The 57,671-nt window shown below is 61.8% G+C and carries 38 protein-coding genes and 2 pseudogenes (1 of these 40 running past the window's edge); 15 read left to right on the top strand and 25 right to left on the bottom strand.

Going from position 1 to position 57,671, the window contains the following annotated elements:
- The 5 genes from THIDRDRAFT_RS16040 to THIDRDRAFT_RS16020 all read right to left on the bottom strand — a co-directional run.
- Positions 1-25: the 5' end (the start) of an AAA family ATPase gene (locus THIDRDRAFT_RS16040; RefSeq protein WP_007041934.1), read on the bottom strand. The gene continues 932 nt to the left of window position 1, outside the view; 25 of the gene's 957 nt are visible here — the first part of the coding sequence; the start codon lies at positions 23-25; its stop codon lies off the left edge, out of view.
- 264 nt (positions 26-289) lie between these two features.
- On the bottom strand, positions 290-1,375 hold the full coding sequence (locus tag THIDRDRAFT_RS16035; RefSeq protein WP_007041933.1) for a YqaJ viral recombinase family nuclease: 1,086 nt from the start codon (positions 1,373-1,375) through the stop codon (positions 290-292).
- A 92-nt stretch (positions 1,376-1,467) separates the two neighbouring features.
- Positions 1,468-2,403, bottom strand: coding sequence for a phage recombination protein Bet (bet, locus tag THIDRDRAFT_RS16030; protein ID WP_007041932.1), 936 nt, complete (start codon positions 2,401-2,403; stop codon positions 1,468-1,470).
- Positions 2,404-2,500: 97 nt separating this feature from the next.
- Positions 2,501-3,013 (bottom strand): single-stranded DNA-binding protein, encoded by a 513-nt coding sequence (gene ssb, locus THIDRDRAFT_RS16025; protein ID WP_007041931.1) that lies wholly within the window; start codon positions 3,011-3,013, stop codon positions 2,501-2,503.
- A 21-nt stretch (positions 3,014-3,034) separates the two neighbouring features.
- Entirely contained in the window at positions 3,035-3,238 is a 204-nt protein-coding gene (locus THIDRDRAFT_RS16020; protein WP_007041930.1) for a hypothetical protein, read from the bottom strand.
- A gap of 562 nt (positions 3,239-3,800) precedes the next feature.
- On the opposite strand from THIDRDRAFT_RS16020, the gene THIDRDRAFT_RS16015 reads away from it, so the two are divergent.
- Together THIDRDRAFT_RS16015 and THIDRDRAFT_RS16010 are read left to right on the top strand one after the other, a co-directional pair.
- On the top strand, positions 3,801-4,376 hold the full coding sequence (locus THIDRDRAFT_RS16015) for a CIA30 family protein (RefSeq protein WP_007041929.1): 576 nt from the start codon (positions 3,801-3,803) through the stop codon (positions 4,374-4,376).
- A gap of 55 nt (positions 4,377-4,431) precedes the next feature.
- Complete coding sequence (locus tag THIDRDRAFT_RS16010) at positions 4,432-5,043, top strand: NAD(P)-dependent oxidoreductase (RefSeq protein WP_007041928.1); 612 nt, start codon at positions 4,432-4,434, stop codon at positions 5,041-5,043.
- A gap of 544 nt (positions 5,044-5,587) precedes the next feature.
- On the opposite strand, the gene THIDRDRAFT_RS16005 is transcribed toward THIDRDRAFT_RS16010, so the two are convergent.
- Both THIDRDRAFT_RS16005 and THIDRDRAFT_RS23965 read right to left on the bottom strand, forming a co-directional pair.
- Positions 5,588-9,343: a hypothetical protein gene (locus THIDRDRAFT_RS16005; protein WP_007041927.1), complete on the bottom strand. Its 3,756-nt coding sequence runs from the start codon at positions 9,341-9,343 to the stop codon at positions 5,588-5,590.
- 676 nt (positions 9,344-10,019) lie between these two features.
- On the bottom strand, positions 10,020-10,424 hold the full coding sequence (locus THIDRDRAFT_RS23965) for a hypothetical protein (RefSeq protein WP_007041926.1): 405 nt from the start codon (positions 10,422-10,424) through the stop codon (positions 10,020-10,022).
- 122 nt (positions 10,425-10,546) lie between these two features.
- On the opposite strand from THIDRDRAFT_RS23965, the gene THIDRDRAFT_RS15995 reads away from it, so the two are divergent.
- A complete protein-coding gene (locus THIDRDRAFT_RS15995) occupies positions 10,547-10,747 on the top strand; it encodes a hypothetical protein (RefSeq protein ID WP_007041925.1) in 201 nt (66 codons plus the stop codon).
- Positions 10,748-11,205: 458 nt separating this feature from the next.
- Here the strand turns inward: THIDRDRAFT_RS15995 and traN are convergent, their stop codons facing one another.
- The 14 genes from traN to traL all read right to left on the bottom strand — a co-directional run bounded on the left by traN (position 11,206) and on the right by traL (position 24,719).
- Positions 11,206-13,524: a conjugal transfer protein TraN gene (gene traN, locus THIDRDRAFT_RS15990; RefSeq protein ID WP_007041924.1), complete on the bottom strand. Its 2,319-nt coding sequence runs from the start codon at positions 13,522-13,524 to the stop codon at positions 11,206-11,208.
- 37 nt (positions 13,525-13,561) lie between these two features.
- Positions 13,562-14,611: a TraU family protein gene (locus THIDRDRAFT_RS15985; RefSeq protein WP_007041923.1), complete on the bottom strand. Its 1,050-nt coding sequence runs from the start codon at positions 14,609-14,611 to the stop codon at positions 13,562-13,564.
- Between the two features lie 2 nt (positions 14,612-14,613).
- Positions 14,614-15,804: a TrbC family F-type conjugative pilus assembly protein gene (locus tag THIDRDRAFT_RS15980; RefSeq protein WP_245535869.1), complete on the bottom strand. Its 1,191-nt coding sequence runs from the start codon at positions 15,802-15,804 to the stop codon at positions 14,614-14,616.
- A 10-nt stretch (positions 15,805-15,814) separates the two neighbouring features.
- Positions 15,815-16,384 carry a signal peptidase I gene (lepB, locus tag THIDRDRAFT_RS15975; RefSeq protein WP_007041921.1) on the bottom strand — a complete coding sequence of 190 codons (570 nt, stop codon included), beginning with the start codon at positions 16,382-16,384 and terminating at the stop codon, positions 15,815-15,817.
- On the bottom strand, positions 16,371-16,754 hold the full coding sequence (locus THIDRDRAFT_RS15970; RefSeq protein ID WP_007041920.1) for a hypothetical protein: 384 nt from the start codon (positions 16,752-16,754) through the stop codon (positions 16,371-16,373). Before THIDRDRAFT_RS15970 ends, lepB begins: the two co-directional genes overlap by 14 nt.
- A complete protein-coding gene (traC, locus tag THIDRDRAFT_RS15965; RefSeq protein ID WP_007041919.1) occupies positions 16,747-19,143 on the bottom strand; it encodes a type IV secretion system protein TraC in 2,397 nt (798 codons plus the stop codon). Before traC ends, THIDRDRAFT_RS15970 begins: the two co-directional genes overlap by 8 nt.
- Positions 19,140-19,472, bottom strand: coding sequence for an RRXRR domain-containing protein (locus tag THIDRDRAFT_RS15960; RefSeq protein ID WP_007041918.1), 333 nt, complete (start codon positions 19,470-19,472; stop codon positions 19,140-19,142). The genes traC and THIDRDRAFT_RS15960 overlap by 4 nt, the downstream gene beginning before the upstream one ends.
- A 109-nt stretch (positions 19,473-19,581) precedes the next feature.
- A complete protein-coding gene (traA, locus tag THIDRDRAFT_RS15955; protein ID WP_007041917.1) occupies positions 19,582-19,908 on the bottom strand; it encodes a TraA family conjugative transfer protein in 327 nt (108 codons plus the stop codon).
- A gap of 23 nt (positions 19,909-19,931) precedes the next feature.
- On the bottom strand, positions 19,932-20,678 hold the full coding sequence (locus tag THIDRDRAFT_RS23960; protein WP_007041916.1) for a TraV family lipoprotein: 747 nt from the start codon (positions 20,676-20,678) through the stop codon (positions 19,932-19,934).
- Complete coding sequence (locus THIDRDRAFT_RS15945; RefSeq protein ID WP_245535868.1) at positions 20,675-21,436, bottom strand: disulfide isomerase DsbC N-terminal domain-containing protein; 762 nt, start codon at positions 21,434-21,436, stop codon at positions 20,675-20,677. Before THIDRDRAFT_RS15945 ends, THIDRDRAFT_RS23960 begins: the two co-directional genes overlap by 4 nt.
- A 23-nt stretch (positions 21,437-21,459) precedes the next feature.
- Positions 21,460-22,797 (bottom strand): TraB/VirB10 family protein, encoded by a 1,338-nt coding sequence (locus tag THIDRDRAFT_RS15940; protein WP_007041914.1) that lies wholly within the window; start codon positions 22,795-22,797, stop codon positions 21,460-21,462.
- Complete coding sequence (locus tag THIDRDRAFT_RS15935) at positions 22,798-23,763, bottom strand: TraK domain-containing protein (protein WP_007041913.1); 966 nt, start codon at positions 23,761-23,763, stop codon at positions 22,798-22,800.
- A gap of 46 nt (positions 23,764-23,809) precedes the next feature.
- Positions 23,810-24,427 (bottom strand): TraE/TraK family type IV conjugative transfer system protein, encoded by a 618-nt coding sequence (locus tag THIDRDRAFT_RS15930; protein ID WP_007041912.1) that lies wholly within the window; start codon positions 24,425-24,427, stop codon positions 23,810-23,812.
- A 10-nt stretch (positions 24,428-24,437) separates the two neighbouring features.
- A complete protein-coding gene (gene traL / locus THIDRDRAFT_RS15925; protein ID WP_007041911.1) occupies positions 24,438-24,719 on the bottom strand; it encodes a type IV conjugative transfer system protein TraL in 282 nt (93 codons plus the stop codon).
- Positions 24,720-24,966: 247 nt separating this feature from the next.
- Between traL and THIDRDRAFT_RS15920 the strand changes: the two genes are divergently transcribed.
- The 5 genes from THIDRDRAFT_RS15920 to THIDRDRAFT_RS15905 all read left to right on the top strand — a co-directional run bounded on the left by THIDRDRAFT_RS15920 (position 24,967) and on the right by THIDRDRAFT_RS15905 (position 29,872).
- The gene (locus tag THIDRDRAFT_RS15920) at positions 24,967-25,872 is read left to right on the top strand and encodes a D-hexose-6-phosphate mutarotase (protein WP_007041910.1); all 906 of its coding nucleotides are present in this window, start codon (positions 24,967-24,969) and stop codon (positions 25,870-25,872) included.
- A 383-nt stretch (positions 25,873-26,255) separates the two neighbouring features.
- On the top strand, positions 26,256-26,549 hold the full coding sequence (locus THIDRDRAFT_RS15915; RefSeq protein WP_007041909.1) for a hypothetical protein: 294 nt from the start codon (positions 26,256-26,258) through the stop codon (positions 26,547-26,549).
- A gap of 98 nt (positions 26,550-26,647) precedes the next feature.
- Positions 26,648-27,517, top strand: a complete 870-nt coding sequence (locus tag THIDRDRAFT_RS15910) for a hypothetical protein (RefSeq protein ID WP_007041908.1) — start codon at positions 26,648-26,650, stop codon at positions 27,515-27,517.
- A gap of 676 nt (positions 27,518-28,193) precedes the next feature.
- Positions 28,194-29,288 (top strand): CHAT domain-containing protein, encoded by a 1,095-nt coding sequence (locus THIDRDRAFT_RS24760; RefSeq protein ID WP_216725642.1) that lies wholly within the window; start codon positions 28,194-28,196, stop codon positions 29,286-29,288.
- An 80-nt stretch (positions 29,289-29,368) separates the two neighbouring features.
- The gene (locus THIDRDRAFT_RS15905) at positions 29,369-29,872 is read left to right on the top strand and encodes a restriction endonuclease (protein ID WP_007041906.1); all 504 of its coding nucleotides are present in this window, start codon (positions 29,369-29,371) and stop codon (positions 29,870-29,872) included.
- Between the two features lie 3 nt (positions 29,873-29,875).
- Here THIDRDRAFT_RS15905 and THIDRDRAFT_RS15900 read toward each other — a convergent pair.
- A pseudogene (locus tag THIDRDRAFT_RS15900) lies at positions 29,876-30,825 on the bottom strand (IS1595 family transposase).
- 243 nt (positions 30,826-31,068) lie between these two features.
- Here THIDRDRAFT_RS15900 and THIDRDRAFT_RS25710 point away from each other — a divergent pair.
- On the top strand, positions 31,069-31,719 hold the full coding sequence (locus THIDRDRAFT_RS25710; protein WP_007041903.1) for a DUF4124 domain-containing protein: 651 nt from the start codon (positions 31,069-31,071) through the stop codon (positions 31,717-31,719).
- Between the two features lie 699 nt (positions 31,720-32,418).
- Here the strand turns inward: THIDRDRAFT_RS25710 and THIDRDRAFT_RS15895 are convergent.
- Genes THIDRDRAFT_RS15895 through mobH form a run of 3 tightly spaced genes read right to left on the bottom strand, consistent with a single transcriptional unit; the run spans position 32,419 to position 36,975 of the window.
- Entirely contained in the window at positions 32,419-33,063 is a 645-nt protein-coding gene (locus THIDRDRAFT_RS15895; RefSeq protein ID WP_007041902.1) for an IncC plasmid conjugative DNA transfer DtrJ family protein, read from the bottom strand.
- 2 nt (positions 33,064-33,065) lie between these two features.
- Positions 33,066-34,931, bottom strand: a complete 1,866-nt coding sequence (gene traD / locus THIDRDRAFT_RS15890) for a conjugative transfer system coupling protein TraD (protein WP_007041901.1) — start codon at positions 34,929-34,931, stop codon at positions 33,066-33,068.
- Positions 34,921-36,975 (bottom strand): MobH family relaxase, encoded by a 2,055-nt coding sequence (gene mobH / locus THIDRDRAFT_RS15885; RefSeq protein ID WP_007041900.1) that lies wholly within the window; start codon positions 36,973-36,975, stop codon positions 34,921-34,923. Before mobH ends, traD begins: the two co-directional genes overlap by 11 nt.
- A 200-nt stretch (positions 36,976-37,175) precedes the next feature.
- Here mobH and THIDRDRAFT_RS15880 point away from each other — a divergent pair, with 200 nt between their 5' ends.
- From THIDRDRAFT_RS15880 to THIDRDRAFT_RS15860, 6 genes and pseudogenes are all read left to right on the top strand, one after another.
- Positions 37,176-37,442, top strand: coding sequence for a hypothetical protein (locus THIDRDRAFT_RS15880; protein ID WP_007041899.1), 267 nt, complete (start codon positions 37,176-37,178; stop codon positions 37,440-37,442).
- A 69-nt stretch (positions 37,443-37,511) separates the two neighbouring features.
- A complete protein-coding gene (locus THIDRDRAFT_RS15875; protein ID WP_007041898.1) occupies positions 37,512-38,474 on the top strand; it encodes a 2-hydroxyacid dehydrogenase in 963 nt (320 codons plus the stop codon).
- A 716-nt stretch (positions 38,475-39,190) separates the two neighbouring features.
- A complete protein-coding gene (locus THIDRDRAFT_RS15870; RefSeq protein WP_007041897.1) occupies positions 39,191-46,966 on the top strand; it encodes a SpvB/TcaC N-terminal domain-containing protein in 7,776 nt (2,591 codons plus the stop codon).
- Positions 46,967-47,081: 115 nt separating this feature from the next.
- The gene (locus tag THIDRDRAFT_RS25705; RefSeq protein WP_139058773.1) at positions 47,082-47,414 is read left to right on the top strand and encodes an REP-associated tyrosine transposase; all 333 of its coding nucleotides are present in this window, start codon (positions 47,082-47,084) and stop codon (positions 47,412-47,414) included.
- Positions 47,415-47,596: 182 nt separating this feature from the next.
- Positions 47,597-56,845 carry a Tc toxin subunit A-related protein gene (locus THIDRDRAFT_RS15865; protein WP_007041896.1) on the top strand — a complete coding sequence of 3,083 codons (9,249 nt, stop codon included), beginning with the start codon at positions 47,597-47,599 and terminating at the stop codon, positions 56,843-56,845.
- A gap of 376 nt (positions 56,846-57,221) precedes the next feature.
- Positions 57,222-57,671: pseudogene (locus THIDRDRAFT_RS15860) on the top strand (nitroreductase); the annotation flags it as partial.

The raw sequence follows: 57,671 nt of genomic DNA, 5'->3' as shown, positions 1-57,671 counted from the left end.
TATTGAAGCTTTGGGTGGTGCGCATGCGTCTCTCCGGCGAAGGGGAGACGCCGCCCCGGTGGGGAGACGAATCTCCCCGTGGGGTGAAGCCAGCGCGGGCTGGCGGATGGATGTCGGCTTGAGGCCGGGCGGTGGTGCGCGGGATCTTGGTGGATCGCCCCCGCAGGCGATGGACGGGCTCAGGCTGTGAGCACGTCGGAAAGGGCTGGCCCCTCAGGCCCGATGGCGCCTGACGGGCGAGCCCTCTGCCGTGAAGACCGTGCCCGCGTGGGGCACGGCTGGATGGTGGTCAGAAATAGCCGATGGGCTCTGGTTCCAGGGTGGTCTCGGTGACCGACGCAGCGGAATCGTCCGCTGCGGGCGCGGACGCCTGGGCTGACGCCTTCCGCCGACGGCGTCGGGGCGTGTCGGGCTCGGCCGGTGCCGGCTGCGCGTCGTCGCCCTTGAGCGTGACCCGCACCCGCTCGCTGGCAGGTCGGCGGTGTGACTCCAGGAGGGTTGGATCCAGGTCAGGCATCAGCGCCTCAAGTGCGGTGGCGTAATCCACCGATCCCTGCTGGCGATAGCGCAGCACCCGCAGGTCGGTCTGATCGGCGAGCAGAAACTCCCCCATCAGCCCGACCAATCCGCTCTGAGCCTCGGCCAACTGCGCCTTGTGCCCCTTGAGTTCGGCCTCGAGGACCTTGGCCCGACGCTCGGCCGCGCGGTACTGGGCCGCCAGGCGGTCCCATTGCAGCGCCTCTTCGCCCATCGGGACGAAGCAGTCCCGCTGCGGGTCCGGGGTCGGCTCTTGCTTCTTGCGCACCGCCTCGTGGAACTGGAGGCAGGCCGGGATCAGCTCCTGCTCGATGAAACCGGCGTCGCGCTCGATGACGAATTCCAGCGCCCGGACCTTGGGTCTGACCGGATCGAAGACGAGCCAGCCGCGCGCGGCCTCGGCAACGGCGAGCTGGAACTGCACCTGGACCCAGTAGAGCCCAAAGGCCAGGCTGTCCTCGCCCTCACGGGCCACGGCGTCCCAGGTCTTCTGCGCCGGCACCTTGAGCTCGACCGGCTCGTCGCTCTCGGTGAGTCCGTCGAAGGAGCAGCGCAAAGCCGGATGGTCGGTATGCTCGGCACAGACCGGCAACAGCAAGGTGTCGTGCCGCTCTTCGAAGCCCTGACGGGCGGTATCCTCCAGGGCAATGCCGCGTTGGACAAAGGGGTTGTTGGACAGGTCATCCGGGAGACAGAGTCCAGTCTTCTCGGCCCACAGGCGCCAGGGCGTCTGATAGGGCGAGCGACCGAGGATGACGGCCGCCTCGGAGGCGGTGACGCCCTGGGCGCGCCAGGCGAGCCATGCGGGCGTGCGCTGGGAGAGGTTGACGATCTTCATGGGAGGCTCCAGTCAGTGGGCGCACCACTCCCCCACAGGAGCGGTGTCCCGTGGGGGGGAAGTGCGACCGGACGGACCGGTCGGATGAAGGCTCAGGCGGCCTCGGCCGGCGCGAAACTCTCGCGCTCGGCGCGGGCCAGCTCGGCCAGGGCATAGTCGAGGACTTCGCCCTGATAGCGACCCTTGAAGTAGTCCTGGGCCGAAGCCCAGGCCCGGCTCTTGGCCGCGCGGATCACCAGACCCTCGATCTGGGTGAGGATGGCCTCATCGACGTCCGGGACCACCGGCTCGGTGGACTCCGGAACTGACTCAGTGGTTGGCGTTGCGGTGGCCTCTGCGGACGACGTCGCGACGGTCATGCTGACCAGATCCCCATCGATCGGCTTGCCGGCCATCTCCTCAGCGGTATAGCCCGCCTCCTCGGGAAAGGCCGCGCGCAGACTCGCCGCCTTGGCGCATTTCAGGAGCTGGCCACGCGGGCGCTTGACCCACATGGACGTCGGCAGCTCACCCCCGCCCATGCGGGCGTAGGTCTCTTCCCAGAACACCGTTTCGGTGAAGGGGCAGCGTGCTCCGCCGATCAGACGGTAAACGGTCACCTCGCACCAGGCAGGAAAGGTCACGGTGACGGCCTGATCCTGCCAGGCGCCGTTGACCTTGATGCTGCCGCTGAAACTGCGGGTGACCTCGGGGCCGAAGCGCGCGGGATCCATCCCGGCCCATTGGCCGGTGCGCGCGGCGGTGGTCTGGACCTCAGCGATGCCGGGCCAGACGGTCTCGACCTCGCGCCCGAGGCTGCGGTTCCACATGGGCACGATATGGACTGGGCGCTTCATGACGTCCAGTCCACGGGCCTGGCAGTATCTGACGGCGAGAAGAACACCCTCGACCGTGTTGGCTGCGGGGAAGATGGAGTCGACCAGGACCTGCCAGGTGGCGGCATCCAGACCGAGCTCGGTGAGGGCCTGGGGCGGGATGGCCAGCCGACAGGCGGGGAGTGTGGTCAGCGTTGAGTTGGACTTGCTCATGGTGCCTCCGGATCAAAGGGGCACCGCTCCCCAGGGGGCACGGATGCCCCGGTGGGGTGAATGGCCGACCGCAAGGCGTGGCCGGATGTGGTCTCCCTCAGAACGGGATGGGATCGTCGAAGTCGGGTGTGGCGGCTCGCGCTGGTCGTGCCGCCGAGCGCCCGCGTCCGCTTGCTGGTGTAGACCGCGATGCGGGGCGTCCTGTCGTCGGTGTGGACCGGGACGGGTTTTCGCTCGCGCTCGGCCGCTCGGTCGCATCAGAGGGTCGACTGTCGAGCATCTGCAGGGTGCCGGTGACGTCGACCACCACGTCGGTCACGGACCGCTCACTGCCGTCCTGCGCCTGGTATTGGCGCGTGCGCAGCTTGCCTTCGATGTAGACCTTGGAGCCCGAGTGCAGATACTGGGCGGCGATGTCGGCGAGGCGCCCAAAGAGCACCACCCGGTGCCACTCGGTGCGCTCGCGGCTCTCGCCACTGGTCTTGTCGGTCCAGGTCTCGCTGGTCGCCAGCGAGAGGTTGGCGACGGCGTCGCCGCTCGGGAGCGCTCGGACCTCGGGGTCCACGCCCAGGTTGCCGATGAGGATCACTTTATTGATGCCGCGTGACATGATGTCGTCTCCGGTTGCAGGTCAGGACCGCAGGGGCTCGGGTCGCCTATCGAGAGTCCTTTCGTTGGGAATGGCGCGTGACTCGGCGAGTCGCTGTGCGGCGCGCAGGAGTCGTGGCCAGCCGGGAAGCTGGGCGAAGGCTGAGGTGTGGCTGTAGGTCGCCACGCCGGTGGTGAACAGGGCCACCGTGCGCAGGGCACGGATGGATGCTGCGGTGGTGTGCATGCGTCGTCTCCGAATGGAGGAGAGACGCCCGCCCCTGAGGGGAGGTGTCTCCCCAGAGGGTGGAAGGCCAGCGTGCGCTGACTGATGGTGCGCGCGGTCTTGTGAATCGCCCGCGCAGGCGATGACGGATCCCAGGTCATGAGATCGCGCGAACATCTGTCGTCTCGACGACGCCGATCACGCATGGCGACGCCGAGGCGACAGGGGTCCGGCATACAGGCTCAGGGTCAGGGTCAGGATCAGCAGTGCGGACGCACGCGGGCTCAGGACGTCCCGACAGCCTGGCCGGGATCAGACGCCGTCAATCGGCGCGTAAGGGGCGCCAAGGGATGGCGCGGGTGGTGCGCGGAGTTGGGCCTCCGCAGGCCGGTCACTCGCGCGATGAAAGCCGCGAGCAACTGCTTATTTTCTAGCATGCGAATGGAGGTCGCGCAACCCCAGCGGGCGATGCGCATCGACAGCCCGGCGACGGCAGGCGATGGCCGCACCCTCCAGTCGCAAGGCTTCGCGTTTAACCTCGGCGCCCCAACCTTTCAATCCCCTCCAGACATCAGGACTCCCTATGACCCTCAAGGCAACCGTCGCGTCTGCGGACGGACTGATCGACGATTTCCGTGATCCCGACGGGCGATCGCGGCTCGGAACCCACTGGCGGTTGGTGACGGACACCGTCATGGGCGGGGTCTCCTCGGCGCGGATGTCGTTCACAGCGGCGAACGGACGCCGGGCACTCTGTGTCGAGGGCGAGGTGAAACTGGAACACAACGGCGGCTTCCTGCAGGCCAATCTTGATCTGACCAGCCAGGGCCAGCCGCTGGACGCTGTGGACTTCGCCGGGCTGCGGCTGATCGTCCGCGGCAACGGTGAGCGCTACAACCTGCATCTCAAGAGCCGGGACTGCACCCTGCCCTGGCAAGCCTATCGCGCGACCTTTGTCGCTGGGCCGGACTGGCACGAGATCCGGGTTCCCTTCGAGCACTTCACCCCCAATCGCCTGAGCGCGTCGCTCGCTGCAGATCAGTTGACGCAGCTCGGCCTGGTCGCCATCGGACGGGCCTTTCGTGCCCAGCTCTGCGTCGCGGAAGTGGGCTGGTATCGGGACCTGGACGCAGGCTCAGCCCCCTCGCCGTCCGGCTGAGCCGCCCTCACTGTCAGATCGCTGCTTGGACAGACAACGATCAGGAGACAACGCCATGCAGATCGCTCTCTTTGGCGCGACCGGCGGCACCGGCCGGCAGGTCCTGGCCCAGGCACTGGAGCAGGGTCACAGCATCACGGCCCTCGCGCGCGATTCCAGCACGCTCGATCACCGGGACGGACTGACGACGATCGGCGGGGATGTGCTCGATCCAAAAGCCGTCGCCCAGTGCGTCCAAGGCGCGGAGGCGGTCATCTGCGTGCTCGGCTCGCACGGCCGACAAGAGCCCATCGAGGCCCCCGGCACCGCGCGCATCCTGACCGCGATGCAGGAGGCCGGCGTGCGCCGACTGGTGGTCGTGAGCTCACTCGGCGTCGGTGACAGTCGCGCGCAGATCGCCTGGCCGTTTCGGCTGATGATGGACCTCATGCTCAAGCGGATCCTTGAGGCCAAGGCGGAGCAGGAGCAGTTGGTCAAGGCGAGCGGGCTCGATTGGGTCATCGTGCGGCCGGGCGGACTGACCGATGGTCCCCGCACCGCGGCCTATCGCTTCGGTGTCGATCCGGCCATCAAGTCCGGTCGCATTGCGCGCGCGGACGTGGCGGACTTCGTGCTCCGCCAACTGACGGACGACACCTTTCTGCATCAGACACCGGCGGTCACCTGAGCGTCGCGGCGCCTGGCAGCTGGGACCGCCTGTGATCCAACGTCGGCTGATCCCCTCTGTACGACCAACTGGGTTGAACGCTGGTCAAGAAGCGACCGGCACGCGGCTTTCCCAATCCTGTCGGCTCGTTACGGCTGAATGACACAGGTTATCCACAGAGACGCTCACTGAACCTGGGGACAATCGCTCGACGTCCTCTGTGAGCCCGATGAGTCCCAGGAACTGTCGCCCAACTTTGGCGGCAATCCGGAAGGACTCGGCCAATAGCGGTCGCCCATCGTTCGCGAGGCTGTGACCGGACGACCCTGGAAGCGGGGAGCTATCGTCGAGATAGTATACTGGGACAGAGGCGTAGCGACCTTGCGGTCAGGCAGCCGTCATGAGAAGCCCTCCTGAGACCCTCCCTGGAGGGCTTGTTAGTTCAGCTCAATCGGCTCGCCGAACCAGTACTCGCGCACCTCAAACGAGTATGGTGCACCTGCTCACCGTCGATAAACAGGTAGCCGACGAGGGCAATTCAGGCCAGCAGTGGATGTCGAGCGGGCTACATCTTCATCTTGCCCTGTTCTGCCCTGACGTCTTCGTGCTCTGCACGGCGGGTCCAGTTGTCCGAGATGAGCATCAACATCGCCGACGTCCGCGGGTACGTCAACGTCGCGTCTGCCCAGCCTCTGTAGCGAGCAGCGAGATCGCGCTCTTGCCCACCACCCTCATTGATTCCCTTGCCGTATACACCGCGCTTGTTGATGCATTCGATGGCAAACCCGCGTTCGACATGCTCGGCGGCGACCCCGTCGATCACCTTGCACACCGCTGATGGTGGCCAGAACGGCTCGCCGGCGTCCTGCGGAGCATGAGCGAGAACGTAGCCAATGCGCTGGTCACCCATGTCCTCTAGGTCCTTTGCGACCGCTAGAGTTCGAGCCTTGCTAACCCATTCGGACAGCACCTGAGCATCGATTTTCCCGTCGCGCAGACCAGGCACTGTCTTGAACGCCGACAGTAAATCGAATGAAATCGTTGCCCGCGCCTTCATCTCGGCAGTGATGACCTGATCGGGCGGCGTGTTCTTGCCTCTGAACACGTGCGACAGCACGTCGACGAACATCTCTGGATCGGAAGCCAAAAGGCTGAAGACGGTCAGAGGCTCACTCTCATGGCGCAGCAGTGGCAGGTAGGCGTACTCCAACTTCGCGATCTTCAATTTGCTGACATCGCTGCGTGTACGAACTTCCTTCAGCGCCTGCGCGATGACGTACGACAGCATGTTGCCCGAGTGTTTGATGCCGTTGCCAACCTGCCCGGCCCCTGTGGTGAGTAGGTCTATCAGCAGGCTCGACGGCAAGTCTTTGCAACGCTTGTACAACAAGCTCAGGACGTCGATGTCCCGCCCAACGGTTCGGAACTGGTCAATCGCGTGAAGCAGTTCGTCGAGCGGAGCTTGGAGTGGCAGCAAGCCCGCGTGGCGCCAGTACTGATCGCGTACCTCGCTGCCAAGGCCTTCGACATAGGACCAGGTGGACGGGGTGGCTGGCCAAGCGAGCAAGAGTTTGGCTTTAGCGGCATCGTCCGCGACCTGTGCCAGCACGCGGTCCTTGAATGCGTCCTTCCATTGGTCACCGAACTTTTCGACCCCAGCGGCCGATACGTAATACGAAAGACTCGGTGGCGCGGCAGGGACGAGTGCGCCTTGCATCAGCTCAAACACTTGGTCGAACGTGATGGAGAGGTAGCTCAGCACCTGACCAAGCAGCTCTGGCAACTTGACCATCCCCGCAAGCCTCAGGACGCCCGGCACCCCGTCGCGGTCAAGCACGCGTTGAAGCACCTCCTTGCGCAGGTCAGTTGGGTCATCCAAGTCTTCGGGGCCTTCCTTGTACTTGCCAATGTGCGGCGTCCAGTCATCAAACGCATGGCGGTCAGACACAAGGGGATCGGCAGGACGATGACGTTCGACCACCTCTTTCACTGCGGCCAGATCGTCGTTGGTCAGTGCCCAGCCTGAGTCGCCAAAGTACTCATTGCGAGCCGACTCATCCTTGAGGGTGTGCCAGATCGTGCAGCCTTCGGTCGTTTGGTGAGCGGCGAGGTAGCTGTCGACGCGGGCGAGCACCTTCGCCCGATTCGGTGTTTGAAGTTGCCCCAACGCTTCGACGAAGACACCAAGGCGTGTCTCGTCATCACCGGCCGCTACAAGCGCTCGATCGACGACGATGGCTTCAAAATCCCACACCAAGCCGAAGGTGATCTCTTCGGGCTTCTCTGGCGCGAAGTCCCGCAGCTTCGGATGCTGGGTGTGCGAGCTGAAGTCGTGACTACGCGGAAGGAGCTTCTTGAGCAGCTGCCAGCCGACGTCTGGACACGCCCTCAGGATCGCATCGAGGCATGCGATACGCTGGGGCTGTAATGCATAGGTGTTGGGCGACCAGCCCAGCAGGATGTCACGCAAACTATTTATCGGCCGGTTGACATGGTTCGAATCCGGCTCCGGATCCAGCTGGCCGAGCTTGGCGAGCACCACTGCGGCGCGGTTGAGATATCGCGGGTCCCAGGCAATCGTCTCAAGCGCCCAGAGGAAATGCACATGAGGACTCAACGGGCCGAAGAAGCGGTCGCGTTCCGTTACGAATATCTGTGCAACCTGCTCAGGGGTGCCCTCGAGCATAGACTCGAGGGCCTTCAAAAAAGGGTTGGGGGCGGCCTCCGCGAGCAGCGCGGCCTGATCGCCGAGGCGTAATATTGAATGGTGCGATTTGCTCCAGTCCGGCAACGCGTTGATAACGTCATCAACATACTGCTGAGGGGTCTTGCCTCTGACGTGCAGGCCTGCGACATCATGCATTGACGCGACGATGAGGAGCGTCAATGCAAGTCCATCGCGCAGCCATCTGCTGTAGTCTGCAGGCGCGGCCTTGGCCAGATTGAATTTTTGATCTCGCGACGGCTGCTCCGGTTGTTTGCCGAATACTTTGACGATGGCCTCACGCAGGCGCGTGAGGTCGGCGTCGGTCAGCTGATTGCCGTAGAAGAAGAACGCATCGACCGGCGCACGCACTTGCCAGACGTCAGCCTCCCTGTCCACCGGGCGATCAGGCAAGGCGAGCGTTGGCATTAGCACGGCTTCCAACGTCGCGTAGTCTGGATAGTTCCCCAGCTCCTTTAAGACGGCGCAGTCAGTCTCGAGATCGCTCGACCACCCCCCAGCGAGGAAGGCGGACTTCAACATAGAAGCTTGCTGCAGCCAGACCGGGGCAGCAGGGGGCGTGTTGTGGATCAGTCTCTTCAGGATAGTCAGGCTGCGCCCGCACCGATGCGCAAGCTCATAGCCTTGGCCGTGATCAAGCCCCATCTCGATGAAGCCATCCACCATGCCTGAGGCCGTAGGGCGCTTCAGCATGGCGCCGCGCTTTGCCAGCGCACCGGTCGCGGCCGACAGCGTGGGACATTTTCTTCCAAGCGCGCCAACCAGTGATTCGCCCTCACCCATTGCGATAAAGACCAGTCCGGTGCGCAACTGGAAGAACCGGGCAGCAGCCTGAGTCCGGATAATCAACGTTCTGGATTCCAGCGACTCGCGAACGGCAGGGGCTGCACACCGGATCGCCGCTACCGCGAATGCGATGACCTCCTCGGAGGTCTCGGCACCGAGCATGAATGAATCGGCCGGACCGCAAAGCTTTGCGATCAGCTCGTCGGCCTCGCGCTGCCGATCGGCGATGACCAGCTTCTCGGTGAGCGGCGGCTTGAACTGCGTGCTGAATTCTTCCCAGTACTCGTCGGTGCTCAAGGCGCCTTCTTGGGGAGCCGTTCCAAGGACATTGCGGGCGTATCGGGCAGCGATCGCGGGATGGTCTTTCAGCCATTGGACGAGCTGGACGCCATCAAGGTATCTGACATCCTTCCATTTGCCTTCTTTGAGGCGGTCAGTCTCCCATTCCGAAATCTTCTTTTTCGGCGTATCCCAGCATCCGAGGTTGACCAGAACCAGGGTGTTTTCAGCCATCTCGGCTTCGGGCGTCTGTTCGGTCCGCTTCTTGTAGTCGGCTGTCGCCTTTGTTGCACCAGGACCCGTGCCGAACTCCCACTTGGACTTGCCGCCTGGAACGAAGCTCTTGGCCTCAGCCGTTTCCAGGTCGCCGTCCCAGCCCCGCAACTGGCCGACCTCGCCGCTAGGGAAACGGAATCGGGTCGCGTCATCGATCGTCATGCGGATCAGGTCCGCCAACATGTCCATCAGCATGTCGCGGGCATTCATGCGGCCCGCCCACGTCTCAAGAGCCTTTTCGTCGATCCATTGCATGGCTGCTATCTCCGGTCGCGCGGCGGTCCGCGTCTACGTCACTTCTTGATGAATACGCAATTGTATTTCAGCACCGGCGTAGACCTGTTGCCGTTGCCCAGTAACCCAGCCTGCATGCGGGCTAGATCGACGACAGAAATGGATCGGCTGGGAATCGTCTGCGCTGCAATGTCACAGAGTTAAAGCAGCCAACGGTAGTCAGCGAAACAACGCGAAGGTCGCCTGACGCACTGAGATTGTCAGCCCAGGATCAATTTCCACTTACTCTCCACTTGCCGTTGCCGCTCGACGAGCCTCTTCGCGCGCAGGCAACAAAGTTGAGAGTTCGTCGATGGTGCTGCCTCAGGCCGGCAAAGTGGGATGTTGCCATGCATTCGGTTCCTGAGAACCATGTTCCTTAGCCCGCTGCGGCCTGCTGGACGAAGGACCGCTCTCTCTGCAGACCGACCGCCGAGCTGTAAGGGTCGACCGACTGCTATCCGCGTGAAGCCGCCGGCGAACTTGGGTGCGACGACCCGAAGCTGAGTACGCTCACTTCCCCCGCAAGATTGGAGCGCAACTCACTGCACAGACTCTGCGCCTAGCGTCGTCCCTGACTCCAGGACTCCGTTTCGATGGCGATGGAAACCTGCGCCCGGATGGCTTGCTGCCCCTGCATCGCACCGAACTGAGGTTATCAAGCAGACTCGTCCACGACGACCTCGATTCCCTCCGTGCGCAGCGCTGTGAGAATCGCGGCGGTCAGCCTCAAGGCAATCGCGGGCTCTGATCGCCCTTGGAGACGCTGCTTGAGCGAGCGCACCTGCCTGACGAAGACAGACCAAGCCACCGGCTGGCCGCGATAGCCTTCGCCGGGGTCGGATTGGCTACCGCACCCAATCATGAATTCAGCATCACCCTCGCGGTACTCGATGAGCCAGCCCCAGTCCTCACCCACGGGATAGCTGGTCACGACGCCGCTTCGCGCGAGTACCTGTGCCAGCCACCACGCCAACTCGAACCCATAGGCGCCAGGATTGACCTGGCAGTCTTCCGGCAGGAAAGGAAGAAACGTCGCGCTCGTGAATTCGAGGTGTGACATCAGCAAGACTCCATGGTGTGTGGATCGCGCTCAGGTACTGACATCACGCTTCTGCACGCCTGGGCAAGAGGCGCCTCATCCCGCGGCAGGTCAACCGCCACCCTAACGACCCCTGGCTCGCCGTGGACAAGGTCGCCATCGAGATCGACGAAGCGGTCTCGCGCGATGACATGCGCGCCGACATTCTGGCCGCCCTGGCGGAAGAAAAGGCCAACCTGAAGGCAGTGCTCCAACAGCGCAACGCGGCGCTGATCGGAAGCATGGCGCAGGATCTCCAAACCACCGTCGATGGGGTGTTCATTCCGGCCCGCGATGGATTGTGAGAGCACGCCATCGTGCGAGCGTCGACGCCGGACGACGCAAAGTAAAGCAGACACAAGCCAGCCCCGAGCCCTGATCGATTGAACAGGCGCCATGTTGAGTCGCTATCACGTGAAAATCGATCCGACTACAATGACTGGCACTCGATCTTTCCTCGGGGAAGGATCGCAGCAGCAGACCAACCGTTGCCGTCCCGCCTTGCGACGGGTGTCGACCCAATCCAACTCAGGAACTGAAGAATGCCCAAGCAACCAATGCCCAGACCCCCGGTGAATGCCCCCAAAGGTCCGGCGCCGTTCCGCAAGGGGAAAGCCCCAGCGCCCAAAGGTCAGAAGGGATTGTGAATGAAGGTCTCGCTCGTGCGCAGCGAGGCCAGAACTAGCGGTGAATGTCCGCTCTGATGGGACGACGCGACGCGCTATCCGCTCACGGCGTCGCGTCAATCATGCCTCGGTGCGTCTCAAGGCGCGGTCGGCAAGGTTTCCAGCGTCTCCTCCCACCCCTGCCCCTCAGCCTCCCGATTCACCTCCCCGACCGTCTTGACCTCGCTCAGATCCTCAAGCCGATCGGCGGTGCGGTTGCCCTGCCCTTCGGTCAGCGTCTCCAGGTCGAGATCGGTGGTGGTCAGGATCAGATCCGATTCCGTCAGCATGACCAGCCATTCGGAGAGATCGATCCGGCTCCAGTCGACCTGGGTCAGACTCTCGACGGCAATTCCCGAGCAGTTGGGATGCTTGGCGCTGCCGTAGCCGCCGATTCCCGCTTGTCCCCGGATCTGCTCGTTGAGAATGCGCGAGAGCGGTGAGTTGAAGCAACAAAAGCTGTCGCGGCTCTCGATGCAGGCACCGAAAAAGTTCTTCTTGCAGTAGGACCCGACCCGATGACAGGACCTCAGCTCGCGCTGTACGCCCAGGGTGAACTCATCCTCGGTGCATTCCCAGATGAGCCGGATCAGGATCATGACGATGGTGTAGATCAGATAGGCCCACATCACCCAGTAGAGCACGACCGAAATCGCCGGATTGAGTGCCAGGGTCGACGCCACCGAGCCATCGGCGGCCACGGCAGCGCCACCGGTCGCGGCATCGACGAAGAGCGCGTTGGCCGCCTGGGGGCCGAATACCGAGGCGGTCCACTGCACCGTCTGCTGCAGGAGCTGCTGTTTGAAGGTGGCGATCAGCCCCTGCTTGGCCGCTTCAGTCGTCACCGCCGTGGTATTGCCGGTGATGTTGTTGACCGCCGAGGTGAAGGCGTCCTTCACCGCCGACCAGGTGTCGACCAGCGGTGAGCGCAGGGTCTCCCAGGCACCGAAGGCGGGATTGGAGACGCCGGCCTTCATGAGCGACATCGTGACGCTGTCGAGCTTAGCCACCGAGAACATCAGCTGCAGATAGAGCCCGAGCGAAATGCCGCTCGGGCGCTCGCAGCAGTTGACGATGCCGCCGACCGCGCGCTTGCACTCCAGTGCCTCGCCCTTGAAGACCTGACAGCTCCCGCTCGTGCAGTCAGCATCCAAGGAGACCATCTCCGCGGCGTTGAGCGCCGCGACGGCTTCGTCGAAGTCGTCCGAGGATTCGGGCTCGATCGCCACGCAGTCATCGCCCAGACAGCGGATCTCCCCGCCGCAGTCCAGCTCGGAGGTGCGCTCGATGCCGGCGATCTCCTGGTCGGTGCCGCAGTCGTAGACCAGTTGGTCGACGTAGCAAACGCCACTCCTCCCGGTCGCTTCCTCGGCACACTGACGGCTCACCGGCCGGCACTGAGGATCGGCGTCGAGGACCGCACAGTTGTCCAGATCGCCGGGATTCTCGGGACAATGCGTCACGCCGTCGGGATCGGTCCAGCAGTCCATCTGGCCTTCGTTGAAGCTGGTGCAGTCGAGGGCGACGCCGACCTGCATACAGGCGGCACTGATGCCGGAGAACTGCTCCCAGGGCTCGTTGCCGGTCTCGCCCAGATAGGGTGGCGCGACCAACTCGCTGCCACAGAGTTCGCCGCCGGTGACCGGGACACAGTTGGCATCCGGGTTGCTGGTGCAGGTCGTGGTGCTACGGCAGAAGCCGTCCATCAACCGCTCGCTGATCGTTTCAAGGCAGGCGGCCGATTCCCAACTCCACAGATCCACTCGCTTTTCGACGCGGCGCACCAGCTCAATGATGGGCTCGCCGGTCTCGGGATCGGTGCCGACTTCCACCGGGTCCCAGTAGACCGTCGCGTCCAGGGTGCGGGTCGCCGCGCAACTGAGCTTGGGCTGGTCCTTGTCTGGGATCAGGCAGGCCGCGTATTTGGGGACATGCACCCTGCGCGGACGGCTGAGAAAGGTATTGCCCCAAGTGCAGTCGGCATAGGTCGTGGTGAAATCATCGAGCGCGCTGACGGTCGCGTCGGTGAACGCCCACAGCGGATCGCTGCTCAGATCGCTACGCGCGCGATCCACTGGCTCCAGGAGGGTCTGGTACGCCTGACCAGTCGCTGAAGACTCGGCATAGGGCGTGTCGACCAGATCTTGCTGCGTCTGCAACCCGGCGGCTTCAAGCGCCGCGGGGTTCCCATAGAGCGTGCTCCAGTCGGAGACTTCGCCCTCGTCCGCACACGGGAAGTAGACCCGATAGTCACCGGGCTGATCGAAGGGGCTCAAGAGCGTCGAATCGCTCCCGAGTGCGGTTCCCAAATCCTGTCCATCGGTCGCCGCCTGATCAAAGTCGAGCGCCCGACGCAGGTCATCGCCCCACACCAGCGCCCAGGGGGTCCAGACGATCGCTAGAACCAGGATCCACACGAGCCATCTGGCTCCAGTCCTCAGCGGAACCGAAGGGTCAGAGCCAGGTCGCACAGCAATCATGCCAGCGCCAGATCAGATAAAGGTGGTCCTCGCCGACCCCGGGGACGTTGCGCCACATCCCCCAGCGCAGTTCGCTTTCGCCGATGACGTGGTTGGCGTTGGCCTCGGGGAGCGGATAGAACTGGGACAGTCGGTACTGGGTCTTGGGTAGCATCAGCGCAAAGGGCGCCTCGCAGAGGGCGGCATCCCCGACGGTCTGACGGGCGAGTCCGCGCCGGTGCAGGGCCGCCAGCACCCGTGCACTCGCCAGGCTCATCTCAGAGGGACGGCCGTTGAGCGTCGGGATGCGCCCGGTGAAGGGATAGAGCCCGCCCCAGGCGCCAGCGCACCAGAACAATTCATCGAGCGGCTTCTGCACCGTGGTCGCCGACGCGGCATCGACCAGACAGGCGGCCTGCGCAATGGGGTTGGCCACGAAGGCGGCCTCGGGATTAGTGAAGAAGGCCAGCTCGTCGTTGTTCCAGGTCGGATCCAGCTCGGAAAGATAGAGCACATCGAAGTCGGTCAGGTGATCGACGTTGCAGCGATCCGGGAAGAACAGATCGAGCATCACCAGGACCGGAAAGGCGTAGTAGTGATAGTTGTAGAAGGCCTTGTCCGAGCCGTCGTACTCGGCCTGCCCTGGCGTGCCAAGGGTGCGAAAGGCGCCCAGATCGAGCCGCGCGCCGCCGAGCGAGGGCATGCAGCCGGGAAGACGGACCAGCTCGATGATGCGCGCCGGCTCCCACATGCCGATCACAACACCTGGACTCGGAAGCCCGGCGGGGTCGGTGCAGGCGCACAGCGCCTGGTCGCTCGCCTTGCTGGGAACCGATCCGCCGCCAATCGGGGCGCCGGCGATCTTGAGCGGAAAGAGACAGCTCCAGCAAATGTCGGTGATGAGCTTGGGGCCGAGCAGCTCGGCATCCGGGCAGACGGCGTTACCCAGGCCGGTGGTGGTCTCGTCCTGGGCGCGCACGGTCAGGGCCACCGCGAGCAGTAAACCCACCAGCACGGCGGCCTGAAGGAAGCGGCAACGCAGCATCCTCAACCCTCCGGCGGCCATTCCGACACCACCAGGACACCCTCGCGTGAATCGACCACCGCCGGCACCCGCTCGATCTGAAAGCGGCGCCGCACATCCGGGGTGAGAAGGTAGAGCGGATCCTGCAAAGCCGTCTGGACGCCACGGTAGCCACCCCACCCTGCCTCGCGATCCAGCCGGGTCGCCAGATAGAGCGGCAGCCGTCCCTCGGCACGACTCGCCGCTCCGCGTCGCGCGACCTCGGCCACTTGACGTGGGTCGGTCGCATCAAAGACGAAGAGACGCTGACGGAACGGCATGATGGCGAGTGGATCGACGCGCTCGCCGACGCGGATCACAGTGGTCCCGTCCGGGAGGGTCACATCGGCTTGAGCAACGAGCGTCAGATCCAGTCGCCGCTCCCGAACCTGCTCGGCGGTCGGCAGCTCGGCAAACGAGGCCCGCTCCCAATAGCGCGCTAACGCTGCTTCGCGCCGGGCGCTCCAATCGATGCCTGCCAGACGCCGTTGCAGCTCTGCAATCAGATCGGGTTCGCTAACGGCGACGGTGGGTCCACGCACGCCCAGATCACCGCGCCTGCCCTCCTCCACCTGCTCCAGCAGCCAGTCCGGACGGCTGATGCCGCTGACGCGAGCGATCTCTTTCCCGGCCCCATCGGTGGTAATCAGCGTCGGCGCCACCTCGACCAAAGGGGACTGGAAAGGACGTGGGTCGATCTCGATGCGGGGAATCGCATTGATGCTCAGGCCATCGCGTGCTTCACGCAGAAGGACGTGGATCTGGCGGATGAAATCACCCAGCGATTCGCCCGGCGCCACACCCCGAAAGACCACCCGCACCTCGGGTTGCCCGGCCGCCGCAGCGAAAAGCTCGCGCAGTTGAGCCTCACCCAGTGCGCGGGAAGCCAGAATGGTCACTGTCAGATCGGTGTCGGTGCCCGCCTGATCCGTTGGTTCTACATCGGACCTCAGAGGCATCACCAACGTTTGCTGGGCAGCTCGAAGATCCCGCAACCGGACCGACCAATCCTCCACGTTGCCCTGCTGCTCCATCAGCCACCCCGGCGGCGGCGCCGTCAGTACCTGCTCCTGAATCTGGACCACCTGATCGCGCAGCGCAGAGTCTGGCAGCGCGCCATCGGCCCAGCTCTCGGCGATGACCATGGTCGCCAGAGCACTGATCAGGACCAACACCCATCGCCACTCAGAACAACGCATAGGCCTTCCCAACCATGCGCGTCACCGGCAGAAAGCCCCAGTAGCGCGAGTCGAAGCTGTCAGTGGTCTCGCCAAGCATCCAGAAATGCTCGACCGGGACGCGCTCGTGACGGATGAAGCTCGCAGGATCGCGCTTTAGCGCCGGGGCCAGTGCCAGTCCTTGCGCCATCGGCATGCCGTTGATCGCGGTCTCGGCGAGCGTGACCGTCACCCAGTCTCCCGGCACCCCGGCGGCGTGTTTGACGAAGAGACGTCCCTCGAAGGCGAGCACGCCCAGGCCCTGTGCGCGGAAGGCCACCAAATCCCCCTGGATCACCTCCTCGGGGCCGGCGAAGGTGTCGATCAGAAAGACCCGCGAGGACTCCAGACAACTGTGCGCCTGCAGATCGATCCCGAGGCGGTAACGGATCGCGCCATAGGCGCCGAGGCCCAGCACCACACCGAGAGCCACGACGGCCAGCACAGCCCAGCGCCAACGCAGCGGCCGGCTGCCGGACCGCCAGCGGCTCCCCACAAGCCGACCTTGAGCACCTGGCTCAGCCTTACTCGGGCACATGCGGCACCTCCGTTTCCAGAACCGTCAGCGCAGGCGGAGCGGCCAGCACCGCATGACGATCCAGGACCAGCACGCCCCGCGCCGCCAGACCCTCGGCGGCCTGGGTATAGTCGCGCAGGATCGCCGTCATCTGCGCCGGGTCCGCGCCACGGGCGGCCGCAGACAGGTCCAGCAGCAGCACCGGCGGTCGGACCTCCAGGGCCAGGGCGAGCTGACGCTGCCACCAGAGGCTCAGAAAGGCACTACTCGTCAGGCATAGGAGTCCGGCGACAAGAACGACCGTGCTCAGCCCCGGTTGTCCCGCGTCACCCTTTGGCTGAACGCCGTCGGTTGGGATCTTGAACGTCCGGGATGCCCGACCCTCAGCCATGCCCAGGCTCCGCCAGCAACCTCCGGATCGCCGCGTCGATCGACAGCCCCTGCCGGCGCAGCGCACTGAGCGCCGCCACATCGCGCGGGTGGGTCGAATAGAGCAACTGCCGGAAGGGATCCACCACCAGCCGCCCGATCCCGGCCCCGTAGTCGCCGATGACCAGGATCTCGGAATAGACACCGGGGACCGTATGCACGGTCTTCAGCAGCTCCGCCCCGCCCTCGGTCAGCGGCAGGCGCTTGGCGGCGCGCAGCTGATCGATCGCCTGTGCTGGCTGGGCGAGCAGGAAGGTGTGGGCCGAGTTCTCGGCGATGGCCCGCCCGGTCGGATGGGCATAGAGGTCGTTGAGCGACTGGGTGACCGTGACGGCGGAGCCCCGGTACTTGCGAAAGCGCCGGTAGCCGGTCTCGATGAAGCGGGCGACATCGCCCTGGGTGAGCAGATCCCAGGCCTCGTCGAGGATGACCAGCTTGGCCTGGTCGCGCTCGCCCAGATACATCGCCTGCTGGATCTGATAGATCAGCTGCAGCAGCACCACCTGCTGCAGGTGCTTGCGACCTTTGAGTTCCTCCAATTCGAGGACGACGAACGGCGCGGAGAATTCAATGCAGTTGGGTCCGTTGAAGAAGCGCCCGTACTCGCCCTGGGTGGTGAAGGGATAGATCTGGGTGCCCAGATCGCACAGCCTGGGATCAGGCTCGGCGCTCAGGGCGGTGGCGATACCGTCGATGGTCATGGCCGGTCCCTGCGCGTCCCACAGGGTCTTGAGCACCCGCTTGAGCCCCGAGAGTGCATAGTCGTCCAGCCCGCCAGAGGGCGCGATCATGGCCCCGACCAGGGCCGCGATCATGTCCGCCTCCTCGTCCCAGTGGACCACCAGCTCGAAGGGATTGAGGCAGATCCGCGCCTCGCGAGTGAAGGCCAGGAACTGCCCGTCCAGGGCCTCGCAGAGCTTCTCGTAGGAGCGCCCGACATCGATGACCCAGCAGCGCCCGCCGACCGACAGCGTCGTGGAGATCAGCTCGTTGGTCAGAAAGGACTTACCGGCACCCGACTGGGCCGCAATGCAGGCGTTGTAGTTGGAGGCCGAGTCGAACAGCGAGAGATTCATCAACTGCCCGCCCCGGCTGATGAGGTTCAACACCGGGGTGCCGGTCCCTTTCCAGTCCCCGTGGACCGGCATCAGGTTGACCGCGTGCGAGGCCGCCAGGGTGCGGTAGCGCTGCATGTCGCGGATGGCCCCGCGATCGGCGCCGAAGGGCAGACAATTCAAGAACAGCGGCAGGGTGAAGAAGCGGTCGCTCACCACCTGGAAGCCGAGCTCCCGCCAATAGGTGCGCAAGTTCGAGGCCGCCGCCGTGGCCTGCTCCTTGGGCGCGAAGAGCACCAAGCCCAGATGCGCCCGCACCGGCCGGTCGCCGGCATCGAGACGCTCGAAGAGCACCCGGAAGCCCCGCGCCCGCTCGGCCAGGCGTGGCAGATAGACCGCGATCGGTCCGGTCGCCATGTTGGTCGCCCACTGACTCTGGGTCTGGAGCAGCGTCCGGGTGGTTTCGGGCTCGGGGAAGTGGAGATTGAGACACACCAGCAGGTTGTGCGGGATGCCGCGCGCCCCCGAGAAGGGATCACTCAGATAGCGGGCGGCCAGACCGAAGTGCAGCCGATCGGGAAAACGCTTGACCGACAGGGTCTGCACCCGACACGCGCCCAGCGTGAGGCCCTGGGCATCGACCTCGATCCCTTGATCCGAGTCCAAGAACTGCTCGCGCAGGATGCGGGTCGGATCGGCCTCGGGCGTCACCCGCTCACGCCAGGTCGCCTCCGGCCCCCAGTTGAGCAGGCTGCTCATGAGCCGGACCAGATCCCCCGCCATCAGCGCACGCGGCTGAAGCCCGACGGTTGAGAGCACCTGCTCCGTGCTTGCGCGCAGATCGAGCGCGGCTTGATGCGCGGCGGCGCTCGGCAGGGGACCCGGGAGCGGCAGCTTGACGGTCACCAGGACCTGAACGTCACGCACCCGGGTCTCGGACTGGCGGATGAGTGGCGCGCTCACCCCGGCACGCAAGAAGGCCGCCCGCTCGGCGGTCGCGGCCCGCAGCAGTGGATGACGCAGCTCGGTGCGCAGGCCGTTCATCACGGCAAGCGGTCCCTCGATATCCGGCGAGGCCCAGAGGAGGATCTGCAGCAGGGTATCGGTCGGCCATTCCTGATTGACCAGGGCCGTGAGGCGGTCGGCGTGACCTTGATCGGCCCCGGCCAGGGGTTGGCAGCGCCAACCGAAGGCGAGGCTCTGATCGTCGAGCAGAAAGATCCCCTGCCCGGGGTCGCAGGCGAGCGGCGGAAAGAGCGCGGAGGCGCGCTCACCCTGGAATTGCCGTTCCCTCATCGCGCCCGCCCTGGCTTCGCCGTTTCTGGCGGACCCTCGACCTGTTCGGATCCGACGACACGCTTCAACTGCAACAGGAACGGATCGGTCGAGAGCACCCGAGCACGCTTGCGTCGCAGCAGTTCGCGGGCGCGCGCTGGATGACAGGGCTTGAGCAGGCGGCGGTTGGCGTCGCACACCAGCACCGGGGTGCGCCCCTGTACGCGGGCCAGGGCCTGGTCCAGAAAGCGATCGCGCGCCTGCGGCGACAGCGCGGCTAGGGAGGCAAACAGGTCCTTGGGCACCGACAGATAGTGGCGGGTCTCGGGTAAGGGGCAGCACAGGGGCATGGCGGTCCTCTCTGATCCGATTGGTGGGCCGTTTCCGGCCCGGTCTCGGCCGGGGGTGGCCGGTGGCGCTGTGAAAGCGCAGGAGCCGTGAGCCGATGGCCAGCCGTCCTCAGGCGAGCGGCAGCGTCGCGCTGAAGAGGGTGTTGATGATGTTCGGTGCGACCAGCATCCCGACCCCCGCCGAGACACCGACCACGAAGCCCATGATCGACTGGCGCATGACGCCGGCGACCAGGCCGACCAGGATGAAGGCGACTGCGATCACCTTGCCGAGCAGGCCGGTCATCCAGCCCGCCAGCAGGGTGTAGACCTCCTGGAACTCGGTGCCGGTGGTGTCGCCGGTGCCGGAGGTCGCCGCGGCGATCATGGGGGCGAAGGCCAAGGCCAGAATCAGGATGCGGCCGGCCAGGTGCTGTCTGTCATGAGACGTCATCATCAGGGTGTCCTCTGTCGGTTCGATCAATTCAAGGAGCGCCGGAGCTCGCCGGTCGCGGAGGGGCAGTGATCGCCTGCGCACGTCGGTTGGCGACGTGGGGGCGCGGAGCTGTCTCCGCCGCCCGGCACGACGCGCTGCTCGACCTGCAGGGGCTTGAGCAGGGCATTGGAGAAGCGGTCCGGTCCGGCGGCGAGGCTCCAGGTGCGCGGTGCGATCTCGGTGAAGACGTAACCGCTGGCGTGCAGGTCGGCGTTCTCGTCTTCCCAGGGGGCAAGCCAGATGCGCATCACCTGCGCGGGTACCCGCAGCGGGATGGGATCGCGCGAGCGCGGTAGGAGCAGGTCTTCGTCGGCGGCGATGGGAAGGGCCTCCACTGGCTCATCGACTGGGGCGACATCGGGTGCAGTTGGAGCCTTCGCTGGCTTCCGTGTGGCGCCGAACAGCGCTGCATCGTCGCCAAAGAACCCGCCGGACGAATCGCGCCGCTGGACGGACACAGCCACAGGTCGCGCCGGTTGCGCACCTGATGCCTCGCCGTCCACCCGCCCGGATTCCCGGTCGGGTGGCTGCAGCGAATCGGTCCCGTTGGTCAGGTCGTAGACCCGTGAGGCAGGCAGACAAAGCGGGTCGCTGGGATGACCTTTGCAGCCAAAGCGCTTCTCGCCCACGGCGAGCGAGCCGCAGCCGCTCATCAAGAAGCTCACGCTTAAGAGCGGCAGGATCAGGACACCTCGGGCGATGCCGAATCGAGTGGCGGGTCTTTTTTTCATCGTGCGTCTCCGTTGAGCCAAGCGAGCAGATCGAGCGGCACACCCCCGTGCAGCCGTCCGTCCGGCGCGATCAGGAAGGGTACCTGGGTGATGCCGAGCAGTTGGGCGGTAACCAGGGCACGCTGGAGGGCGCCCTGTCCGCAGGTGCCCGTCGCCGGAGACAGGCTCTCAAAGACATGGCTGACCAGGGCGTCCCGCGCGGCCGCCGGATCCCGCTCGGCCAGACAGTTGAGCCGCACCACCGTGGCGAGGGACGGCTTCCCGAGCACACCCAGCGGGATGAGACGAACGCGATAGGGCGCGCGCTGCGACGGCGACAGCGCCTGGAGCTGATCGAGCAGTTGCGCGCACTGCGGGCAATGGGGATCGAGGAAGACCCAGACCTCCTCGGTCCCCTCCCCCAGATCCAGCGCCCCCAGGTCGCGGACATCGAGCTTGAGGCGCGTCCGGTCGATCCGTCCCATCAGTCGGTCGGCCTCGGCCAGCGAGGTCAGACGCTCCCCATGCCAGAGGTCGATGGCCGGACCCAGGAAGGCATAGCGCCCGTTGGTCGAGACGAAGAACAGCCGCTCGCCCGACTGGACCATCTGGACCCCGTTCACGGGCAGACGGCGCATCCCCTCGATGCCTTGCATGAGCTGTGCGATGTCGTCGGGCTCCGTGGTCACAGCCCCTGCCCTTTCATCGCCAACCGCGCCCACGGGCAGACCGACCAACAGGACCAGAGCCAAGGCTGATCCAAGGGTCGCTCGTTGCATGTGCACCCGCATCGTCGACCTCCTCACCGCCGCCCACCACGGCGACGATTCGCCTGGGCCAGTTGCAGCGACGCCCCACGATTGAGGATCACCTCGATCGCGCGCCCGGCGTCGACCTCGATCACCGGGAAGATGTTCTCGGCCATGTCGAGGTAATACTGGGCGAGCCGATCGAGCGCCTTGCCGGTCCCGGTGATGGCCGCCGCCTGCGCCGAGTCGCTGGACAGCACGTCCTGGTATTGGACCTTGCCGTCGCTGGTGGTCGAAATGGTCGTCACCGAGGACGTGTTGAAGACATCCGAGATTCCCTGCAGGAAGGACACCTGCATGGCGCGGGCGATGACCTGGCCCTGCTTGGAGACCAGGCGCCCGCGCAGCCCCACCTTGCCGTCTTCGCCGACCGCGTAGCCATCGACCGGAACCTCGATCACGCCACCGTCGCGGCGCACGCAGGTGATGACCTCGGTGCGCAGAAAGGCGCGCTCGCTCGAAAGCTCGCCGTAGCCCGCGACCGTGATGAAGCACTCGCGCACATCGGCGCGGAAGCGGTTGGGGAGGATGGCGTCGTGCTTGAGGCGCACCAGGGCCGGATAGGGGTCGCGGCGGGCCTGTCGACCGGTGGGGGCATCCATCCCGGAGAGCAGGACCCCGCGCAGCAGACTGCCGGCGGGGATCATGATGGCTGTGCCGGCGGGATCGTCGGCCTGCTTGGTGGTCGCAGACGCCGCCGTATTGGGCGCGGGGGCCTGCTCCACCACGCGGATCGTCAGCGGCCCGCTTGCCCGCGTCGGCTGAGCGGCTGGGTGCGGGCTGAGGGCACTCAGCGGTGAGGCGGGCGTGCGCGCGAAGAGTGCTGGATCGTCCAGGGCTGGTGGCTTGGCCGGGCGCGACGTCTTCGACTCGGGCGCCGGCGGCTCAGGCGGCTGGCTTGGTGGCGGTGTGGTTGACGTCAGCGTCGCCGGGCGTGCCTGCAACTCTTCACGCAGCCGGGTGATCTCCTGCTGCAGGGCCTGGATCTCGCTCTGCTGGGACTGGCGCAGCTGCTCGACCTGGCGGTTGAGCGTGGCCGCCTCGCCGGGGCCGCGCTGACGCTCGCGGGATGTCGCCTGGGCCAGCTCACGCTCGAGCTGGGTCAGACGATTGGCCAGACCGTCGATGCCGAGCGCACGCGGATCGGCGTCGGTCAGCAGATGCCGAGTGAGCCGCTCGCGTGCCTGCTCGGCGCGAGTGCCGGGGGTCGCTGGCTCGTCGAGGGCGATCACCGCAATCAGCGCGACCACGCCGAGCACGACACCGATCAGCAGCCAGCGGCGGAGCCCTGGCGAAAGCCGCTCCCAAGTATCGGCGGGGGTGACGGGCATCTAGCGGGCTCCCGCGCCGCGCAGTGAGGGACGCGCGGGTCGGCGCTGCTCCGGCGTCGGACGCCCCACCGCGACATAGAGCTCTGCCTGCTCGCCCGGCGCCAGCCAGACCCGTGGCCAGGCGGCCACGGCGACCGTCTCCCCGTCGAGATCGGCACGGCAGGCGCGCTCCTCGATCTCCAGTTCGGCATCCGTTGTGTTGCGTGCGAGCGCGGTGATCAGCCAAAGATCGCCGCCTTCGAGGACCTGACCACGGCGGGTTTCCAGCCCCAGCTGAACACAGGTGACGGTCTCCTGGCGCCGCGCCTGACGCAGACCGTAGCCCTCGGGGATCTCCTCGCGCGCCAGGGCGCGCATGGCCTCGGTAATGGCCGCGACATAGTCCGGCGCGGCGGCTCCGGCTGGTGCGGACGGCGCTCCAATCGGGCTCGGGTTGGGCAGCGGATCGGTCAGGAACAGCCGGATCTCGCGCGGGGGGATGCGCCGTGGGGCAAGCGTCAGGGACAGCGCATGATTGGGGTCCGAGACATCGCTGACGAAGAGGGTCACCGGCGTCTCGTTCCCCGTGGCGACATAGATGGCCGAGCCGTCGACACTGGTGCTGGCGTCCGAGACGGTGCGCACCTGCGGATTCGGGAACGGGGTGAGGATGCGGTTGAGGTGATCGATGGCGATCTCGACGATGAGGTTGACGCCGATGGTGGCCTGCACCGTCACCGGGCCGACCTCAAGATGGGTCGGACTCGGAGCCGGCGACTCCGCCTTCACGCGTAGGAAGTGCCCACCCCAGTCGTCCGGTTCCAGGGTCCGCTCACCGGCGAGCACGGCGTCCGGGATCGGCGGCAGCTCGATGCCGATGTCCTCGGGCTGGGCCACGGCCGGGCCGATGCCACTCAGCAGGACGGCGAGGGTCGCGGCCAGCGGGTGAGCCGGACAGTGGGAGCAGATCAAGCGGCCGGTCGGCATGTCTCGAGTCCTCGATCGATCGGGCGGATGGACGGCCCGGGCGTTGTCACTGGGTCGACGCCGCCGGAGCGACGTCTGCCGTTGAATCCGCTCCGCGTTGCTTGCGCTCACGCGCATCCTGATAGGCATCCAGGTACGTGATGAGCGGGCGGTAATTGCGGAAGGCAACCTGCACCTCGTAGGTCCGGGGTCGGGTCACCGGATCGGCACCGGGGCCGGTGATGACCTGCTTGCCGCTCACCCGCACCCGGTCGCTGTCGGCCTCGTACTGGACGAGTTCGGGGGCGAAGCGCACGCTCACCCGGTCGCGTTGCAGTGCCTCGACCTGGTCGTCCAGAATCCCAGCGATGGCGCGACGCAGACTCGGACTCAGCAGCGGTTCGAGGGTCCGGCGCAGGAAGGTCGCATTGGTCGGGGTGACGTTGCCGAGCAGCTCGGTGACGAAGAGGCCCCAGGCCTCCTTGACCTCCTGACTCGCCGAGGCACGCGCGACATTGACCTGGCTCTCGAGGATCGGCGGTACCAGCACCACGGTGCGCTCGGCTTGCAGCAGCGCAATCAGGGTGAGCAAGTTGGTGGCCAGAAGCGCACTCAGGAGACCGCGGTGGAAGCGGTTCTCGGTGACCAGGCGCTGCCAGGTCTGGCGAAAGCGCACCAGGTTCATCCTCGCGGCCTCATGGCAGGTAGCGCCGCATGAAGGGGTTGGGCGTACTGCGATGCCCCATCGGCATCAGGCCGATCCAGTAGAGCGCGTGCAGCGCATAGCCGTCGGCGCGGCTCTCGCGGAAGCGGCCATAAAGGCGCACGGTCACCCATCCGAGCAGGATGAAGATCAGCGGCTGATTGACCAGGATGCCGATCACCAGCACCAGGAAGAAGGGCGTAACGTCGTCGATACGCCAGAACAGCAGGTTCGGCGGATCGTCGATGTGACGGGGCAGCTCCAGGGTCGCCATCGGGGTCGCTCGCTCCGGGTGAGACAGTCGCTTCGGTGTGCAAAACGATGCCGACTTTCCCGCGCCGCGTCAGCAAACAACGGTTATTCGCGGAAGAACCGTTTCTGGGCAGTGGGCAGAAACGTCGTCCGATCAGAGCAGCACGCCAGCACACTGGAAGCGACGAGCCTCCCTGAGTGAAAGGTCTAGACTGTCCTCCACCGACACCATCGGGCATGCCAACCGATTCAACCAGGAGCGACCCGCCATGACACCCGAGCAACTCAACGCGGAATTTGGAATTGCCGAGCACCTTGTCTTCTGCGACGGACCCGGCGGACTGGTGCAGGCACGCCTGGCGTGTCCCTGGGGAGCGGCGGTGGTCTCGACCTACGCCGGTCAGGTTTTGAGCTATGTGCCGGCCGGCGAGGCGCAAGATCTGCTGTTCGTCTCCGAGCAAGCCGCCTACCAGGATGGCAAGGCCATCAAAGGCGGTATGCCGGTGTGCTGGCCCTGGTTCGGCCCCGATCCGCAGGGGCTGGGCCGTCCTCAGCATGGATTCGTCCGCAACCGTCAGTGGCAGGTCACCGGGAGCGATCGATCGGCCGGCGGCGCGGTCCGGCTGGTCTTGGCTGTGACCGACACCGACGAGACCCGTCAACTCTGGCCGTCTGCGTTCGCGTTGCGGATCGAGGTCACCCTGGGTCAGGCCCTCCAGGTCGAGCTGATCACGGAAAACCACAGCGACGCCGCCGTGGAGATCGGCCAGGCCCTGCACACCTATTTCAAGGTGGGCGATGTCAACAGGGCCAGGGTCGTCGGTCTTGAGGGTGTCACCTACATTGACAAGTTGGACGGGGGTGTCGAGAAGGTCCAAAACGGAACAGTGACGGTGTCAGGGCCACTGGATCGCATCTATCTCGAGCCGGGTCAGGAACTGGTGTTAGAGGACCCCGTCTTTGAGCGGGCGATCAGGATCAGATCCAATGGCAGTCGTAGCGCGGTGGTGTGGAACCCCTGGGTCGAGCAGGCCGCCGCCATGGGGGATTTCGGTGACCTTGAGTATCTGCAGATGCTCTGCGTGGAGACCACCAATGCCGGTCCGGATCGGGTCTCCATTGCGCCCGGTGGGGCTTATCGGCTTGGGGTCGATATCCGAGCGGAGCGCACCTGACGTGAGGCAGTTCAGATTGACGCTCGAGTGCGCTGCTGATGGGAACGGTCCACTTGCACTCGATCGGGCAGCACAGATCGCCTGACTTTCTGGATCGTCCCATCAGCGGACGGCGACACTTCGTACTTCGGAGTCCGGCCTTGATCATCGTTTCGTCCAAAACCCAGGAAGCGACTCAACTAAAGTCATTTTAGTCTAGCAAAATCAGAGCCTTGCTTGCCTAGTCGAACCTGCGCCGAGACAGGTGGACCAAGGGATGATCAAGGCCCGGAGTCCGCAGCCACTGGGAAAGCCGCCGCTCGATCTTTTCACCCGCTTAGTCTATTGTTTCCGAGGTTAAGTAGATATCAGTCAGCATTTGCGAAAAGGAAGGATTTACAACGATGGGCGATGTAATTCAGTTTCCATTTAGTGAAGATGACTTTCTGAGGAAGTTTAAAGCACCGGATCTTCCACCAGAGCTTGTAGACTGCCTTAAGAATGCGTATAGGAACATCGTGCAAAAACTGGAAGACTCTCCAAGCGTGACGTTCAAGCCGAATCCAGATTATATGAAGGAGGTCGAGCAATTTCGACAGGAGTATCGAGCATTCTTGCTGTCGATGCTACAGGGAGCGCTCGCCAAAGATGTCGAAATCTGCATGCTAAAGCTCGAGCTATCCAAGCTCAGGAATTGAAGCTGCGTACTCGCAGCCAAGATTCGACGTTGTCCAGAAAGTGCTTAGTAGGGGCGGCCATTGAGTCAGCAAGTATCCCGTCGCGGAGAGCTTTGACAGTGAGGGAGTTGCACAAGCGTTTGCTCAAGCAAACCGCTGAGATGGCCGAGCAAGGGGCATTCGGTGACTCCATAAAGATGGCTCGCGAAGAGTATCGCGAGTTGCCGCCTGGTATTGCGGTTCTTCTAAAGACAGTTATTGATGCGTATAGCGATGGCCGAGCACTCGGCGAAGAAATTCTGCGGATGCGTGACCTGTTTACGCAGCTCATCGTTGTTGCATACCGGGACGCTGCTCGCATTGATCAACAAGTCGCTCTCGCGCTTGCGCATAGCTTCATAGAAGATTACCCGGGTGTGAAGTTATCTTGTATCGCCCCCCAGTTTTGCGCTCTGCTACAGGCTGCCCTTGCATTCCGCGAAGTTGGGTCCTCAACAAGCAGTACCCTCGTGTGGCAACAGATGTCACGCATGGTGCATACCTATAACGAGTTCCTTTGCGGTCTGATGGGATTCATGATTCCATGTCTTCGGATCGCTCGCGGGCAGCCGGCCGATACCAGAGTTTTCTCGATGCCTTACAGCGCGCGCATTGAACAGATGAACTCGCTCACCGGCGGCGAAGACGGTGCCTTCTATCTCATTTCTCGCTTGGCAAAACCCCGTATCAGGAACGCTATTGCTCATGGTAGCGCTTGGGTGGATTCCCACACAGCGAAGGTATACTACACCGACGGCGGGCGAGAAAAGCAGGAATACGAGCTTGATCTCCAGGAGTTCGCATTGCTAGCCATGACCGGCTCGCACTTGGTTCAGCCATACCTCGCTGCTATAGGTACTATCGCCGTAATGGAAGACGGTTCGGACCTCGCCAAGGCACTGCTGCCAAAGCATCTACAAGGTCTTTTCTTGTTTCGTGGGAAGACGTAGCGTGCCCACGGCCCACGGCCCACGGAGCAGCGCTCCCACGGGTTCTGGGGACGTTTTTGTGGAACTTGACGCGACATCGTGAAGCGTCAAGTAGAAGTCTGGTTGTGTGTGCCCGTTACACGATGGTCTACGGACACCAAAGGCCGCCCCCTTTCTGATGGCTCCCCGCGTGAAGCGATAGGCCGAGGGGCTTTCCGGAGGGGCTGCATGGGGACTAGACCGGCAGGGTCGTCCCATCAGCGGAAACTCGCCGCCTACCGCGTAGCGACGGTTGTCGACCACACACCGGACATCACGGGTGCAGCATTCCGCGTGCTTGCGTATCGTGCTTGCGTATATTGTTGTGGCTGGTTTTTTGGAGATTGTCCGGAAACGAGATATAGCCATCTTATTTGATAACCGGACATCCTCGCGCGGCCAGCGCCTTGGCGGCGCGGGGTTAAAATTAACCCCTGTCTGGATGTCATATTAACTGGCTATAACACGCTCCCGACGGTGTTTATGGGGTTAGCATCCGTGAATGATTCTTGCTGTTGCCTCTCGGTGGCCTATGTTGCGCTATCGCTCGTGGTTATCCGGAAACTAGAGAATCACTGGTTAGGCAAAAATAACAATAGAAGACATTGGTTTTTCATAGCTGAATTGAGGCTTGGGAATGTCACTCGATTCGAAATTCATGGAATTAACAAGCAACTTGATTTATCAAAAAAAAGGGGAATACTCTAGACAACAATCTCGCGAGAGAAAACAAATATTAAATGATTCTGCTAGCAGAGGATGGTCGATCCCACCTGGACACGTGCATGGTGCTTTTAATGATATGCAGGTTAAGTCAGTTCGCAACATGAAAGACATCGCTTGGAGTTCTCTTGAGGAAACATTGGATGCCTTTAAATCGCCTTACTATTCGGAATTAGCAAATGATTTTTTTGCATTTTGCGAAAGCTTCTTTCCCGCAAGTCTTTGTGAGCCGTATGATCAACTGAAATCTATGGGCTGGACACGCCCTCACGAGGAAATGGTTAATAAAAAATTAAGGAGTGAACTTGAAAATGCTCGATATGCTGCCCTACATGATCTAAGAACAAAAATTGACCTTTATGCAACGAAGCTACAGTCTACGCTATCGACAGCCCCAATTGCTAATGGGGTTGCACAGCTTCCACGGAAGATCACAGTTCTATTTATTGCGTCCAATCCAACCGACCAACCTCAACTACGGTTAGATGAGGAAATAAGATCTATTACCAAGAGAATCAGAGAGTCTGAATATCGAGATGCAGTTGTATTGAAGTCAGTATGGGCCGCTAGACCAACTGATTTGCTACAAGCGATCAATAAACATAAACCAACTATAGTTCACTTTAGTGGTCACGGTTCAAGTAATGACGAACTTGTCTTGCAGGATGATACTGGCGAAACCAAGTTGATTAGTCTACGCTCTATTGCGGAAATGTTTAAAGTCGTTTCAAGCGGCATCAAGCTTGTTGTATTCAATACTTGTTTTTCAGCAAATCAGGCAAATGAAATAGTGGCACACATATCATCTGCTATCGGAATGAATACATCCGTCGGAGATGATGCGGCACAAGTGTTTTCAGCGCAGTTGTACTCAGCAATTAGCTTTGGAAAAAGCATTAGGGAGTCATTTGATCAGGCAAAGGTTGCCCTGATGCTTGAAAATATTCCAGAAGACCAGACTCCACAATTATTTATGCATATTGGTATTGAGGATAGCGAATTGGTTTTGGTGAGGCCACAAGAAGTCTAACATTCCAATTAACACGGACCCATAAACTGCTGCGCAATTTACGGTCCGGTTATTGGCGCGTTAGGCGCCCAGGAGGACAGATGGCAGGACAGTGGGAAAGGTACAAAATAGTTGCCGCTTATTTATTAGAAAAGATCAAGAAGGAGCTGAATCTGAAAGCCATTGAAGGGAAGCAGAAGTTGGTAGGAGAAGAGACTGGGACCGAATGGGAAATTGATGCAAAGGGCGTGTCAGAAGAAGGCGACGGAATCGTTCTAATAGAATGCAGACGTTACACTAAATCTAGGCAAAGCCAAGAAAAGATTGCGGCTTTCGCTTACCGTATCCATGACACCAAAGCTGACGGCGGGATCATTGTAAGCCCCCTGGGCCTGCAGTCAGGCGCAAAGAAAGTGGCTGATGCGAATAACATCATCAGCGTTGAAATCGACGCAAATTCTACTCCAGCGAACTTCACGGTGCGATTCTTGAAACAATTGTTTATCGGGATGAGTGCGAGCCTAGGGATTTCCGCTAGATCGATTATAACTGTCAGCAAGAAATGTCCTAATTGCGGTGAGTATTTCGTTCAAACGGGCACCTGATTATTAACATGCCTCAGCCATTTTCAGGAGACGGTGTGGCATCGGTGGAGTTCGCACGGCAGCCCATCCAAGGCGCGGGAGCGATGGAGGCCAGATCAAATCGGCGATTGAAGCGATAGCAAAACTCGGCCAGGAAGCGCGGCAGATGCTTGCTGCTCACCTGATGATAGGAACCATGCAGGCTGTTTTTGACGTTACCGAAGACGGTGTTGAGCCACTGAAATTCGGGCAAGGCCATGCTGCGATAGCCGCCACCGGTGACGACGGGCTGGTGCTCGAACCCGGCGCTGGCGACGCCACGAAAACACGCCAGCCCATCGGTGAGCACGATGGCATTGGGATCGAAGTGGCGCTTGGCGAAGCGCTCGACTTCGCGCGTGCGGAAGCCGGCCACCTTGCCCAGGCACAGTCCGATCGGGTGGCCTTCTGCGTTGCAGGACAAGGCGGCGATGAACGCAACCTTGTTCGGTGAGCCGCGCCCAGGCTTGGCCCCGTGACGCTCCCCGCCCCAGTAGGCATCGTCGACCTCGATAACGCCCTTGAGTCGGGTTTGATCGTCACGCTCTTTCATGACCTGCAACAGCTTGTGCTTGACCCGCCAAGCGGTGAGATAGGAAACGCCCAGATGACGCTTGAGCTCCAGTGCAGAGATGCCGTTTTTCTGCTGCGTCAACAAGAACATCGCCAGGAACCAGGTCGTGAGCGGCCAGCTTGGTGGCCTCGAAGATCGTCCCAGCTGTTACGGAGGTTTGGTGATGGCAATGGCGGCACTGCAACAGGGCGCGCGTGCGCAGTCGCACCGGTACGCCGCCGTGACCACAGCTCGGGCAGACGAACCCCTGCGGCCAGCGCCATTGCTCCAGGGCTTCAACGCACAGAGCTTCACGGCCGTAGTGCGTCATAAATTCCTGCAAGCTCAAGCCCTTCTGAAATTGGATCGGGTTTTGTGCCATCAGCGTTTCTCCAGGAACTCGCGATGGTCTCAGTATGCGCCGATTCAGCACTCGCAGGCTGAGATTCGTAAATAATCAGGAACGGGCAACGAGAACCTATGCGCAACGTGCAGACCTTAACAAATTGCTCAGCCCCGATCCAATTCTGACAACTAATGACCATGCAGAATTCAAACGGCGGCCAGCGGGGTATTGGGCACGCCAGCCAGTCGTCAGGCAAGGCGATGACTCCGGAGGAACTCAGTGCAAAAACTAGCGTTAGCATTGCTCTTCTGCGCACCTCTCGGTGTAAATGCAGATATCTTCAAATGCACTACAAATGGAAGCGTAACTTATTCTAATGTTCCATGCGAAGGTGAAGATGTTGAAACCTATTACAAAGACACTGAATATGATATTCAGCGCAGAATAGCAGAAAAAGAAGAGCAAGAAAGAGTTCGTTTATTGGCAGCGCAACAGGCTGAGAGAGAGCGGCAGGTTCGTCAAATTATCGGCTTAGTTGAGGCTGGGCGCATCGAAGATGCGCGCACTTATGCTGATAGATCTGGGCTGGATTTTGATAAGGTTGTTGTGTTTTATAAGGATATCTTGCAAAAACAGGAGCTTGAAAGGCAAAGACGCTTAGCTGCTCAACGTCAAGCCCTACTTGAAGAACAAGAAGAGGTTGCAAGACGTAGACGGAACGCTCTCATATTCGACGACGAGCCAGAAATATCAAGCTCTCGCTCATTATCTACACTATCATCTCCGCAGTGGCTACATGATCCATTTTTAGGAACAACAATGCCTCGCAGTGGTGGCGGGTACGTTGATCCTAGAAATGGTACTTTTTATCATGATGTTGGCCCTGGCGTAGTAAATACAAGAACAGGCCAATTCACTCCTACCCACTAGGATAGGTATACCCAACAAGCGCGGTCATGCGTCGCCTGATTCTTGACGTTAGCGACTGATTCGGAGTTTCGGACTCATTCAAAGATTACCTCTTCGCCCGGGTTAGCGCCTGACCGAGCGAAGCCACCGGCTTGGGCCTACAGGTGCACATTGAAGCGCATGTTGACATCTTGCTTGGGTTGGAAGTTTTCGCCACCGCAATGGGCTTTATCCCCGGACTGGAGGTGCTAATGAACCAGCTAAGCGCAATTTTCACTTCTGTGATCGCAAGTGTTTGGGGCGGAGTCGCCTTCCTGCGGAGTCTGGTGAAAACAGCTCTGACCCAAGCAAGAGATGTGCAAGAGCGGGCAAGTGCTACCTGCCAAGAGCGAAGGCGGGAGGTTCGATTCCTCCCCTCCGCACCATTTGCGACATTGTGGACAACAAGATTGCCAAGGCTAGTCTCGTTTCAACTGGTGCTCTGGCATTTATGACTGATAACAGCGCAATCTCTTTGCTTGACGACACATGCAAAGAAAGCGGCTTCGTTTCGAGATTCTGAATGTCCGCATCCCCGCGCTCTCCCGACACTGAAACCCCAAGCTAATCTGACCGCAATCCGCGTGCAAGAGTCACCGCCGTCATTCGCGAGAGATAAAGCCAGCACGGATGACGCCCAGAACGGGGGAGCGGAATCGCATGCACGACAATCCGGCGGACTCACAGCTGTTTGGGCAGATGCGTGATACCGGTGCCGATCAGGCGCACGGCGATCAGGGTCAGAAGGGGAATGACGAAGGGGTGCAGGGGCAGCGGGAGCAATAGGACCAGCAACAGGAGTCCAACCACCAACGTTAGACCCGTCTGGCTCGCCTGGCGGGCGACCGGGCTCGGGTAGTCGAAGCCCAATTGACGGATCCGCCAGCGCCAGTGCCCCTCAAGCACGCCAGCGACGAGCAGCAGCCCGAGCGCCGGCGCCCAGGCCGTGAGCAGGGCGGCACGCAGACAGGCCAGCTCGACCAGCAGGCGGACGGCCTTCGAGCGCTCGACGAGCCAGTCCGGATCGACCCCATCGATCAGGACGGAGACTTGAGGGTCGGCGCGCATCGACTGGCCCGCGATCGACGCGTCCTTCTGATCCGGTTGCATCGCGACCCAGCGTCGCGCCAAGTCCAAGACCGCCACGGCGCTCCGCTCACCGAGCGCCTGTCGAGACCAGGCCCGCTCCAGCGTCCCGACCTGCTCCAGCCACCCCGTCGGCACCCACCACGCGATCCCGATCAGGCCGACCAGCAGCAGGAGCAGCACGGCGATGCCACCCGTACCGACAAGGCTCCGCGCATCGCCAGGCTCAGGATCCGGCATGGTCAGCGGGCCTGCTCATCCGCTTGGGCGCCCTCGGGCGCCCTCCCCTGACGCCGTCTTGCCTGGGCCGCGTCGACTCCGACTGGCTCGCGCAGAATCGGTAGCCGCCCTTTGACGATCCGCCCACCGGCAAGACGGGCGATGTAGTGCAGATTGGGCAGCATCCCCAAGAGCGCCGGCTGGAACAGGTCGCTCACCTCTTCCTTGAGCTGCTCACCGACATTGCCCGAATGTTGAAGCGGATTGCGCTGGGTGGAGGTGCCCTGGGTGCGGGTCAGGGTCTTGAGCCGGGCCTTGGGCAGACTGGCGGTGACGTACTCCTGGGTCTCGCTGTCGAGCACGCGCAGGGCGATCAGGGTGTTGAGGTTGCCGAGCACCTGACGCGCCTTGGCCGCGCTGCCGGTGCGCGCGGCGAAGTCGGCGAAGGTCTGGGTGGCGATGGTCAGGCGCAGTCCGGCGCCGCGACCCTTATTCAGGAGTTGGATCAGGGGGTCGTTGACGATCTCGGCGGCCTCGTCGACGAAGACGTTCACCGGGCGATGCTGAACGCTGTAGTTGTAGCGGTCGCCGGCAACGGCGGCCAGATCGGCGATCAGGATCGAACCAATGGCCGCACCGACCATGCCGTCGGAGAGCGCATCCAGCCCGATGTAGGCGACCTGGGCACGCTCGACGATGCGGGCCATGGCGGTGATCGGACGCGGGTCGTCAGGGTCATCGCTATCAGGCGAGAGCAGCGGCCCGAGCGCACCGGCGGTGAGCATGTTGAGCACCGGCAGCAGGCTCGCGACCATCTTGGAGAAGTGCACCTTATCGTGCTCGAAGAGCGAGACCAGCCCGTCGATCACGGTGGAGGGGTGCTGGGTGCGGATCTCCTGATAGAAGCGCACCAGGCCGCGCGCTTTGGCCATGGTGTCCTGTGCCTTGCCGATGTAGCGCGCCGCCCTGCCCTCCCAGCCGGGTGTCTGCGCATCGAAAAAGCGCGTGAGGACCCGGACCACCAGGGCCTCGACTCCGCCTTCGAGGTAGCGGCGCAGATTGACCAGATTGGGCCGTTCCCCGGCGGCCAGCAGCCCGCCGATGACGTGCGAGAGGGCCATCTGCGAGAAGCTCTTGAAGGGGTCGTTGCCGCTTACGCTCGGCATGATGGCGGCGATGCGGCTGGCGATCTCGGTCGCGCGGTTGAAGCTGTAGAGGGGATCGATGCGGTGACTGCGGTCCGGGAAGGCGGGATGGAAGCTCACGAAGCGCTGGGGCTCGCCGCAGCGCACGCAGGCGCGCCGGGCGGAGGCTTGGAGTTCCTGATCGCCCTTGGGATCGAGGATGACCACCGCCTCGCCGCGCTGCACCGCCTGGGCGACCAGCAGTTCGAGCAGGCGGGTCTTGCCCGCCCCGGTGGTGCCGACGATCAGCAGATGGCCGGCGCTGTGCGCGACCGGCAGCCAGACCGGCGCCTCGCGCGGGGCAAGTCCGTGCAGCCAGTGCGCGCCGAGCTCGGGATGGGCTGGCACGATGCGCTCGGGTCCGACGCGGATCAGATCGAGGGCGAGCTGGGCATGCTCGGCGTTCCAGTCGAAGCCCCAGCCGAGCCAGAGGTCGGCGGGGCGGCGTTGGCCGTATGCGCGAAGCCGCTCAGGATCCAGAAAGTTCAGCGGCTGCCCGCCGAGGCGTGCCCGACGCTGGCTGTGACGCAGCGCGGCGGGCAGCCAGCGCAGGCCCATCAGGATCGCAAGCACGGCCAGCAGTTGAAAGGGGCGCTGATGCAGTGCCCAGTGGCCGTGCAGACAGGCCGCAAGCAGCCCCACGCCCAGCCAGCTTGACAGTGCCGCCAGCTCGAAGTTGGGCCGCCAGGGCGGGTTATAGGCCAAGGGTCAGGATGCCCTTCTCGACCGGACGTGCATTCGGCAACCGCTCCAGGGCACGGCGCAGGGCGGTCTCCGAAATGCCCGAGCGGTGGGCGCCGTCGAGGATGGGGCCGCGCAGTGGGATCGAGAGTACACCGGGACGCTCGGTGATGGGGCCGAGGGTCGGATCGCGTGCGAGGAGACGTTGGCGAATGGTCTGCGCGTACTTGCTCGCGGTGGTCGCGGGGGAGCCTTTCGCACGGGTCCGGTTCGGTGGATCATCACCGACGGCTGCCTCGATTGCCGCCGACTGGGGCTGGATCGTCTCCGGCAGACGCGATGGGACCGAGTCGGCTCCCAACCCCAAAGCGACCAACCGGCGCGAGACGGCGCGCCTCAGCCATACGCCGGAGACGCCTTCATGCTCGCGGACCTTGAGCATGGGGCGCAGTGGATCACGCTCGATCCAGTCACGGGCGACGAAGGTCTCAAGGATCTCTGCGGGTGCTGCGTCCCGCACGGCAAGCCCCTGCGGATAGGGCAGAAAGACCTTGCCCTGAATCAGGCTCGGGCAGGCATCGGCTGTCAGTCGATCCTCCACCAGTGCCTCTACCAGGGCGATCAGAACGTCTCCTGCCGGCCCCTGTTGGCGCAGCCAATCGCGGGCCTGGTCCCGCTCAGAGGGCTCGGCCGGTGTGGCGTTGCCGATCCTGTCAGCGACTCCCTGGACATCTTCATGACCGGGCTCGATTGCAGGGCTCGAGTTCGAACCCGCCGTCGCCTTCTGCACGACGCCCGTGTCTTCCACAAGGACGGGCGCCGAGCCTGACTCAGGGATCGTGGTCACCAAGGGCGTGGCCGGCGGCACCACGCCTGAGAACAGCAGCTCTGGGCTCGCCAGACGCAGGAAGCTCAGCTCAACGGGCTGCTCCCGGGCGAGCACTGCCGGAGCCAGACGCCAGGTGCGCGCCACAGGCACGCCCTCCCCCAGCGGTCGTCCCCGCGCCAGATGACGCTCGATGAGGATGTCCGCCAGCGTATCCGGATCGCGTGGGATCCCTGGGATGCGTTCACTGGCAAGCCGCTGGACGATGGCCTCGGCGCAGGCGGGCCAGACCAGGTGGACCCGATTGGGCGGAAAGATCCACACCCGCGCCCCGGGCGTGTTGACCGTCCAGGTCCCGTCGCGCAGCAGCGAGCGCATGGTGTCGATCAGATAGCGCTCGATCGGCACCCCGAGCGATAGGGCATCCGGGTCGAGGCGGTTCTCGCGCAGGTCCTGGGCGACGCTGACTCGATCAGCCTCGCGCATCAACTCACCGAGCAGCGCCTGGTCGTCCATCCCGGCCAGCACCCGGCCCAGGGTGAGCCAGACCAGGGGATCGGGGTCCATCAGCCAGTGGCGCACCGGCCAGGTCAGGAGCTGCGGGAGCACCGCAGCGGTGAAGCCCTCATGGCCGTGATGAACGCGCTGGCTGTGCCACCGCAGGAAGTAGCAATCGATGCCGTGCGTGCCCGCCCACTCAACCAGGGTCTCGTCGAGCGGTTGCCATCGGTACGACCCGTTCCGGTCGACCACCGAGAGATCGGCGACCGGCTTGCCCACATCGTGCAGCAGTCCGGCGATGCAGGCCGCCAGATGCCAGCGTGGCTCAAGGATCCGCCGCTCCTCGGGCAGACGATCGAGGGCGAAGAGCCGTCCGCGACTGGCGCGGGCGGCCTGGAAGGCGACCTCGAGCCCGTGCCGGAAGAGGCCCCCTGCACCGCGATGGTGATGGGTTTCGGACGCGGGCAGCAAATGGACGAAGGCGGCGTAGCGCTCGATCAGGGGGAGGACCAGGGTGCGGTAGTCCTCATCGCTGAAGGCCAGGGCATCCTGAAGGCTGGCGATGAGTGCTCGCTGGGTCGCGAGGATCTGGGCCGTGCTGGCGACGGGCAAGCCTTTGAGGAAGGGCGGATAGCGAGGGATCTCCTGTGCAAACGCAGAAGGGCCGCTTGACGGCGACTCGACGTCGGCCGTGCGAAAGGCGGCCCAGGCGGCTCGGTAGCGGGTCATCAGGCTGGGCATCGTCGTGCGCGCATCCGCCGTGGAGGGTTGGCAGAAACGCCTATCCAAGCATGCTCCGGGGCAATCGGCGACGAAGAACGGTAAATGCGGTCTTTACCGTTGTCTCGAAAAAACCCTGACCCGCTCGATTAACCGTTTCAGACGGCACCAGGCCAGGCAGCAGCGTAGGCTCATCGCTTCACACTCGTGAGGCTAATGGCATGGTCAACCGCGCTCGATCGCTACTCTCCTTGGGATTCCTGCTGCTCAGCGGCTGCGCCACGCCGCCGGATCCGACGCCGGTGCGGATCACCCCGGCGCGCATCCCCTTCCCTGCCTATGTGTCTTATCGTCCGCCCGAATCCTTGGGTGGCGCCAGTTGGCGTGGCGGGCACACCGAGCATGCCCTCGATCCCGATGGACAATGGTGCGGGATGACCCTCGACGGGCGAGCGCGGTGCGGGCGGCAGCGGATCCGCGACCAATGACGCCCCCGGTGACGGCTCCCTGCCCGGCCCACTATCATGCAGCGCCCAGCCACTGTTGCGAGCCCCGTCATGACCACCCTGAACGGCGTCCTGCTGGACCTGGCCACGATCGACCAAGGTGACCTCGACCTGTCCTGCCTGGATCGGGTCTGCGGCCACTGGCAGCGCCATGCCTACACCGAGCCCGCCGATACGCGCGAGCGCCTCCGCCACGCCCAGATCGCGGTGACCAACAAGGTGGCGTTGGATCGCCAAACCCTGGCCGCCGCCAGCGAACTGCGCCTGGTCTGCATCGCCGCCACCGGCACCAACAACGTCGATCTGGAGGCCGCCCGTGAGTTGGGCATCGCCGTGGCCAATGTGGCGCGCTATGCCACCCCGGCGGTGGTGCAGCACGTCTTCGCCCTGATCCTCGCCCTCACCACGCGCCTGCCGGAGTACCAACGCGCGGTCTCCTCGGGTGCCTGGCAGCGCCATGACCGCTTCTGTCTGATGGACTATCCGATTCGCGAGCTCGCCGGGCGCACCCTGGGCATCGTCGGCTTTGGCGAGCTGGGCCAGGCGGTCGCTCGGGTGGCCGAGGCCTTCGGCCTGCGGGTGCTGATCGCTCAGCGCCCCGGTGGCCCGCCGCGTGAGGGCCGACTGCCGCTGGATGAGCTGCTGCCGCAGGTCGATGTGCTGACCCTGCACTGTCCCCTCACGGACACCACTCGCGGCCTCATCGGCACCCGCGAACTGGATCTGATGCGCCGCGACGCACTGCTCATCAACACCGCCCGCGGCGGCATCGTCGACGAACAGGCCCTGGCCGAGGCCCTGCGACGCGGCACGCTCGGGGGTGCCGGGATCGACGTGCTGAGCGCCGAGCCACCGCGCGGGGGCAACCCGCTGCTGGCACCGGACATCCCCAACCTGATCGTCACCCCGCATATCGCCTGGGCCAGCCGCGAGGCGCGCCAGCGCGTGGTCGAGGAGATCGCGGCCAACATCGAGGCGTTCCTGACGGGAAAGGACCGCAACCGCGTCGCCTGAGCGACATCGTCTGGGGACTTCACACCAGGACGGAATGCTGACCTGCTCACTGCGGGCGAGCCCCGCGCAGATGCCCGCTCAGCACCGAATCGCGGCCGACAGCACGTGAGCGCTCGCAAGGATCAAACCGCCAATGCGCTCGATCTGCACCACCGCGCCTCAACGCAATTGGCCTTTGGCCGAGTCGCCTGAACTAGGAAATAGCGCTCGACGTGATGGGCCTCGCGCCCGTAGAGCGGTCAACGAGCCGAGTCGCCGCAGCGACTCTGATGCCCCAATAGCGATCAGCCAGTATCGGTGCCAGAGTGTCCGCCTATCGCCGCGTTGCGGTCACTCATGCTCCAATCGCGCGCCGCACCACCGAACCTGATGGCTGAAAGCTACCGCAACTGGCTTTTGCGCTCTGCACAGGTTTACCGAGACCGAGACCCTGAGTCGACGACCCAACAGCAGCGGCATCGAATACAGGGCTCACCCATCGCAACGGCGTGAGGAATCTCGATCCATTTGTGTCCGCATCAGAAAGGCTGGATCACTCGGACCCGTCAGCCGTATAGCACCCAATGTCGCGAAGCAAGCCTGGTTGCCAAGACCAATATCCCACATTTTGTCAATGGGTCCATTTATAGCGGCGCCCGAGATCGCCCTCTAAACTCCGAGCGAACACGTTTCAAGTGCTACCTGCTTGCCTAGCGACTCAGCTCGGAGAGTCCACAATGCGCGAAGGGAATGAGCACGGCGAGAATACGTCCTCGCAAAGTGGTAACGATCGGCCATCGTTCGCAGAGGCGCCAGCAGTCAGCTTGCCGAAGGGCGGCGGCGCAATTCGCGGCATCGGCGAAAAACTCTCCACCAATCCCGTCACTGGGGCTGGCTCGATGTCGGTCCCAGTTAACACAAGCCCTGGGCGCAGCGGGCTTGGCCCTCAGCTCTCCCTGTCCTACGACTCCGGGTCAGGCAACGGCCCGTTCGGCTTCGGCTGGTCGCTCAACCTGCCGCAGATCTCCCGCAAGACAAGCAAAGGGCTACCGCAGTATCTCGATGAACAGGAGTCGGACGTCTTCGTCCTGTCCGGCGCCGAGGACCTGGTCCCGATCTTCCGGACGGATACAGACGGGTCCTGGCTGGCCCTCCATCCAGGCCACGAGCGCGACCCCGACGGCAATTGGGTGCGGGGCCCGGACGGTCGTCTCGTGGTGCATGAGGACGCGCGCGACGGGTACCGCATCCGCCGCTTCCGACCCCGCGTCGAGGGACTCTACGCACGTATCGAGCGCTGGACCCGTGTCGATAATCCCGCAGACGTGCATTGGCGCGCGCTCTCGAAAGACAATGTGCTGACCATCTACGGGCTCGACAGCAACTCCCGCATTGCCGACCCCACGGACCCGAGGCGGATCTTCGCCTGGCTAGTCTGCGAGACCCGCGACGACAAAGGTAACGCGATCAGTTACCGCTACAAGGCCGAGGACGGCGTCGGTGTGAACCTCGGAGATACCTCGGAGCGCAACCGCGGCGCATCTGACGACCTTCGCCGCTCGGCCAACCGATACCTCAAGACGATTCTTTACGGCAATCGCTCATCCTTGCTCGACGCATCGGGACAGCGACCAGCCTTCCTGTCCGCGGAGCAACGCGACAATGCCGCCTGGATGTTCGAGGTAACGTTCGACTATGGCGAGCACGATCCGGCTGCCCCGGTGCCGGATGAGGTTGGCGACTGGGCTTACCGGCCGGATGCCTTCTCGTCCTATCGGTCCGGATTCGAGGTCCGGACCACGCGCCTGTGTCAGCGCGTCCTCATGTTCCATCACTTTCCCGACGAGCCGAACATCGGACAAGACTGCCTAGTTGGCTCGACCGACTTCACATACTCCGATGAGATCAGCCCGGCTGCCAGTCGCCACCCGATCTACAGATTCTTGCGTGCCGTTGCTCACACGGCCTACCGGCGCGACGGCGTCGGCTACGAGCGAAGCAGTCTCCCGCCAACGGAATTCGGCTACACCGAGCCGCGCGTGCAGGACCGGGTCGAAGTGGTGGACCCAACCAGCTTGGAGAACGTCCCGTCCGGCCTTGCCGGCCGCGACTATCAATGGACAGATCTGCATGGCGAAGGCATCCCCGGCGTGCTCACCGAGCAGTCCGGCACCTGGCTCTACAAACGTAACCTGAGCCCGATCACGCATACCCTGGCAGACGGGACAGCCCGAGTCGCGGCGAGATTCGGGGCCACCGAGACCGTCGCGCTCAAACCCAGTATCGGGCTAGGGGACGGTGCCCAGTTCATGGACCTCGCCGGCGACGGCAGTCCCGACCTCGTCTTGATGGACGGGCCCACGCCCGGCCTGTACGAGCACGACGACGCCGAGGGCTGGACCCGCTTCAAACCCTTCCGCTCGCTGCCGAATCGCAGCCTGCGTGATCCCAACACCCGTTTCCTAGACCTCGACGGCGATGGCCATGCGGATCTTCTCATTACCGAGCATGACGCCCTGGTCTGGCATCCCTCGATCACCGAAGACGGCTTTGGTCCCGCCCGGCGTGTCGCGCACGCGCTCGACGAGGAGCAGGGACCGCGCGTCGTGCTCGACGATGGGACTGAATCCATTCATCTCGTGGATCTCTCCGGCGACGGCCTGACCGATATCGCCCGCATCCGCAACGGCGAGGTCTGCTACTGGCCCAACCTCGGCTATGGTCGCTTCGGGGCCAAGATCACCATGGCCAATTCGCCCTGGCTCGACGCGCCGGATCAGTTCGACCCGGGCCGCATCCGTCTCGCCGATATCGATGGCAGCGGCACGACCGACATCCTCTATCTGCACCGCGATGGTGTCTGTCTCTACTTCAACCAGTCCGGCAATGGCTGGGGTCAGCCCGAGACGCTACGGGTATTCCCAAGGATCGATGACCTCGCGAACGTGCAGGTGCTGGACCTACTCGGCAACGGCACTGCCTGCCTGGTCTGGTCATCCCCGCTGCCCGGCAATGTCGCCGCCCCAATGCGGTACGTCAACCTGATGGGTGATCAGAAGCCGCACCTGCTGGTGCATAGCAGCAACAACCTCGGTGCCGAAACACAAATCAGATACGCACCCTCGACGCACTTCTACCTGCAGGACAAGCGCGACGGCCATCCATGGATGACCCGCCTGCCATTCCCCGTGCATGTCGTTGAGCGCACTGAGGTCTACGACCACATCAGTCGCAACCGCTTCGTCACCCGCTATGTCTACCACCACGGGCACTTCGACGGTGTCGAGCGCGAATTCAACGGCTTCGGCATGGTCGAGCAGTTCGACACCGAGGAATTCGCATCACTCGGCCAAGGCAGCGACTTCCCGACCGGTGACAATATCGATCAGCAGTCGCATATCCCGCCAGTACACACCAAGACCTGGTTCCACACCGGTGTTTACCTCAGCCGGCAGCGCGTCTCCAACTTTTTCGCCGGACTGCTGGACACCAGGCATGCTGGCGAGTACTACCGCGAAGACCCGGAAGATGCCACACAAGCCGCGCGACTGCTGTTACCGGACACGCTGCTCCCGCCAGGGCTGACGCTGGAGGAAGAACGCGAGGCCTGTCGCGCCCTCAAGGGCAGCATGCTGCGACAGGAGATCTACGCGCTGGATGGCTCGGAGTCGGAGGCCCATCCCTATGCCGTCACGGAGCAAAACTTCAGCGTCCGGCTCATCCAACCGAAGGCCGACAACCGTCACGGCGTGTTTCTAACCCATGCGCGGGAGGCCCTCTCCTACCACTACGAGCGCAATGCGGCCGACCCCCGTGTCAGCCATGCGCTGACGCTGGCCGTCGACGACTATGGCAATGTCCTGAGAACCGCTGCCGTCGGCTATGGTCGCCGCGAGCCCGATCCATCGCTGCCAACAGACGAAGACCGAGCCAGGCAAACGCAAACCCTGATGACGTGTAGCGAGCTTGCCTACACCAATGCGATCAATGACGACCGGAGCTACCGGACGCCCCTCCCTAGCGAAGCACTGAATTTCGAGCTATCGGGACTGCAGCTCGCGAATGGGCAGATTCGTTTTAGCTTCGAGCAGCTATCCGTTGCCGTCGAGGCGGCCGAACGAATCGACTACCACCGAACTGCCACCGCAGGCAGCCTGCAAAAACGCGTCCTGGACTGGAGCCGGACCCTCTACCGGCGCAACGACCTGGATGGCCCTTTACCCCTGGGCGAGCTGGACTCGCTGGCATTGCCTTATCAAGCCTATCAACTGGCCTTCGTACCGGAGCATCTGCAACGGCTGTTTGGCGATCGCGTGACCGAAACGATGCTGACCAACGAAGGCCACTATGAACATTTTGACGGCGACGATAACTGGTGGATTCCCTCAGGGAGGGCATTCCTGTCGCCAGACGCGGCGGACAACCCAGCCCAGGAACTGGCTTTTGCCCGTCAACACTTCTTCACCGCTCGTCGCTTTCAGGATCCATTCGGCCAGCGCTCCACCGCAGAGCTTGATGCCTACGACCTGCTGCCGGAGCAGACGCAAGACCCGCTCGACAATACCGTCGTCGTAAGCAACAACTACCGGCTGCTAAGCCCGCACCAAATCACAGACCCAAACGGCAACCGCCCGGCCGTCGCCTTCGACGTGCTCGGCATGGTGACCAGCACCGCCATGATGGGCAAAGAGACCGAGAACCTCGGTGATTCGCTGGACGATTTGCACGGCGAGCTTCAAGGACAACTCACCCAGGACGACATCGATGCCTTCTTCGCCGACCCGCGTGGTCCTATGGCTGCACAACTGCTTGGCAATGCCAGCAGCCGTGTGATCTACGATGTCGATCGCTTCCGGCGATTCGGTGAGCCGGGCGTGGCCGCGACACTGGCCCGCGAAACACACGTCGGCGACCTGCAACAGGGCGAGGAGACCGACATCCAGGTCAGTCTCGCGTACTCGGATGGCTTCGGCCGCATCATCCAGCAGAAAGTACAGGCGGAGCCGGGGCCAGTCACGCCCGGTGAACTTCCGGTCCTTCGACGCTGGACCACCAGTGGCTGGACCATCTTCAACAACAAGGGCAAACCGGTCCGCCAGTACGAGCCCTTCTTCAGCCCGACCCACGCGTTCGAATTTCGTGTCGAGGTCGGCGTCAGCCCGGTGCTGTTCTACGACCCGGTCGGGCGTGTCGTCGCCACGGTGCACCCGAACCACACCTGGGAGAAGATCGATTTTGATCCCTGGCAGCAGACCAGTTGGGACGTCAACGACACCCTGCTGTTCGACCCCGCAAGCGACGAGCATGTCAGCGGCTACCTCAGTCGACTCCGGCAAGACGACTATCTGCCCACCTGGCATGGCTTGCGCACCGATCCCGCCCATGCCGAAGCGGCACAGAACCGTTGGCCCGACGAGCAACAGCGCAACGCCCAGGTCGATGCCGCCAACAAGGCCGCCGCGCACGCCGATACCCCATCGATCGTGCACTTCGACAGCCTTGGCCGGCCGTTTCTCAGCATCGCTCACAACGGCGGAAACGATCGCCCGGAAACCCGCACCGAGCAGGATATCGAAGGCGCGCCATTGCGCATCATCGATGCACGCGGCAATGCCGTCATGGTCTACCAGATCGAGCCGGACGACCCGAACGCCGCGCCGACCATCGGCTACGACGCCGCCGGTCGGCAACTGTTCGAGCACAGCATGGATGCCGGCGACCGCTTTATGCTGCCCGATATCGCCGGCCAGCCAATCCGCCAGTGGGATGCACGCGGCCATCGCCTCCGTTTTGAATACGATGAACTGCGCCGTCCTCTGCATGCTTTCGTCGCCGGTGGCGAAGTCGGCGATACCGAGCAATTGTTCCAGCGCACGGTCTATGGCGAAAGCCAGGGTGCGACGCTGAATCATCGCGGCCAGGTCTTTCAACTGTTCGATCAGGCCGGTGTGGTGACGAACCTCGAATATGACTTCAAGGGCAATCTGCTGCGGGGCTCACGGCAGTTCACCTCAGATTACAAAAATCGGGTGGACTGGAGCCAGAACCCAGCTCAAGACGATGAAACCTTCTTCAGCCACACCAGCTACGACGCGCTCAACCGCCCCACGGCCCTGACCACGCCCGATGAAAGTGTCACCCTGCCGGGTTATAACGATGCCAACCTACTGGAGCGCATGGCCGTCCGGCTACAAGGCGCGGGGACACCCACGCAGTTTGTCGAGAACATCGACTACAACGCCAAGGGCCAGCGTGAACGCATCGACTATGCGACTGCCGACGGCACCAATCTCACCACCACCTACGACTACGACCCGGAAACCTTCCGACTAACCAACCTGCGCACGCAACGCCATCGCGACGGCCGCGTGCTGCAGAACCTGCACTATGCCTACGACCCGGCGGGGAATATCACTTCGATCCGCGACCAGGCCCAGCAGGCCGTATTCTTCGCCAACACTGCGGTCGAACCCCACAACGACTACACCTACGACCCCCTCTACCGCCTGATCCGCGCGACCGGGCGCGAGCACGCCGCGCAGCACAATCAGCAACGCGATGCGGCAGACACCGACTGGCTCATCGGCGTACCGTTTCCGAACAGCCCGGAGGCCCTGCAGCGCTATGTCGAGGACTACGCCTATGACAGTGCCGGCAACATCCTCAGCATGGCCCACTCCGGCGGTGACGCCCTGCGCTGGAAGCGCTGCTACCAGTACGCGCTAGACAGCAATCGCCTATTGGCCACCGGCGGCGCCAATGAGATCAATCCGACCGCTGCCTGCCCAACGCCGTACGTCGCCGACGCCACGTTGTCGCAACGTTATGAATATGACGTCCACGGCAACATGACGCGCATGCCGCATCTGCCTTCGATGCAATGGGACTTCCAGGACCAACTGCAGGCAACCAGCCGTACCGTGATCAACAACGGCGGTAGGCCGCAAACCACGTTTTACGTTTATGACGCTGGCGGCCAGCGTGTGCGCAAGGTGACTGAGCGGCAGGCCGGGCCAGGACAGACCCCAACCCGCCAACATGAGCGCATCTATCTCGGTGGCTTTGAGATCTACCGGGAATACGAAAACGATGGCCAAACCCGGTCGCTGGAGCGCCAGACTCTGCATGTGATGGATGATCAGCAGCGGATTGCACAGATCGATACGCGCACGGTTGGCGATGACGGTTCACCGGAGCAGAGTCGACGCTTTCAGCTGGGGAATCATTTGGGGTCGGTTTCTATAGAGCTGGATGAGAATGCCGAGTTAATTTCGTTTGAGGAATATCACCCGTATGGGACGACTGCGCTTCGAGTGGTGAGGTCAGCGAGTGAGGGGAGTTTGAAGCGGTATCGGTATACGGGTAAGGAACGGGATGATGAGAATGGCTTGTATTACCACGGGGCCAGGTATTATGCGTGTTGGTTGGGGCGGTGGACGGCGGCTGATCCTATTGGGATTGGGGATGGGGTGAATCTGTATGGGTATGTGTCGGGTAGGCCGATTTCGATGAGTGACCCTACTGGCGCATGGGGTGTTGGAGATTTGGTTAAGAGTGTGGGACAAGGAGTCACCACTACGGTCCAGGCGCTTGGTAACCAAAAACTTCCGCCTCCTCGTGTATATGAGGTAGGTGGAGCAAATAACCCAGATGCCACTCTTGACATGAGCGAAAGTGTTAACGAAAAGAAAGGGGTAACATATGTTGGTTATGGCAATCCTACATACCCAGACTGGCAATTTGATAATTTAAAAGATTATTGGGACAAAATGTATAAAGCCAATCTCACAAAGCATGGGTTAACAGAAGAGAGTATTGAGGCTTTTCAAGCATTTTCAGACGAAAAAGTCGTAGCAGCAATTCTAAAAGTCGCTGAAAGATATCAGAGAATTGCTGCAATAGAGGCGACGATTTATACATTAAATGTCAGCGTATCACCTAGATACGAGCCCATAGCTGGTGATAACCGCTGCAATTGTTATGCAACCGATTTTGTAGATATGTCAGAAGAAAAACTAGGAGCATATTTACCAAAGAATTATTGGTCGCGACCGTCACGCATAGCTAACAATAAAAGCGTTACAAAAGAAAAGTCAGGTACATTAAGCCCCGGTGGGATTAATCAGTGGTTTGAAAAATGGGGTTCTGATCATGGATGGGTAAAGCTAGAAGGCACGCATGATGAAATTTTAACTAAAGCACAAGAGAAAGCGAATGAAGGATATTTGGCGGTGTATTCGTGGCAAAAAGTATCGGGCGATCCCGATAGTCACGGTCATATTGGTCTGATTGTATTTGAAGACGATAAAGTGAAAGCTGTAAGAAATAGCAAAGGGCAGGTTGAACAAGTTGTTGTTACTCAAGCAGGAGGTGGAAGGTTTTTTAGAGGAACAAGAACTTTGCCTTCGGACGATGCAAAGCATAAAAATGTAACAGTTCACTATTACGACCCTAATAAAGATAAAAGCCATCAAAATAAACCCGTCTATAAGGAATTTGGATATCAAAATTAAACAGTATTTCTAATCACGCAAGGACGGGGCAGAGCACAATCGATAAACAGGGGACATAGGAAAATATGCCGGATTATCGGAGGTTTTGGATTGCGGGCGGGACTTATTTTTTACGGTGAACCTGTTGGAGTGGCGGCGGGATTTGCTGGTTCGGCATATTGATGCATTACGCGCCGCAGTTCGCGCCACTAAAAGGGATCGTCCCTTTCATATCTATGCCTCGGTGGTGCTGCCCGATCACATGCACACGATTTGGACATTGCCGGCAGGTGATGAGGATTTTCCCAATAGTGGGAAAAGTATCAAGATACGTTTTTCACAAACACTACCGCGTACCGAGCGGCGTTCAGCGGTGAGGGTTCGCAAAGGCGAGCGTGGCATCTGGCAACGCCGGTTTTGGGAACATGCCATTTGCGACGAACGGGATTATGCGACACATTTTAAATAAGGTGACAGATTTATTTTTACTCGAAGGAATTACCCCATAACACGGAAGTAAATATCAGGGACATCAGGGATATAAGGGGAAAGACCACGATTTAGCTTAATCAGCAGCAATCGGCAAATCGCAAACATATGACCCACTGAAACTTCGCGTCGGTGTGTGAACGCAAGATAAGGAAACAGCCCATGAGCAACCCACGATCAAGCGGCTTCGGCGTAACCAACCGACGCACCGAAAACACACTCCGAATACTGGACCAAGGCGCCCTTGTGAAGGCACTGCACAATGATCTGCGCGGGTTGCAATTCACCATCGCCGATGACGAACTGGAGCGTGCTCGTTTTGGTCCGACGACGCGCCGCGCTGTCGCCAGGTTCCAGAGACAACAGGGACTCGATACCACCGGCATCGTCGACCAACACACCCGCAAAGCCCTGCTCGAAGCCGCCAGTACCGAAGCGACAGAGGCACAGCGCCTGAGATGGCGGCGTTCGATCAGCACACTGCGACGAACATCCCGACTCGGCCTCAAGGGCCGCGAATTCCGTTTGGCCGACGCGGAATTGTCGAACCAACTTCAAAGCCGTCGAACGACGTTGCTCAAAAGGCAACTGCTGGAGCTGTTCGACCAACCCTCCGAACAGCTGGCTGCGGCCATTGATGGCCTCGCCATCGACCCTGACGAGGTCGCGGATCTCTCCCTCAACGATTTCGTTTTCACCCGGGTCGTTCCCAACCTGATGGACAACGAAGCACTACAGCCTGAGCTGTACAAAATCGCCCGTCGCGGAATCGACACGGAAGATGACACGATTGGCGACATACTGGGGCTGGATCAGGATGCGCGTGACGATGACAGTTTGCGTGAGGTCACCCGTCGTGCGCGCAACGCCGCCTTGGGCGACATCATCGGTCTCGATGATGATGCGATCGAGACGCTGGGAGACGCCGATTTATCTCAGAGCAGCGATGCCGTGTTTCGGCTGGCCGACGCCGGTTCACTGCGCGAGGCGCAGCGTGATCGATTGCTGTTCGCCGCCGACCTGGCACGCCTGACCGACGACAACTTCGACGCCGTCCGCACCCTGATCGACGATGGTGTTCAGGCATCGCGTGACCTGGTCAGTCGCGACCGGCGCGACTGGATGCGTTTCATCGAAGCCAACGGCATTCAGCCACCGAACGGCGATACGCCAGAAATCTTCGCCGCCGTGCTCGACAAGAACGTTGAGCTGGCGTTCCCGACGGCCTATGCGCTGGCACGCTTTACCGCCCCGCCCCCGGAAAGCACGCTGGCACGAATGGATGTCCTGAGCCGCTTGCCGAATAGCGATGGTCCGATCTTCAGCGACAATGGAGTGAGAGATGACATCGATCTCTCTTTTATGCCGCCGAGCGAGGCCGAGACGATCCGTGCCGATCTTGCGGACCTTGGGCGATTCGCCAACCGTTACGCGGGCCTGGGCGTCAGAGAGGTTCTCAACGACCGCTCGCTAAGTGCCGGCCGCAAACGAACGCTGATTGAACGCCGCCAGGCCGCACTCGCCCGGGCCTGGAACAACCGACCGGGACTCGACCTGCGCCTGGCGAACTTTTCCCCGCTGGCCGACCCGACAGCTCGCGCATTCAGTGTCGAGCTAGATGACGTTGAGCCCTCGGAACGCCCCTTCGTCCGCAGCGCCCTGATGTCGATGCAAAGAACGCTACGGCTGTCGGACGGTTATGCGGAAGCCGACAGCCTGATGGCCGCCGGGCTCGACGATGCGGCCAGAATCGCCGAGCTGGACGATGCCGACGAGCTGGCCGAGCGCACCGGACTCTCGCGTCCGGTAGCGCTGCGCATCCGCGCGCGTGCGATCGAGACGCGCACGCGCCTGTTGCATGTGGTGCATGGCATCGAAGAGACCACCGGACATGCACCGTTTCTACCCGCCACGCTGCACGAAGCGGAAACGACCAACGAGCCCGGCACGCTGATCAATGTGCTGCAGAGCCTGCCAGGCTACAGCGAGCTGTTTGGCCCACAAAACTATTGCAAATGTTCCCATTGCCGTTCGATCTTCAGTCCGGCAGCCTACTTCGTCGATCTGATGCGTTTCATCGACAAAAAGATCTCGCGGCGCAATTTCATCAATGCCGATCTGACCGACCACCCGCTGTATCTTCGCAATCGCCGCCCGGATCTCTGGTCGCTTCCCCTGACTTGCGAAAACACCAACACGCCCGTTCGTTATCTCGAAATCGTCAACGAGGTACTCACGCACTATCTCGATTCAGCCGATCCGCTCGCTGGCGATGTCTGGGAGAATCTTGCCACCCAGGCACGATCGTCTTTCCGACAACCGTTCAACCTCCCGCACGCACAGATGCTGCTGTACCTGCAACATCTTGGCGTTGGATTGAACGAGGTATCTTCGCTGTTCGATGCGCAGCGTCGTGCCGCGACGTATGCACGCTTCAGCATCTCCCCTCAGGAACAAACAACCATTGCTTCGGCCGATGCGTTGGGGGCGATATACCAGCGTTTCGCCAAACGATTCCGCCTGAATGCCGACAATATCGATGTGCCGCTGATCGAAAACATGGCCGTGCACGATACCCATCAGCTCACCAAGCTGACCGGCCTCTCCCGCGAGATGCTGGGACGACTGTTGGAAACGGGTTTTGTGCGGGGTAACGTCTCTGTCGTATTCGACATCACCACGCAGGAACCCGATGATCTAACCGGCTTCGTGGAGTATCTGCATCTAGAGGTCGATGGCCAACCCGCGAACGTCGCGTCGTCTCGCGCCTTGCTTGACAGGCTGCATCGACTGACCCGGCTGCAACGGGCACTGGACTGGACGCCCGAAGCCCTGCAAATGGCAATCGATGCGCTCGACGCTTCCCAGCCCATACCGCCAGATTCGGATCCGGAACGCTACGGCGAAGCGCTCAACGGTGACATGCTCGCCAGCCTGGCTGACATCAAGCAGTTGATGGATCGATTTGACTTGCCAGTCTCCGAGGCGATTGCACTGAGCTATCGAATTCCCGATGCCGCATCAGACCCAACGTCTTTGTCGCTGTGGAAGCAACTGTTTGGCGACGCCGATCAACTGACGGTCCGCCACCCCAGCCTTGCCAACACCCAAGCGGACGAGACCGAGGTCTCACCAGGTTTCGGCATACTGCAAGGTGCCCTGCAAATCTCCGAGCCGGACCTGATTGATCTGTTGCAGCGAGATCTACCCGTCAGCGTGATCGATACCGGCATCGTCCAACGAGAACAGCTGAATCGACTCTATCGTTCGGCCCGCCTCGCGCGCGTGCTCAGGCTTTCTCAAGATGCCTTCGCGGCGCTTAGCCGCATCGTTCCAAACCTGACCGCAGACGTCGCTGCAGCAGCCCGACTCACAGCCATCTGGGAAGCGATCGACCTCGTCGACGCCTTCGATCGAGTCGGATTGTCGTTTAACGACCTCCTGCCGCATCTCGACGGTAACCGGACGGCTGATCAAGATGTCGCCCATGCCACTGAATTGCTAGACCAGGTGCGCATCAAATTGCGTGAAGACGAGCGGCTGTGGCTGACACCCGCAGCCATTTCCCAGATTGCGGGCCTGACGCCGGAATCGGCCCGCACGGTGCTTGCCCAGTTGCTCGACTCAGACAACCTGCTCATACAACCCGACGCAACCCGTGAACGCTACCTTGTCGCGGACAATGCCGCGCTGACGCAGGACGATCCTCGACTCCTCAATGCGCTGTCGGTCGAAGGCGGCCCCTTGCACGATCCCGGCAGCGACGATCATTCGGCGCCATTTCTGGCAGAAGCACTGCGTCAGCAATTGCTTCAGCACCTTCCCCATACCCAGGTCGCCGTCGCCATAGCCGGCGCACTGAGCCTGTCGGGCGATACCCTCGAAGCCTTCGACAAATTTTTCGACGATTCCCATCCGCTGGAGAACGGGGATATCGGACTGACGGACTGGCTCCGTACAGGAGACGGCCCCGCTTCTACCACTTTGCTGTCTTATGTTGCCGCACTGATTCGCTTGCAGAGGCTTTTGACTGAAACGCTGAATGCATCTGACGACGCGGTCCGCTTCATTGCCGACCGACTGGAACTATTTGCAATCACCCCTTTGGCCCTGAGCGATGCCGCGCCCCCTTCCGACGGGTGGCACTGGTCAACCCTGTGGCGACTTGCGGAATTCATCGAACTTCTTCGCAATGAAAAAGAAGACCCTGCAGCGGTAGTCGATATCGTCGATGGATGGGCCGATGGTTTGTTCGCTGAATCAACACGACCGGGCTTGGCACTGATTTTAGGCGTGACCGAGGGTCAGTTGGAGATGTTGCTGGCGGCATTGCCGCCCGACAGTGACGTGTTCGGTGCGCTGGATCGCCTCAAGGAGGCTGTGCGACTCACCGGCCGAATCGGCCTGGATCCGACGTCGCTGCGTCAACTCACAGGCGAGACGTTCCAGCAGGCATTGGCAGCGAAGGACCTCGTGCTTGGCGCAATCCGAACCAAGCATCCCACCGAAGAGGCGTGGCGCAATGTCAGCGATAGGTTCAGCGATCACATCGAAACCCTGAAACGCGACGCGCTGGTCGATCGCATCCTGAGCCGCAGGGAATTGCGGTTTGAGAACACGCGCAACATTTACCATTTCTTCCTGCTCGATCCCGAGATGGACGGCTGTTTCCAGACGTCGCGTGTCAAAAATGCGATATCGACGTGCCAGCTCTACATGCAACGCTGCCTGATGGGATTGGAGAAGTCGGTCGAAACGGGCATACATCCGCCCATTCAGGTCAAGGTCAAGCAGGGCAAAAAAACGCGCGAGGAATGGAAATGGCGCAAGAGCTACCGCGTATGGGAGGCCAATCGCAAGGTCTTTCTCTACCCGGAAAACTACATGCTGCCGGATCTGCGCGATGACAGCACCCACATCTTCAAGGCTGCGGAGAGCGATCTGCTACAGGGCAATCTCGACAACAGCACGATCGAAAAGGTCTTTCAGCGCTACCTGGCCGAGTTCGTCGAAGTCGGCAGCATCAAAATCGTCCACACCCTTTACGAAAAGGGCGAGTATTTGTTCTTTGGCCGCACCCTGCAGGAGCCGTATCGATACTTCATGCGGCGTTTCAATGGCAAAGGTCATTGGGAACCCTGGGAACCCATTGATCTCGACATCGGTGCCAAGACTATTAGCGCGGTGACCAAGAATGGCAATTGGTATTTGTTCTGGACCAACGTCGCACTGAATAGCGATGCAGATAAAGTGCGGGATGCGCAACCGGATGTCGATCCGGATGAATTGACTGAGAATGGAGCCGAACCGGTCAACGATCAGTCTCAGGAGATCCTGCCAATCACAGTCAGTTATTCGGTACGAAATGAATCGGGGGTTTGGTCGCAGCCACAGGATTTTGTTTACTACAGTTTGCTGCAATCGAAGGGAGACTTTGAAAAGAATAGTTTATTACCAATTAGTGATCGCATTTATGCCGAGTTTAGGCATCCAAGTCGAAGTACTGAACAGAGCCATAGTGGCGTAAAACACCTGATTCGCTTGATCCACCCTGTAGAGCATATACCTGTCCAGTATTTGAATACTGAGCGAGATTACACCGAGAATGTTGGATTTCTTCGCGAATTCGACAACAGAACAATAAGGCGTGATGGAGAGTTCACCAACCCTAAGGGCAGCCCGAGCCCTATAGGCGATTCTACCGAGTTCAGCACATCAGGATTACAACTTGGAGAATCCTGGCTTTGGCGTGTGCCGGAGATTAAATCGAGTAGTAGTACTGCGAAGCTTGATTACATCGTCAACGGAAATTTCAAACAGAAGAATCCCGGATTCGACTACGGAGATGTGATTTTTTTTGAGAAATCTGCCCGCTCCAGCATCTCTTTAAAGACAGTACAGCGAAGTACGAGTGAATCTGTGCTGGATGTCAGCGATGATCAATATCTTATCAAATTGACAGGACAGCCAGGTCTCGATCAGCGTGAACCGGATAGTGACGATGTAAATTCAAACATGTGGTTTTACATTCAGTCAGCATCTTTGGCCAAGTGGAAACTCATTTCACTTACAACTGGATATCCTTCCCGTCTGTCACAGACGTTTTTCAGAGAGGGACTTGATCAGTTACTATCTCCCACTCTACAAAATAAGACCGAACCTACTGCTGAACAGTCTGGCCTGTCATTTTCATGGATCGGTATGCTCAGAATGCCAGATGAGGATTACGGATATAGCAATCTTGAAAAATTGGCATCAGGTGATCAACTCCACGCAATCTCCCAATTTGACGGAGTGCACGGCAGCTATCTTTGGGAGCTCTATTTCCACCTGCCATTCCAGATCGCCCATACCTTGAATTCAATAGGCAAGTTTGAAGAGGCCGATCGCTGGTACCGTTACATCTTCGACCCCACGACCGCTGATTCCAAGCCAAACGCCCATTGGCGCTTTGTGGTCTTTCGTACACTCAATCTACCCAAGCTGCGCGAACTCCTGGCGGATCGGAAAGCCATCAGAAAATACAAGACGGACCCTTTCAATCCCTATGCCATTGCCCGTCTGCGTCCCTCGGCGTTCCAGAAAACCATCGTCATGCGCTACATCGACAATCTGCTCGATTGGGGCGATGAACGTTTCCGCATCGACACCCGCGAAAGTAACAACGAGGCGATGCTGCTTTACACCATGGCGGCTGACTTGCTCGGCGAACGGCCGATCGAGACCGGCGAATGTGAACTGGCCGAAGAAGGTTTCACCTTCAACGACATCCAGCAACGCGGGAGTGGTAACCACTTTCTCATCGAGCTGGAAAACCTGGTCTATTTCTACGTCAACCTAGGCACACGCTTCCCCGTTAACGCATCTGACCCTGATCTCGACTTTGCAATACCTACCTTTGCTGGCGTCGGTGCGTCTGAGCCCGGCGAGCCACCCGCGGTCGGCAGCGCCTTTACCACGAGAGCAAACGCAGTGCGGCGCCTGGGACCCTACGCAGAGGTTCGCCAGAGAGCCATGGCGATGCTGGCTTTGAACCCGGGTGAGAATGACAGTGTAGGGTCATCGGCAACTTCGGATATCGCCTTCCAGCCGGATCTGCCGCCGGACCCTGACCCGCCGTTCGAACCCACCTATGATTTTGTCGCCGACGATGCGGACGATGCCGACATCGATGGCCCGGTCTTCGAAAGCCGCTCGCTCGCGTTCTGTGTGCCGCCCAACGACACCCTGCTCGAATACTGGGACCGCGTGGAAGATCGGCTCTACAAACTGCGTCACTGCATGAATATAGAGGGCGTTGTGGGTGAGCTGCCGTTGTGGCAACCGGCCATCGATCCGATGCTGCTGGTCCGTGCCAAGGCCGCCGGTCTTGAGCTGGACGATGTGCTGGTATTGATCAACGAGCAACCGCCGCATCATCGGTTCGAAGTCCTAATGGAACGTGCCCGCCGCTTCACAGCAACCGCGCAGCAGTTCGGTAACCAACTGCTGAGCGCGCTTGAGCGCAAGGACGAGAGCGAACTAACGCTGCTCCGATCCGTACACGAGGACACAATTCTCAACTTGGTTCGGCGCCAGAAGTTGGATGCTATCGCCGAAGCCAAAGCCTCACGTGACCATCTGGATACGATGGAACACCCGATTCGAAAGCGTTTTGAGCACTATTTAAGTCTCCTGGCCAGCGATCGCGCTTTCAGCATTAGCGAAAAGGAGCAAAAAGCCCTGCAAGATCTCGATGAGGTGCAAGCTTGGCGGCAATTTGCATCTCAGGCGGAATCCAAGGCGCTGAGCCACCGACAAGGACCTCAATGGTCAAGTTCACTTAGCTCTAGCGTTGGCGGAGGTATCTCATTCTCCTCTGCTGGCCTCGTTGTAACCGCGATAGGAACCGCATCCATTGGCTACGGAGCCGCTAATCTCGAAGCAAAATATCAACGTAGAGCTCTGCGTGATCGCGACAGAGGGAGCCGTAGCGAAGCAGCCGCCAGTGCGACATCCACGAACTCCAGCTATGAGAGACGCCAGGAGGAATGGTACCTTCAAAGGGCTATCGCCGAATTGGAACTAAATGCGCTCACGCAACAAAAAACCGTAGCAGATATTCGTATCGCCTTGGCCGAGAAAGACCTCGAGACCCACGACCAGCAGATCGACAACAGCCGTGAGCTCTACGACTTCGCCAAAGACCGGTTCACTAATCTGGGCCTCTACAGCTACCTATCAACAACCCTTTCCCGCCTGTATCGCGAGGCCTACGACATGGCCCTCAAGATGGCACAGACCGCTGAACGTGCCTATCGCTTCGAAATCGGCGAAGACACCTTCTTTGTCAAACTCGACAACTGGACCGCTTCTCGCGCCGGACTGCTGGCGGCTGATCGCCTGCTACTGCAACTCCAGGCGATGGAAGCCGCCTTCATCGAACGCGACCGCAGACGCCAGGAGGTGACACTGCCCTGTGCGCTGTCTCAGATCGACCCCGATGCCTTGCTGAGCCTGCGCCACCTCGGCCGGGCTCGTATATCGATACCCGAGTGGTGGCTCGACCTGCACTATCCTGGGCAATACCGGCGGATGCTCAGCACGGTCCGCTTGACCATTCCCTGTGTGAGCGGCCCCTACAACAACGTCGCCGCGAAGCTGACCCTGGTAGACAGCGCGATTCGCACTACCGCCAATCCCGCTGACGACGCGTTGGTCGGCGTCCAGATCGGGCGCAACACCTCCATTTCAACCAGCAGCGCGAAATCCGACACCGGTGTCTTCGAACTGCGCTTCGACGGCCCGAAGAACCCGCCATTCAAGGGCGCTGGTGCTGTCAGCACTTGGGTTCTGGAGCTACCCGATCGCCATCGCGTGTTTGATTACGGGTCGATCGCCGATGCCATCCTAGAGCTCAGCTACACCGCCGAGGACGATGGCCTCCTGCGAGCAGCCGTCATGGGAGGCGGCGACAACGGTCAACCTGGCCGAGTCGACGCTGCACTCCAGGATGGCATGGTGCGAATCGTCAGCCTGAGACACGAGCTCCCAGATGTCTTCCACAGCCTGATGACGACAAACAACGCGACTGGGGCTATCGATATTCCACTGACGAGAGCCAGGCTATTCCCCCACTGGGTTGGAGACAGAGATATCAGCGTCCGACTGGAGGTGTTGCTAGAGCCCCAACCCTCGCAGCAGATTCGAACGGAAGAGGTGCAAGGAATCGCGACCGCCACCATCAACGGAGAATCGATTTCTAGCTGGTTTCCCTTTTCCAGTGTCGACTCGATTCCAGCGGCCGCTATGACCGATGAGCTTCAGATCGAAGCGGATGGAACAGCCGTGACCCTCGAGATGTCGCTGCCCGAGACGCTCGAGGTCCGTGACATCCTCTTGCGTCTCACTTACACCGCGCCCACGCACTAGGCTCGTTTTCGCCTAGTGCGTCGCACCCTGCGCCGCCTCTACCTAGCGGCAGCTCTACGACAGCATCCGGTCGTTCCGATTGATGGTCGGAATGACAGAAGACAGGATCGAAGAGTCACTGACCTGCAATCGACCGGTGGCGGCTTGAGAAACCATCAATCGGCTTGCCTAACTCGGCGATCCATCGGCCATGCTGGCAACCTGGTGTACCAACGCAACGCAACTCCCTTCGTCCACACCAGGAACGCGACTTCTCCCCTCTGGGATACAGCGAGCCGCACGACTGGTACAGCGCGAGCGGGTCGATATCCGAGTGTCTCGGCCCGAGATCTGATGGCTTGAACCTCGAATTGGCGCGCCAGGCAGGTAGAACGCGATGACAGACGCTCGGCTGAGACAGGTCTATGCCTATCATTTCGACAGCAAGCACCGCCCCGAGCGCTATGCGCCCGGACCCGGAGGCCTGGACTGGGCGACTCAACCCCATCCCTTTCGCTCTTTTGAGGACGCACCCCGCATTCCGTTGCCGCTCGCCAGCGACGGCGGACCTGCGTTCGCAGCCATCCGAGCGGGTGAACGGCCGGCACCGGCGAGTGTCGATCTCCAACACCTCGGAGCCCTCCTCGGGCGCTCTCTGGGACTCTCTGCCTGGAAGGCTTTTGGCGATGCCCGTTGGGCGCTGCGCTGCAATCCCTCCAGTGGCAATCTGCATCCGACCGAAGGCTATCTCATCACAGCGGGCTGTCCGGGACTGGCTGGTGGAATCTACCACTACCACAGCCACGATCATTGTCTGGAACGGCGCGGCATCGACGTCGAAGGATCC

The sequence above is a fragment of the Thiorhodococcus drewsii AZ1 genome (assembly GCF_000224065.1).
Taxonomy (GTDB): Bacteria; Pseudomonadota; Gammaproteobacteria; order Chromatiales; family Chromatiaceae; genus Imhoffiella; species Imhoffiella drewsii.
This window is presented reverse-complemented; position numbering and strand designations above follow the sequence as displayed.

What these genes read in the sequence shown, in the direction of transcription:
- THIDRDRAFT_RS16035 (WP_007041933.1), bottom strand. Translation starts at nt 1,375, where the DNA reads ATGAAGATCGTCAACCTCTCCCAGCGCACGCCCGCATGGCTCGCCTGG.
- bet (WP_007041932.1), bottom strand. Translation starts at nt 2,403, where the DNA reads ATGAGCAAGTCCAACTCAACGCTGACCACACTCCCCGCCTGTCGGCTG.
- ssb (WP_007041931.1), bottom strand. Translation starts at nt 3,013, where the DNA reads ATGTCACGCGGCATCAATAAAGTGATCCTCATCGGCAACCTGGGCGTG.
- THIDRDRAFT_RS16020 (WP_007041930.1), bottom strand. Translation starts at nt 3,238, where the DNA reads ATGCACACCACCGCAGCATCCATCCGTGCCCTGCGCACGGTGGCCCTG.
- THIDRDRAFT_RS16015 (WP_007041929.1), top strand. Translation starts at nt 3,801, where the DNA reads ATGACCCTCAAGGCAACCGTCGCGTCTGCGGACGGACTGATCGACGAT.
- THIDRDRAFT_RS16010 (WP_007041928.1), top strand. Translation starts at nt 4,432, where the DNA reads ATGCAGATCGCTCTCTTTGGCGCGACCGGCGGCACCGGCCGGCAGGTC.
- THIDRDRAFT_RS16005 (WP_007041927.1), bottom strand. Translation starts at nt 9,343, where the DNA reads ATGCAATGGATCGACGAAAAGGCTCTTGAGACGTGGGCGGGCCGCATG.
- THIDRDRAFT_RS23965 (WP_007041926.1), bottom strand. Translation starts at nt 10,424, where the DNA reads ATGTCACACCTCGAATTCACGAGCGCGACGTTTCTTCCTTTCCTGCCG.
- THIDRDRAFT_RS15985 (WP_007041923.1), bottom strand. Translation starts at nt 14,611, where the DNA reads ATGCTGCGTTGCCGCTTCCTTCAGGCCGCCGTGCTGGTGGGTTTACTG.
- lepB (WP_007041921.1), bottom strand. Translation starts at nt 16,384, where the DNA reads ATGTGCCCGAGTAAGGCTGAGCCAGGTGCTCAAGGTCGGCTTGTGGGG.
- THIDRDRAFT_RS15970 (WP_007041920.1), bottom strand. Translation starts at nt 16,754, where the DNA reads ATGGCTGAGGGTCGGGCATCCCGGACGTTCAAGATCCCAACCGACGGC.
- traC (WP_007041919.1), bottom strand. Translation starts at nt 19,143, where the DNA reads ATGAGGGAACGGCAATTCCAGGGTGAGCGCGCCTCCGCGCTCTTTCCG.
- THIDRDRAFT_RS15960 (WP_007041918.1), bottom strand. Translation starts at nt 19,472, where the DNA reads ATGCCCCTGTGCTGCCCCTTACCCGAGACCCGCCACTATCTGTCGGTG.
- traA (WP_007041917.1), bottom strand. Translation starts at nt 19,908, where the DNA reads ATGATGACGTCTCATGACAGACAGCACCTGGCCGGCCGCATCCTGATT.
- THIDRDRAFT_RS23960 (WP_007041916.1), bottom strand. Translation starts at nt 20,678, where the DNA reads ATGAAAAAAAGACCCGCCACTCGATTCGGCATCGCCCGAGGTGTCCTG.
- THIDRDRAFT_RS15945 (WP_245535868.1), bottom strand. Translation starts at nt 21,436, where the DNA reads ATGCAACGAGCGACCCTTGGATCAGCCTTGGCTCTGGTCCTGTTGGTC.
- THIDRDRAFT_RS15940 (WP_007041914.1), bottom strand. Translation starts at nt 22,797, where the DNA reads ATGCCCGTCACCCCCGCCGATACTTGGGAGCGGCTTTCGCCAGGGCTC.
- THIDRDRAFT_RS15935 (WP_007041913.1), bottom strand. Translation starts at nt 23,763, where the DNA reads ATGCCGACCGGCCGCTTGATCTGCTCCCACTGTCCGGCTCACCCGCTG.
- THIDRDRAFT_RS15930 (WP_007041912.1), bottom strand. Translation starts at nt 24,427, where the DNA reads ATGAACCTGGTGCGCTTTCGCCAGACCTGGCAGCGCCTGGTCACCGAG.
- traL (WP_007041911.1), bottom strand. Translation starts at nt 24,719, where the DNA reads ATGGCGACCCTGGAGCTGCCCCGTCACATCGACGATCCGCCGAACCTG.
- THIDRDRAFT_RS15920 (WP_007041910.1), top strand. Translation starts at nt 24,967, where the DNA reads ATGACACCCGAGCAACTCAACGCGGAATTTGGAATTGCCGAGCACCTT.
- THIDRDRAFT_RS15915 (WP_007041909.1), top strand. Translation starts at nt 26,256, where the DNA reads ATGGGCGATGTAATTCAGTTTCCATTTAGTGAAGATGACTTTCTGAGG.
- THIDRDRAFT_RS24760 (WP_216725642.1), top strand. Translation starts at nt 28,194, where the DNA reads ATGGAATTAACAAGCAACTTGATTTATCAAAAAAAAGGGGAATACTCT.
- THIDRDRAFT_RS15905 (WP_007041906.1), top strand. Translation starts at nt 29,369, where the DNA reads ATGGCAGGACAGTGGGAAAGGTACAAAATAGTTGCCGCTTATTTATTA.
- THIDRDRAFT_RS15895 (WP_007041902.1), bottom strand. Translation starts at nt 33,063, where the DNA reads ATGCCGGATCCTGAGCCTGGCGATGCGCGGAGCCTTGTCGGTACGGGT.
- mobH (WP_007041900.1), bottom strand. Translation starts at nt 36,975, where the DNA reads ATGCCCAGCCTGATGACCCGCTACCGAGCCGCCTGGGCCGCCTTTCGC.
- THIDRDRAFT_RS15880 (WP_007041899.1), top strand. Translation starts at nt 37,176, where the DNA reads ATGGTCAACCGCGCTCGATCGCTACTCTCCTTGGGATTCCTGCTGCTC.
- THIDRDRAFT_RS15875 (WP_007041898.1), top strand. Translation starts at nt 37,512, where the DNA reads ATGACCACCCTGAACGGCGTCCTGCTGGACCTGGCCACGATCGACCAA.
- THIDRDRAFT_RS15870 (WP_007041897.1), top strand. Translation starts at nt 39,191, where the DNA reads ATGCGCGAAGGGAATGAGCACGGCGAGAATACGTCCTCGCAAAGTGGT.
- THIDRDRAFT_RS15865 (WP_007041896.1), top strand. Translation starts at nt 47,597, where the DNA reads ATGAGCAACCCACGATCAAGCGGCTTCGGCGTAACCAACCGACGCACC.